This is a genomic window from Rugamonas brunnea (genome assembly GCF_014042345.1).
Lineage (GTDB): Bacteria > Pseudomonadota > Gammaproteobacteria > Burkholderiales > Burkholderiaceae_D > Rugamonas > Rugamonas brunnea.
Genome location: NZ_JACEZT010000026.1, coordinates 1 through 46,335 on the forward strand (window position 1 = coordinate 1; position 46,335 = coordinate 46,335).

The 46,335-nt window shown below is 66.1% G+C and carries 29 protein-coding genes; 5 read left to right on the top strand and 24 right to left on the bottom strand.

Going from position 1 to position 46,335, the window contains the following annotated elements; all coding sequences use genetic code 11:
- Positions 1-191: 191 nt before the first annotated feature.
- From H3H37_RS24035 to H3H37_RS24050, 4 genes are all read right to left on the bottom strand, one after another.
- Positions 192-1,577: an HlyD family type I secretion periplasmic adaptor subunit gene (locus H3H37_RS24035; RefSeq protein WP_182167295.1), complete on the bottom strand. Its 1,386-nt coding sequence runs from the start codon at positions 1,575-1,577 to the stop codon at positions 192-194.
- Positions 1,550-3,700: a peptidase domain-containing ABC transporter gene (locus H3H37_RS24040; protein ID WP_182167297.1), complete on the bottom strand. Its 2,151-nt coding sequence runs from the start codon at positions 3,698-3,700 to the stop codon at positions 1,550-1,552. Before H3H37_RS24040 ends, H3H37_RS24035 begins: the two co-directional genes overlap by 28 nt.
- A 247-nt stretch (positions 3,701-3,947) precedes the next feature.
- Positions 3,948-14,900: an SPM autocatalytic domain-containing protein gene (locus H3H37_RS24045; RefSeq protein ID WP_182167345.1), complete on the bottom strand. Its 10,953-nt coding sequence runs from the start codon at positions 14,898-14,900 to the stop codon at positions 3,948-3,950.
- Between the two features lie 1,002 nt (positions 14,901-15,902).
- On the bottom strand, positions 15,903-17,684 hold the full coding sequence (locus tag H3H37_RS24050; protein WP_182167299.1) for a DUF885 domain-containing protein: 1,782 nt from the start codon (positions 17,682-17,684) through the stop codon (positions 15,903-15,905).
- 187 nt (positions 17,685-17,871) lie between these two features.
- Between H3H37_RS24050 and H3H37_RS24055 the strand changes: the two genes are divergently transcribed.
- A complete protein-coding gene (locus H3H37_RS24055; RefSeq protein ID WP_182167301.1) occupies positions 17,872-19,005 on the top strand; it encodes a branched-chain amino acid aminotransferase in 1,134 nt (377 codons plus the stop codon).
- A 75-nt stretch (positions 19,006-19,080) separates the two neighbouring features.
- On the opposite strand, the gene H3H37_RS24060 is transcribed toward H3H37_RS24055, so the two are convergent.
- Genes H3H37_RS24060 through H3H37_RS24085 form a run of 6 tightly spaced genes read right to left on the bottom strand, consistent with a single transcriptional unit; the run spans position 19,081 to position 25,556 of the window.
- A complete protein-coding gene (locus H3H37_RS24060) occupies positions 19,081-22,359 on the bottom strand; it encodes a pilus assembly protein (RefSeq protein ID WP_182167302.1) in 3,279 nt (1,092 codons plus the stop codon).
- 37 nt (positions 22,360-22,396) lie between these two features.
- Positions 22,397-22,987, bottom strand: coding sequence for a PilX N-terminal domain-containing pilus assembly protein (locus H3H37_RS24065; protein ID WP_182167304.1), 591 nt, complete (start codon positions 22,985-22,987; stop codon positions 22,397-22,399).
- The gene (locus H3H37_RS24070; protein ID WP_182167339.1) at positions 22,984-24,048 is read right to left on the bottom strand and encodes a PilW family protein; all 1,065 of its coding nucleotides are present in this window, start codon (positions 24,046-24,048) and stop codon (positions 22,984-22,986) included. Before H3H37_RS24070 ends, H3H37_RS24065 begins: the two co-directional genes overlap by 4 nt.
- A 12-nt stretch (positions 24,049-24,060) precedes the next feature.
- Entirely contained in the window at positions 24,061-24,645 is a 585-nt protein-coding gene (pilV, locus tag H3H37_RS24075; RefSeq protein ID WP_229219019.1) for a type IV pilus modification protein PilV, read from the bottom strand.
- A 1-nt stretch (position 24,646) separates the two neighbouring features.
- Positions 24,647-25,132 (bottom strand): GspH/FimT family pseudopilin, encoded by a 486-nt coding sequence (locus H3H37_RS24080; RefSeq protein WP_182167343.1) that lies wholly within the window; start codon positions 25,130-25,132, stop codon positions 24,647-24,649.
- Positions 25,133-25,136: 4 nt separating this feature from the next.
- Positions 25,137-25,556, bottom strand: a complete 420-nt coding sequence (locus tag H3H37_RS24085) for a type IV pilin protein (protein ID WP_182167306.1) — start codon at positions 25,554-25,556, stop codon at positions 25,137-25,139.
- A 145-nt stretch (positions 25,557-25,701) separates the two neighbouring features.
- On the opposite strand from H3H37_RS24085, the gene H3H37_RS24090 reads away from it, so the two are divergent.
- A complete protein-coding gene (locus H3H37_RS24090) occupies positions 25,702-26,367 on the top strand; it encodes a hypothetical protein (protein WP_182167308.1) in 666 nt (221 codons plus the stop codon).
- Positions 26,368-26,370: 3 nt separating this feature from the next.
- Here H3H37_RS24090 and H3H37_RS24095 read toward each other — a convergent pair whose 3' ends face one another.
- A complete protein-coding gene (locus H3H37_RS24095) occupies positions 26,371-27,156 on the bottom strand; it encodes a hypothetical protein (RefSeq protein WP_182167310.1) in 786 nt (261 codons plus the stop codon).
- A 122-nt stretch (positions 27,157-27,278) separates the two neighbouring features.
- On the bottom strand, positions 27,279-27,773 hold the full coding sequence (ssb, locus tag H3H37_RS24100; protein ID WP_182167311.1) for a single-stranded DNA-binding protein: 495 nt from the start codon (positions 27,771-27,773) through the stop codon (positions 27,279-27,281).
- A 385-nt stretch (positions 27,774-28,158) separates the two neighbouring features.
- Between ssb and uvrA the strand changes: the two genes are divergently transcribed.
- Positions 28,159-31,011, top strand: a complete 2,853-nt coding sequence (gene uvrA, locus H3H37_RS24105) for an excinuclease ABC subunit UvrA (RefSeq protein WP_182167313.1) — start codon at positions 28,159-28,161, stop codon at positions 31,009-31,011.
- 103 nt (positions 31,012-31,114) lie between these two features.
- Here uvrA and H3H37_RS24110 read toward each other — a convergent pair whose 3' ends face one another.
- The 4 genes from H3H37_RS24110 to H3H37_RS24120 form a co-directional block, all read right to left on the bottom strand.
- Positions 31,115-31,726 (bottom strand): 2-hydroxychromene-2-carboxylate isomerase, encoded by a 612-nt coding sequence (locus tag H3H37_RS24110; protein ID WP_182167315.1) that lies wholly within the window; start codon positions 31,724-31,726, stop codon positions 31,115-31,117.
- Positions 31,716-31,844, bottom strand: coding sequence for a hypothetical protein (locus H3H37_RS26075; protein ID WP_255459169.1), 129 nt, complete (start codon positions 31,842-31,844; stop codon positions 31,716-31,718). Before H3H37_RS26075 ends, H3H37_RS24110 begins: the two co-directional genes overlap by 11 nt.
- A gap of 74 nt (positions 31,845-31,918) precedes the next feature.
- On the bottom strand, positions 31,919-32,533 hold the full coding sequence (locus H3H37_RS24115; protein ID WP_182167317.1) for a TetR/AcrR family transcriptional regulator: 615 nt from the start codon (positions 32,531-32,533) through the stop codon (positions 31,919-31,921).
- A 116-nt stretch (positions 32,534-32,649) separates the two neighbouring features.
- Positions 32,650-34,503, bottom strand: coding sequence for a phosphoenolpyruvate carboxykinase (GTP) (locus H3H37_RS24120; RefSeq protein WP_182167318.1), 1,854 nt, complete (start codon positions 34,501-34,503; stop codon positions 32,650-32,652).
- Between the two features lie 374 nt (positions 34,504-34,877).
- On the opposite strand from H3H37_RS24120, the gene H3H37_RS24125 reads away from it, so the two are divergent.
- On the top strand, positions 34,878-35,879 hold the full coding sequence (locus H3H37_RS24125) for a D-2-hydroxyacid dehydrogenase family protein (protein ID WP_182167320.1): 1,002 nt from the start codon (positions 34,878-34,880) through the stop codon (positions 35,877-35,879).
- A gap of 32 nt (positions 35,880-35,911) precedes the next feature.
- Here H3H37_RS24125 and H3H37_RS24130 read toward each other — a convergent pair whose 3' ends face one another.
- Positions 35,912-36,667, bottom strand: coding sequence for an L-asparaginase (locus tag H3H37_RS24130; protein WP_182167321.1), 756 nt, complete (start codon positions 36,665-36,667; stop codon positions 35,912-35,914).
- Positions 36,668-36,853: 186 nt separating this feature from the next.
- On the opposite strand from H3H37_RS24130, the gene H3H37_RS24135 reads away from it, so the two are divergent.
- Positions 36,854-37,339, top strand: a complete 486-nt coding sequence (locus tag H3H37_RS24135) for an asparaginase domain-containing protein (protein WP_182167323.1) — start codon at positions 36,854-36,856, stop codon at positions 37,337-37,339.
- A 94-nt stretch (positions 37,340-37,433) separates the two neighbouring features.
- Here the strand turns inward: H3H37_RS24135 and H3H37_RS24140 are convergent, their stop codons facing one another.
- From H3H37_RS24140 to H3H37_RS24170, 7 genes are all read right to left on the bottom strand, one after another.
- Positions 37,434-38,330 (bottom strand): recombination-associated protein RdgC, encoded by an 897-nt coding sequence (locus tag H3H37_RS24140; RefSeq protein WP_182167325.1) that lies wholly within the window; start codon positions 38,328-38,330, stop codon positions 37,434-37,436.
- 97 nt (positions 38,331-38,427) lie between these two features.
- Positions 38,428-40,062, bottom strand: coding sequence for a 3-(methylthio)propionyl-CoA ligase (locus tag H3H37_RS24145; protein ID WP_182167327.1), 1,635 nt, complete (start codon positions 40,060-40,062; stop codon positions 38,428-38,430).
- Positions 40,013-40,303, bottom strand: coding sequence for a recombinase family protein (locus H3H37_RS24150; protein WP_182167329.1), 291 nt, complete (start codon positions 40,301-40,303; stop codon positions 40,013-40,015). Before H3H37_RS24150 ends, H3H37_RS24145 begins: the two co-directional genes overlap by 50 nt.
- Before the next feature lie 55 nt (positions 40,304-40,358).
- The gene (locus H3H37_RS24155) at positions 40,359-42,740 is read right to left on the bottom strand and encodes an efflux RND transporter permease subunit (protein WP_182167331.1); all 2,382 of its coding nucleotides are present in this window, start codon (positions 42,738-42,740) and stop codon (positions 40,359-40,361) included.
- 94 nt (positions 42,741-42,834) lie between these two features.
- Positions 42,835-43,914: a WD40/YVTN/BNR-like repeat-containing protein gene (locus H3H37_RS24160; RefSeq protein ID WP_182167333.1), complete on the bottom strand. Its 1,080-nt coding sequence runs from the start codon at positions 43,912-43,914 to the stop codon at positions 42,835-42,837.
- 152 nt (positions 43,915-44,066) lie between these two features.
- Positions 44,067-45,431 (bottom strand): DUF1329 domain-containing protein, encoded by a 1,365-nt coding sequence (locus H3H37_RS24165; protein ID WP_182167335.1) that lies wholly within the window; start codon positions 45,429-45,431, stop codon positions 44,067-44,069.
- 14 nt (positions 45,432-45,445) lie between these two features.
- Positions 45,446-46,335: DUF1302 family protein (locus tag H3H37_RS24170; protein ID WP_182167337.1), on the bottom strand; the 890-nt coding region annotated here is incomplete at its 5' end.

The window sequence follows — 46,335 nt, forward strand, 5'->3', positions numbered from 1 at the left end:
TTGCCAAGGTCGATACCGATCAACGTTACGCTGTCCATGATGGCGCCCTCCAGAAATGAAAACACCCTATAAGATTAGGACTTATAGGGTGAGGGTGACCATCTCATTAACCGGGGTCAGGTCATGCTTCCATGCAAAATGCGCGCGTTTTGCATGGAAGCATGACCTGACCCCGGTTGGTTGGGTGTTGCTTACGGCTCGCGGATCGATTCGTCCATGGCCTTGGTCAGCGGCCACAGCAGGTAGGACATCACGGTGCGGTGGCCCACCACCACCTCGGCCGACAGGGTCATGCCGGGCAGCAGGCGGGCGCCGGGACGCATCTTGCGCAGCTTGCCGTCGCCCAGCGCGATGCGGCTCACGTAGTAGGCGTCCATGCCCTGGCCCGGGTTGTTGGCGTCGCGCCGGAACGCGTCGGAACTGATGGTGCGCACCTTGCCATCGAGCGCGCCGTGTTCCTGGAACGGGAACGCATCCACCTTCAGGTGCGCCAGCGCGCCGGTCTTGATGTAGCCGATGTCGAGCGAGTCGATCTGCACTTCCGCCTCCAGCCCGCCATTGAGCGGCACCAGCGTGAACATCGGCTCCGCCTCGCGCACCACGGAACCGGCCGACACCGTCTTGCCGATTTCGAGCACGATGGCGTCGGCCGGCGCCGTCAGCTGCACCAGCTGGTGGCGTTTGTCGGCCTTGGCCAGCTGTTCCTTGATGCCGTCGCGGTCACGGGTGGCGGCCAGCAAGTCTTCCATCATCTTCTGGCGCCAGCCCTTGCCGAACGCGGCCCGCTCGGCCTGGGCGGCGGCCAGCTCGCGCTGCATCTCCTCGGCCTTGTTGCGCTGCAGGATCATGTCGCGTTCCACTTCCAGCCGGCGGTCGCGCGCTTCGAGCAAGTGCATCTTGGCGCCGAACTGCTCGGCCATCAGCTGCTCCTGCATCGCTTCCACTTCGCGCAGCGACTTGACGCGCTGGGCCAGGATCACCTGGTCGCGCTTGTTCGTCTCCAGCCCCGCCTGCAGGCGCGCGATGTTCTCGTCCATCTTCTTCTTTTGCGCCTCGAAGTTGGCCTGGCGCTCGCCCGACAGCTGGGCCTGCAGTTGCTGGTCGGCATCGCCGCGGCCGGCGGCGGCGGGCCGGCCCTGGCCCGCCAGTTCAGCCTGCAGCTCGGCCGTCTGGGTGTCGAGGCTGCGCAGGCGGGTGCGCAGCTGCGCTTCGTCGGCCTGGGTGAAGGTGGGGTCCAGCGTGGCCAGCAGCTGGCCCTGGCGCACCACCTGGCCCACCTGCACGTCGATGCGCTGCACGATGGACGTTTCCAGCGGCTGCACCACCAGGTTGCCCTGCGGGCTGACCAGCCGGCCCTTGGCGATCACGATCTTCTCCACGTGCGACAGGCTGGCCCAGACGATGAAGGTGACAAAGGCGGCCGCCAGCACGTGCAGCGTGAGCCGCACGAAGCGCGGCAGCGGGCTGCGCTCGATGGCGTCGGCGTCCGGCAGGAACTCGATTTCCGTCTCGTCCCGGCCGCGGCGCGGCGCGCGCGCGGACGTGGCGGTTACAGGTGGCTTGTTTGCTGGTTCCATAAGTGCTGGTAAGTTTCGCTACGGGTGAGCAGTTCTGCATGGCGGCCCGCGTCCATCAGGCGGCCCTGCTGCATGACCATGATCTTGTCGGCGTTGACCAGGGTCGACAGGCGGTGCGAGATCATCACCACGGTGCGGCCCACGGCGATGCGCGACAGGTTGTTGATGAAGATCGCCTCGCTCTCGGGATCGAGTGCGCTGGCCGCTTCGTCCAGGATCAGGATGCGCGGCTTGGCCAGCAGGGAACGGGCGATCGACAGCCGCTGCTTCTGGCCGCCCGACAGGTTGGCCGCGTTCTCCTCGAGCAGCGTGTCATAGCCCATCGGCAGGCGCTCGATGAATTCGTCGGCGCCGGCCGCCGCCGCCGCCTCGATGATCTCCTCGAACGAGGCGTCGGGCTTGGTGACGATCAGGTTCTCGCGCACCGTGCCGCGGAACAGGAAGTTCTCCTGCAGCACCACGCCGATCTGGCGCCGCAGGTGCGACAGTTCGATCTCGCGCGCGTCGATGCCGTCGAAGCGCACGATGCCTTCCTGCACCCCGTACAGGCCCTGGATCAGTTTGGTCAGCGTGGTCTTGCCGGAGCCGCTGCGACCCACGATGCCGACCACGGTGCCGGGCTGGATGGTGAAGCTGGCCTTGTCCAGCGCCAGGTTGGGCGCGCCCGGATAGCGGAACGTGACATCGTCGAAGCGAATCTCGCCCTGCAGGATGGGACGCAGGCCGCCGGCTCCGGCGCGGCCCTCGGGCGCACGGTTCATCACCTCGCCCAGCATCTTCACGGACAGCGCCGTCTCCTGGTATTCGTTGACCAGGCCGACGATGGAGATCAGGGGCTGGGTGACGCGCTGCGACAGCATCTGGAACGCGATCAGCGCGCCCACCGTCAGCGTCTGGTCGAACACTTCCTGGGCGCCGATCACGATCAGCGTGACGGGCATCAGCTTGCCCAGGAAATCCGTGATGGCGTTGCCCGTGATCGAGATCTGGCCGACCCGGAAGTGCATGGTGATGGCCTCGGCCGAGCGCTGGTCCCAGATGCGGCGCTGGCTCGGTTCGATCGCCAGCGCCTTCACCGTGCGCATGCCGTGGATGGTTTCCACCAGCATGGCCTGACGTTGGCCCTCGGCCGAATAGAGCGCGTTCAGGCGGCGCTGGAAGGTCGGCACCATGGCCATCACCACGCCCGCGATCAGGGCCGCGAACAGCAGCACGATGGCGGCCAGCTTGAATGAATAGGTGAACAGCACCGGCAGGAACACCAGCAGCGCGATCAGGTCCAGCCCCGTCATGAACAGGCGCCCGGTGAGGAAGTTGCGGATCTTCTCGAGCTGCTGCATGTGGCGCGTGATGATGCCGGCGGTGGTGGTCTCGAAATAGTCTATCGGCAGCGACAGCAGGTGGCCGAAGGTGCGCCGGGTCAGGCGCATGTCGATCTTGTTACTGGCCGCCAGCGTGAGGGTCTGGCGCAGGAAGCCGAAGATGGCGTCGAACGCCAGTGCCAGCACGATGCCGGCCGCCAGCACCCACAGCGTGGTCACGCTCTGGTGGGTCAGCACCTTGTCGATCACCAGCTGGAAGAAGATGGGCGAGGCCAGCGCCAACAGCTGCATGGCGACGGCGGCGATGAAGATGTCGCGGAACGCGGCCTTCTGCTTGAGGATTTCGGGAATGAACCAGCGCAGCCCGAACGGCTGGTTGGGATCGGTAAGCTTGTGCTGGCGTTTGACGAACAGCACCTCGCCCTGCCAGCGGCGGCAGAAGCTGTCGCCATCCTCCATCGTCACGCTGGCCTGCTGGCTGATCGGGTTGAGCAGTGCGACCTGGGCCGGCTGGCCCTCCGCGCCGGGCCGCACGCCCACCACGATCACCATGTTGCCGTCGTTCAGCCGCGCCATCAGCGGGAACACGCCGCCTTGCGCCAGCAGCCGGCTCCAGCTCAGGCGGTCGGCCTTGGCCTTCAGGCCGATGTCGCTGGCGATGCGCAGCAGCACGCCGTTGCCGGGTTCCTGGGCGCCCAGCGCGTAGTCGTCGATCAGACGTTCGGGATTGATTTGCAAGCCATGGTGCTGCGCGATCGCGGTCAGGCACTGGATCGCGGTGTGGGGAAATTTATCGTGCATTGTGCGGTAACGAACGCGATGGAGAGGATGACGGCATCAAGGTTGGCTTTCTCATGCGAGCGGGTGGACGACGTCACGCCGGCGCAGCGCCGGAACATGCTGAGCGATTCTACCGCAGCAACCGCGTTCCCGGCGCCTTTTTTAGTGCCTGTGTGCACTTTAAAAAAAAACGGCAAGACCGCGTGGTCTTGCCGTTTTTGCCCGGTCGCAGCGCGGTGGGCAACGCCCGCCGCGCCGCTGCCGCCGCTTACTTCTGTGGCGTGGCCAGGAAGCCGTGGCTGCCGGTGTCGCGCAGTGCCTTCAGGTGCAGCTCGGCGTCGGTGGCAGCCGTCTGCGTCGAGCCGAACAGCTGGCCGTTGGCGTCGAACTGCTTGAGCGCATCGGCCATGGCCGCCACCGCCGTGTTGACGCCGCCGCTCGCGTTGCTGCCGTCGAGCTTGAGCGTGCCGCCGGTGGCCGCCGCGCCTTCGCCGCTGCCGAAGGCCGACATCGCCTGCACCAGGCTGCTGACGTTGCCGCGCAGGTCCACCGCCGGCGCCGCCACATCGGCCTTGCCCGACTCGAACCAGACGTCGGCCGCGCCGTGGCTGCGACCATCGGCCGTGGTGTAGGTCGAGGTCAGGCCCGAGATGTTGCCGTTGTCGATCGCGCTGCCCTTGGTCACATCCAGGTTGAGCTGGGTGATGTTGAGCGAGGCGAGCGACTTGAGCTCACCGGCCTGGCTGACGCCGTCGGCATTGCTGTCGACCCAGACACGCAGGTCGGCGAAGGCGCTGTCCTTGCTGTCGATCACGCCGTCATGGTTGGTGTCGAGCTCGGCCAGGGCCTGGTAGCCGGTGGTGGCTTTCTGGCCGTCGGCCAGCGTGGTGCCCGAACCGAACAGTTCCGAACCATCGTCGATGGTGCCGTTGCCGTTGCGGTCCATGGCCAGGAAGCCGTCGCCGCCGGCGATCCAGCCGGTGTTGACCTTGCTGCCGTTGGCTTGCATGTCGAACTGCACGCCCTGGGTCACGCTCAGGGTCTGGATGCCGTTGTCGTTCAGGTCCAGCACGATAGGCGTCAGGCTCTGCAGCGCGTGGATCTGATCCGTCGTCATGGCCTGGACCTGCTGGCTGGTCAGTGCGTGGATCTGCACCGTGGTCAGCGAATGCACCTGGGTCGTGGTCATGTTGTGGATCTGGTCGGTCGTCAGGCTGTGGATCTGACCAGTCGACAGATGCGAGATCTGGTTGGTGGTCAGCGACGAGAAGTCCGACGTTTCCATCGCCACCAGGTTGGCCGTCGACAGCGCGGCCAACTGGCCCGTGCTGAGGGTGGTCAGCTGGTTGCTCGACAGCGCCACCACCTGGTCGGAGGTGAGGCCAGCCGAGATCGCTGCCGTGCTCAGCGCGGCGACCTGGTTGGTGCTCAGCGCCACCACCTGGTCCGTGGTCAGGGCGTTGATCTGGGCCGTGCGCAGGGTGGCGATCACCGAGGTCTTCAGCGCAGCGATGTCGGCCGTTTCGATGGCAACCATGCTGGCCGTGCTCAGGCCATTCACCTGGGCCGTGCTCAGCACGCTGAACTGGTCGGAGGTCAGCGCCACGATCTGATCCGTGCTCAGGCCGTTGGTCATCTGCGAGGTGGTCAGCACCATCACATCGGCCGTCGGCAGGCTGGCGATCTGGCTGGTCGTCAGCGCACGCACCTGGTTGGTGGTCAGGGCGGCGATGGCGGCGGTCTTCAGCGCGGCCAGGTCGGCCGTGGCCAGGTTGGCCACCGAAGCGGTCGCCAGCGCAGCCACCTGGCCACTGCTCAGCGCGGCAGCCTGGGCGGTGGTCAGCGCGCCAGCCTGGTCGCTGTTGAGCGCGGCCATGTTGGCCGTGGTCAGCGCGGCAGCCTGGTTGCTCGACAGCGCGGCTACCTGGGCCGTTGCCAGCGCAGCGATCTGGGCCGACTTGAGCGCAGCCACTGCGGCCGTGGTCAGGCCACCAATGTCGGCCGTCTCGATGGCGGCCACATTGTTGCTCGACAGCGCAGCCACCTGGGCCGTGCTCAGGGCGCCGATCTGGCTCGACGTCAGCGCGACGATCTGGTCGGTGGTCAGGCCGTTGGCCACATCGGCCGTGCTCAGCGCTGCCAGTTGGGCCGTGGCCAGGTTGTTCACCTGGGTCGTGGTCAACGCACCGACTTGGGCCGAGGTCAGGCCGGCGAAGGCGGAGGTCTTCAGCGCGGTGATGTCAGCCGTTTCCATGGCGGCGATGTCGTCCGTGGTCAGGGCAGCAACCTGGGCGCTCGACAGGGCGTTGGCCTCGGAAGTCGACAGCGCCACCACCTGGTCGGTCGTCAGCGCCTTGACCTGGTTGGTCGACAGGCCGGCGATGGCAGCCGTCTTCAGTGCGGCGAAGTCGGCGGTGGTCAGCGCGGCGATCGAGTTGGTCGACAGGCCTGCCACCTGGCCGGTGCTCAGGGCAGCTGCCTGGGCCGTGGTCAGGGCGCCGATCTGGTCGGTGTTCATGCCGGTCATGGCGGCCGTGGTGAGCGCGCTGACCTGGTTGGTCGACAGCGCGGCCACTTGTGCCGTGGTCATGCCCGCCACTTGCGACGACTTCAGCGCGGCAACCGCAGCCGTGGTCAGGCCAACGATGTCGGCCGTCTCGATGGCGGCGATGCTGTTGCTCGACAGGGCAGCCACCTGGGCGGTGCTCAGCGAGGCGAACTGGCTCGACGTCATCGCGACGATCTGGTCGGTGGTCAGGCCGGCAGCGACGTCAGCGGTGCTCAGGGCAGCCAGCTGGGCCGTTGGCATGTTGTTGACCTGGTTGGTCGTCAGCGCGGCGACCTGGGCGGTGCTCAGGCCGGCGATGGACGAGGTCTTCAGCGCAGCCAGATCAGCCGTTTGCATGGCGGCGATGTCGTCCGTGCTCAGGGCGGCAACTTGTGCGCTCGACAGCGAGTTCGCTTCCGCCGTGGTCAGCGCCACCACTTGATCCGTGGTCAGGGCCTTGACCTGGTTGGTCGACAGGCCGGCGATGGCAGCCGTCTTCAGGGCGGCGAAGTCGTCGGTGGTCAGCGCGGCGATCGCGTTGGTCGACAGGCCAGCCACCTGGCCGGTGCTCAGGGCAGCTGCCTGGGCGGTGGTCAGGGCGCCGATCTGGTCGGTGTTCATGCCGGACATGGCAGCCGTGGTCAGCGCGCTGACCTGGTTGGTCGACAGCGCAGCCACTTGTGCCGTAGTCAGGCCAGCCACTTGCGCCGACTTCAGCGCGGCAACCGCAGCCGTGGTCAGGCCAACGATGTCGGCCGTTTCGATGGCGGCGATGCTGTTGCTCGACAGGGCAGCCACCTGGGCGGTGCTCAGCGAGGCGAACTGGCTCGACGTCATTGCCACGATCTGGTCGGTGGTCAGGCCGGCAGCGATGTCAGCGGTGCTCAGGGCAGCCAGCTGGGCCGTTGGCATGTTGTTGACCTGATTGGTCGTCAGCGCGGCGACCTGGGCGGTGCTCAGGCCGGCAATGGACGAGGTCTTCAGGGCAGCCAGATCAGCCGTTTGCATAGCGGCGATGTCGTCCGTGCTCAGGGCGGCAACTTGTGCGCTCGACAGCGAGTTTGCTTCCGCCGTGGTCAGCGCCACCACCTGGTCGGTCGTCAGTGCCTTGACCTGGTTGGTCGACAGGCCGGCGATGGCGGCCGTCTTCAGGGCGGCGAAGTCGTCGGTGGTCAGGGCGGCGATCGCGTTGGTCGACAGGCCAGCCACCTGGCCGGTGCTCAGGGCAGCTGCCTGGGCGGTGGTCAGGGCGCCGATCTGGTCGGTGTTCATGCCGGACATGGCAGCCGTGGTCAGCGCGCTGACCTGGTTGGTCGACAGCGCGGCCACTTGTGCCGTGGTCAGGCCAGCCACTTGCGACGACTTCAGCGCGGCAACCGCAGCCGTGGTCAGACCGACGATGTCGGCCGTCTCGATGGCGGCGATGCTGTTGCTCGACAGCGCAGCCACCTGGGCGGTGCTCAGCGAGGCGAACTGGCTCGACGTCATCGCGACGATCTGGTCGGTGGTCAGGCCGGCAGCGACGTCAGCGGTACTCAGGGCAGCCAGCTGGGCCGTTGCCATGTTGTTGACCTGGTTGGTCGTCAGCGCCGCGACCTGGGCGGTGCTCAGGCCGGCGATCGCCGAGGTCTTCAGCGCAGCCAGATCAGCCGTTTCCATCGCAGCGATGTCGTCGGTGCTCAGGGCGGCAACTTGTGCGCTCGACAGCGAGTTGGCTTCTGCCGTGGACAGGGCCACCACTTGATCCGTGGTCAGGGCCTTGACCTGGTTGGTCGACAGGGCAGCGATGGCGGCCGTCTTCAGTGCTGCGAAGTCGGCGGTGGTCAGAGCGGCGATGGCGTTGGTCGACAGACCTGCCACCTGGCCGGTGCTCAGGGCAGCTGCCTGGGCCGTGGTCAGGGCGCCGATCTGGTCGGTGTTCATGCCGTTCATCGCAGCGGTGCTCAGGGCACCGATCTGGTTGGTCGACAGCGCGGCCACCTGGGCCGTGGTCAGGCCAGCCACTTGCGCCGACTTCAGCGCAGCGATGGCGTTGGTGCTCAGACCCACGATGTCAGCCGTTTCGATGGCGGCGATGCTGTTGCTCGACAGCGCAGCCACCTGGGCGGTGCTCAGCGAGGCGAACTGGCTCGACGTCATCGCGACGATCTGGTCGGTGGTCAGGCCGGCAGCGATGTCAGCGGTGCTCAGGGCAGCCAGCTGGGCCGTTGCCATGTTGTTGACCTGGTTGGTCGTCAGCGCGGCCACCTGGGCGGTGCTCAGGCCGGCGATCGCCGAGGTCTTCAGCGCAGCCAGATCAGCCGTTTCCATCGCAGCGATGTCGTCGGTGCTCAGGGCGGCAACTTGTGCGCTCGACAGCGAGTTGGCTTCTGCCGTGGACAGGGCCACCACTTGATCCGTGGTCAGGGCCTTGACCTGGTTGGTCGACAGGGCAGCGATAGCGGCCGTCTTCAGTGCGGCGAAGTCGGCGGTGGTCAGCGCGGCGATGGCGTTGGTCGACAGACCTGCCACCTGGCCGGTGCTCAGGGCAGCTGCCTGGGCCGTGGTCAGAGCGCCGATCTGGTCGGTGTTCATGCCGTTCATCGCGGCGGTGCTCAGCGCGCCGATCTGGTTGGTCGACAGCGCGGCCACTTGTGCCGTAGTCAGGCCAGCCACTTGCGCCGACTTCAGGGCGGCGATGGCGTTGGTGCTCAGGCCCACGATGTCAGCCGTCTCGATGGCGGCGATGCTGTTGCTCGACAGCGCAGCCACCTGGGCGGTGCTCAGCGAGGCGAACTGGCTCGACGTCATTGCCACGATCTGGTCGGTGGTCAGGCCGGCAGCGATGTCAGCGGTGCTCAGGGCAGCCAGCTGGGCCGTTGGCATGTTGTTGACTTGGTTGGTCGTCAGCGCGGCCACCTGGGCGGTGCTCAGACCGGCGATGGCCGAGGTCTTCAGCGCAGCCAGATCAGCCGTTTCCATGGCAGCGATGTCGTCGGTGCTCAGGGCGGCAACTTGTGCGCTCGACAGCGAGTTCGCTTCCGCGGTCGACAGGGCCACCACTTGATCCGTGGTCAGCGCCTTGACCTGGTTGGTCGACAGGGCAGCGATGGCAGCCGTCTTCAGTGCTGCGAAGTCGGCGGTGGTCAGCGCGGCGATGGCGTTGGTCGACAGACCAGCCACCTGGCCGGTGCTCAGGGCAGCTGCCTGGGCCGTGGTCAGGGCGCCGATCTGGTCGGTGTTCATGCCGTTCATCGCAGCGGTGCTCAGGGCACCGATCTGGTTGGTCGACAGCGCGGCAACTTGTGCCGTGGTCAGGCCAGCCACTTGCGCCGACTTCAGGGCTGCGATGGCGTTGGTGCTCAGGCCAACGATATCAGCCGTTTCGATGGCGGCGATGCTGTTGCTCGACAGCGCGGCCACCTGGGCGGTGCTCAGCGAGGCGAACTGGCTCGACGTCATTGCCACGATCTGGTCGGTGGTCAGGCCGGCAGCGACGTCAGCGGTGCTCAGGGCAGCCAGCTGGGCAGTCGGCATGTTGTTGACCTGGTTGGTCGTCAGCGCGGCCACCTGGGCGGTGCTCAGGCCGGCGATCGCCGAGGTCTTCAGCGCAGCCAGATCAGCCGTTTCCATGGCAGCGATGTCGTCGGTGCTCAGGGCGGCAACTTGTGCGCTCGACAGCGAGTTCGCTTCAGCGGTCGACAGGGCCACCACTTGATCCGTGGTCAGAGCCTTGACCTGGTTGGTCGACAGGGCAGCGATAGCGGCCGTCTTCAGTGCGGCGAAGTCGGCGGTGGTCAGCGCGGCGATGGCGTTGGTCGACAGACCTGCCACCTGGCCGGTGCTCAGGGCAGCTGCCTGGGCGGTGGTCAGGGCGCCGATCTGGTCGGTGTTCATGCCGTTCATCGCAGCGGTGCTCAGCGCGCCGATCTGGTTGGTCGACAGCGCGGCCACCTGGGCCGTGGTCAGGCCAGCCACTTGCGCCGACTTCAGCGCAGCGATGGCGTTGGTGCTCAGGCCCACGATGTCAGCCGTCTCGATGGCGGCGATGCTGTTGCTCGACAGCGCAGCCACCTGGGCGGTGCTCAGCGAGGCGAACTGGCTCGACGTCATTGCCACGATCTGGTCGGTGGTCAGGCCGGCAGCGATGTCAGCGGTGCTCAGGGCAGCCAGCTGGGCAGTCGGCATGTTGTTGACCTGGTTGGTCGTCAGCGCGGCCACCTGGGCGGTGCTCATTCCGGCGATCGCCGAGGTCTTCAGCGCAGCCAGATCAGCCGTTTCCATGGCAGCGATGTCGTCCGTGCTCAGGGCGGCAACTTGTGCGCTCGACAGCGAGTTCGCTTCAGCGGTCGACAGAGCCACCACTTGATCCGTGGTCAGGGCCTTGACCTGGTTGGTCGACAGGGCAGCGATGGCGGCCGTCTTCAGTGCGGCGAAGTCAGCGGTGGTCAGCGCGGCGATGGCGTTGGTCGACAGACCTGCCACCTGGCCGGTGCTCAGGGCAGCTGCCTGGGCGGTGGTCAGGGCGCCGATCTGGTCGGTGTTCATGCCGTTCATCGCGGCGGTGCTCAGCGCGCCGATCTGGTTGGTCGACAGCGCGGCCACCTGGGCCGTGGTCAGGCCAGCCACTTGCGCCGACTTCAGGGCAGCGATGGCGTTGGTGCTCAGACCAACGATGTCAGCCGTTTCGATAGCGGCGATGCTGTTGCTCGACAGGGCAGCCACCTGGGCGGTGCTCAGCGAGGCCAGCTGGTTCGACGTCATCGCGACGATCTGGTCGGTGGTCAGGCCATTGGCGACGTCAGCGGTGCTCAAAGCAGCCAGCTGGGCCGTTGGCATGTTGTTGACCTGGTTGGTCGTCAGTGCGGCCACCTGGGCGGTGCTCAGGCCGGCGATGGCCGAGGTTTTCAGCGCAGCCAGATCAGCCGTTTCCATCGCAGCGATGTCATCGGTGCTCAGGGCGGCAACTTGTGCGCTCGACAGCGAGTTCGCTTCTGCCGTGGACAGGGCCACCACCTGGTCGGTGGTCAGTGCCTTGACCTGGTTGGTCGACAGGGCAGCGATAGCGGCCGTCTTCAGTGCGGCGAAGTCGGCGGTGGTCAGGGCGGCAATCGCATTGGTCGACAGACCTGCCACCTGGCCGGTGCTCAGGGCAGCTGCCTGGGCCGTGGTCAGAGCGCCGATCTGGTCGGTGTTCATGCCGTTCATCGCGGCGGTGCTCAGCGCGCCGATCTGGTTGGTCGACAGCGCGGCAACTTGTGCCGTGGTCAGGCCAGCCACTTGCGCCGACTTCAGCGCAGCGATGGCGTTGGTGCTCAGGCCCACGATATCAGCCGTTTCGATGGCGGCGATGCTGTTGCTCGACAGGGCAGCCACCTGGGCGGTGCTCAGCGAGGCCAGCTGGTTCGACGTCATCGCGACGATCTGGTCGGTGGTCAGGCCATTGGCGACGTCAGCGGTGCTCAAAGCAGCCAGCTGGGCCGTTGGCATGTTGTTGACCTGGTTGGTCGTCAGTGCGGCCACCTGGGCGGTGCTCAGGCCGGCGATGGCCGAGGTTTTCAGCGCAGCCAGATCAGCCGTTTCCATCGCAGCGATGTCATCGGTGCTCAGGGCGGCAACTTGTGCGCTCGACAGCGAGTTCGCTTCTGCCGTGGACAGGGCCACCACCTGGTCGGTGGTCAGTGCCTTGACCTGGTTGGTCGACAGGGCAGCGATGGCGGCCGTCTTCAGTGCGGCGAAGTCGGCGGTGGTCAGGGCGGCAATCGCATTGGTCGACAGGCCAGCCACCTGGCCGGTGCTCAGGGCAGCTGCCTGGGCGGTGGTCAGGGCGCCGATCTGGTCGGTGTTCATGCCGTTCATCGCGGCGGTGCTCAGCGCGCCGATCTGGTTGGTCGACAGCGCGGCAACTTGTGCCGTGGTCAGGCCAGCCACTTGCGCCGACTTCAGCGCAGCGATGGCGTTGGTGGTCAGACCAACGATGTCAGCCGTTTCGATAGCGGCGATGCTGTTGCTCGACAGGGCTGCCACTTGGGCGGTGCTCAGCGAGGCCAGCTGGCTCGACGTCATCGCGACGACCTGGTCGGTGGTCAGGCCATTGGCGACGTCAGCAGTGCTCAGGGCAGCCAGTTGGGCGGTCGGCAGGTTGTTGACCTGGTTGGTCGTCAGCGCGGCCACCTGGGCGGTGCTCAGGCCGGCGATGGCCGAAGTTTTCAGCGCAGCCAGATCAGCCGTTTCCATCGCAGCGATGTCGTCGGTGCTCAGGGCGGCAACCTGGGTGCTCGACAGCGCATTGGCTTCGGAGGTCGTCAGGGCCACCACCTGGTCGGTGGTCAGCGCCTTGACCTGGTTGGTCGACAGGCCAGCGATGGCGGCCGTCTTCAGGGCGGCGAAGTCGGCGGTGGTCAGGGCGGCGATCGAGTTGGTCGACAGGCCAGCCACCTGGCCGGTGCTCAGGGCAGCTGCCTGGGCGGTGGTCAGGGCGCCGATCTGGTCGGTGTTCATGCCGGACATGGCGGCCGTGGTCAGCGCGCTGACCTGGTTGGTCGACAGCGCGGCCACCTGGGCCGTGGTCATGCCCGCCACTTGCGACGACTTCAGGGCAGCGATGCCAGCCGTGGTCAAGCCAACGATGTCAGCCGTTTCGATGGCGGCGATGCTGTTGCTCGACAGCGCAGCCACCTGGGCCGTGCTCAGCGAGGCCAGCTGGCTCGACGTCATCGCGACGACCTGGTCGGTAGTCAGACCGGCAGCGATATCAGCGGTGCTCAGGGCCACGAGCTGGGCCGTGGCCATGTTGTTCACCTGGTTGGTGGTCAGGGCAGCCACCTGGGCGGTGCTCAAGCCGGCGATGGCCGCGGTCTTCAGCGCGGTCAGGTCTGCCGTTTCCATGGCGGCGATATCATCCGTGCTCAGGGCGGCAACCTGGGTGCTCGACAGCGCATTGGCTTCGGAGGTCGTCAGGGCCACCACCTGGTCGGTGGTCAGCGCCTTGACCTGGTTGGTCGACAGGCCAGCGATGGCAGCCGTCTTCAGGGCCGCGAAGTCGGCGGTGGTCAGGGCGGCGATCGAGTTGGTCGACAGGCCAGCCACCTGGCCGGTGCTCAGGGCAGCTGCCTGGGCCGTGGTCAGGGCGCCGATCTGGTCGGTGTTCATGCCGGACATGGCAGCCGTGGTCAGCGCGCTAACCTGGTTGGTCGACAGCGCGGCCACCTGGGCCGTGGTCATGCCTGCCACTTGCGCCGACTTCAGCGCGGCGATGGCGTTGGTGGTCAGGCCGGTGATGTCAGCCGTTTCGATGGCGGCGATGTTGTTGCTCGACAGGGCTGCCACCTGGGCCGTGCTCAGGGCGGCCAGCTGGCTCGACGTCAGCGCGACGATCTGGTCGGTGGTCAGGCCGTTGGCCACGTTGGCGGTGCTCAGGGCGGCCAGTTGGGCGGTCGGCAGGTTGTTGATCTGGTTGGTGGTCATGGCGGCGACCTGGGCGGAGCCCAGACCGGCGATGGCCGAGGTCTTCAGCGCGGCCAGGTCGGCCGTTTCCAGTGCGACGATATCATCGGTGCTCAGCGCGGCGACCTGGGTGCTCGACAGGGCGTTGGCTTCGGAAGTCGACAGCGCCACCACCTGGTCGGTGGTCAGGGCCTTGACCTGGTTGGTCGACAGGGCGGCGATGGCAGCCGTCTTCAGGGCGGCGAAGTCGGCGGTGGTCAGGGCGGCGATCGAGTTGGTCGACAGGCCAGCCACCTGGCCGGTGCTCAGGGCTGCTGCCTGGGCCGTGGTCAGGGCGCCGATCTGGTCGGTGTTCATGCCGGTCATGGCAGCCGTGGTCAGCGCGCTGACCTGGTTGGTCGACAGCGCGGCCACCTGGGCCGTGGTCATGCCCGCCACTTGCGCCGACTTCAGGGCGGCGATGGCGTTGGTGGTCAGGCCGGTGATGTCCGCCGTTTCGATGGCGGCGATGCTGTTGCTCGACAGCGCGGCCACTTGCGCCGTGCTCAGGGCGGCCAGCTGGCTGGACGTCAGCGCGACGATCTGGTCGGTGGTCAGGCCGTTGGCCACGTTGGCGGTGCTCAGGGCGGCCAGTTGGGCGGTCGGCAGGTTGTTGATCTGGGTGGTGGTCAGGGCGGCGACCTGGGCCGACGCGAGGCCGGCGATGGCGGCCGTCTTCAGGGCGGCCAGGTCCGCCGTCTGCATGGCGGCGATATCATCGGTGCTCAATGCCGCCACTTGCGCGGTGGTCAGGGCGTTGGCCTGGTCGGTACCGAGCGCCACCACCTGGTCGGTCGTCATGGCTTTGACCTGGGTGGTCGTCAGGGCGGCGACGGAGGAGGTCTTCAGTGCGGCGAAGTCAGCGGTTTCCATCGCGACCACGTCGTCGGTGGTCAGCGCGGCGGCTTGCTGGGTCGACAGGGCATTGGCCTGGGAGGTGGTCATCGCAACGATCTGATCGGTCGTCAGTGCCTTCGTTTGCGCGGTCGTCAGGCCAGCCAGCGTGGAGGTGGTGATGGCGGCGAAATCGGCGGTGGTCAGCGAGGGCAGCGTGGCCGTCGTGATCGCGCCGATTTGCGTGGAACTGAATACAGCGATTTGCGTACTGGTGAAGGCGGCGATTTGATCGGAATTGAGCCCCGCAATGTCCGAGGTCACCAGCGTGGTGATCTCTTGCGTGGTCAGATTCGCGATCTGATCAGTTGTCATACTCGTTACGATGCTCATTGCATTTCTCCTGAAGTTCGCCGCTAATTTCTGATTGGAAACGAATGGGAGCCGACGGGCGACCCGTGGCTCCTTCTCCTGACCAGTGGCAATTGCCGATTTTTACTTGCTTTATGTTCTGTACGCCTGAAGCTGTGGCCACAAAAAACCCGGCCGTTCATTCTTAACGTCAACAAAAAAGTTAACTTTAGGAATTTCATGCCGGGCTAAGTCGTCATCCGCAAGCCCCACGCACTATCATTTAAACAACTTTTCTCTCTGTTTATGCTGCTGCCGACCCTGTATCCCGCAGACGGTCCGTTTCGGTATAAAGCGACCTGCCGGATACTTTCATTAAGTAAACTTGTTCTCGCTCAGCAATAAATTGCACCAGCAACCGGCCCGCGCACGGACCGTGTTTACGCAAAGCAATACCCTGAAGTATAACTCACCTAATTTCCTAAAAGAATGTTTCTGCGAAGCTGTCTCGTGCTCGCAACCTATTGATCTTGCAAGATTTTGATGCCGCTAACGCGACGTCCGACGATAGTCCAGTCCATTGTAGAGCTTGCAATTTGGATGCCATCTGGCAAACAGAATGGCGAAACCGTCTTAATTCACTAGGGAAACACCAGGCCAGGAACGACTGTGCATCAGCCACATGACGCCCACATGACATGGCATGGACGGGCGCTACCGCCCCGCGCCCCGGGCCGGAGCTCGCATGCCCTGTTTAGGGGATAGCCTGGCCCCGCCATCAGCGTTAGCCACCCGCCACCGCAGCACGAGATGAGCAAAACGATCATTTCGGCAAGGCCCGAGGGCGACGTAGGACCAGTCCTACACCGTTATTGTCGCTAAATTGTCGCGCAAATTTCTCTCGAAAACACACATGGGCGAAAATGCCGCCGAACAATACAACAACGGCGCCCCGTTGCCGGGGCGCCGTTGTCAGCGCTGTGGGGGAAAAGCCGCGTCACCGGGCGCCGGGCGCCCGCGTAACGCTCAGGTCCGTTGCTGCGCCGCGACCCAGGCCTTGATGCGCGCTTCCAGCACATCCATCGGCAAGGCGCCCGCGCCCAGCACCTCGTCGTGGAAGGCGCGGATGTCGAACTTGGCGCCCAGCTGCTGGCGCGCATAGTCGCGCAGTTCGAGGATCTTCAACTGGCCGATCTTGTAACCGAGCGCCTGGCCCGGCCAGACGATGTAGCGGTCGGTCTCGCTTTGCACGTCCACTTCCTCGATGCCCGAGTGCGCGTGGAAGAAGTCCACCACCTGCTGGCGGTTCCACTGTTTATAGTGCAGGCCGGTGTCGACCACCAGCCGGATGGCGCGCAGCATCTCGTCCTGCAGGTGGCCATAGTAGCTGTACGGGTCGGTGTAGAAACCAAGCTCCTCGCCCAGGCGCTCCGCGTACAGGGCCCAGCCTTCCGTGTAGGCCGTGTAGTTCGGCTGCTGGCGGAACGCGGGCAAGCCCTGCAATTCCTGGGCGATGGCGATCTGCATGTGGTGGCCGGGCACGCCTTCGTGCAGGGCCGTCGTTTCCACGTCGATCAGCGAACGCTTGGCGAACTCGCCCGTGTTGACCATCACCCGGCCCGGCCGGCTGCCGTCCGGCGTTCCCTGGTTGTACGAGGCGCCGGCCGCCCCTTCCTCGCGGAACTCCTCGACCGGCATGATCTTGACCTTGGCCTTGGGCAGCACGCCGAACTGCTGCGGCAGCTTGGCATACATCTGGTCCGTGTACTTGGTGTACAGGTCCAGCAATTCCTGGCGCGACTTCGGATGCAGGGCCGCATTGGCGTGGACGGCCGCGTTGAAGCTCTTCAGGTCGGCATAGCCCATCTTCTTCGCCACGGCCAGCATCTGGCCCTCGATGCGGGCCACCTCGGCCAGGCCCAGCTGGTGGATCTGCTCGGGCGTCTGGTCGGTGGTGGTGGCCGAGCGCACCCGGTAGCTGTAGCGGGCCGCGCCGTCCGGCAGCGACCACAGGCCCGGCTCGGTGCGGCCCTGGGGCAGGTAGACGTTCTTCACGAACGCGGCGAATTGCCTGTAGGCGGGCACCACGTCATGCTCGATGGCGGCCAGGATCTCCTTTTTCAGGCGCGCCTTGTCGGCCGCGCTGAAACTGGCCGGGAAGCGGTTCAGCGGTTCCGCGAACGGCGAGGCGGCCGGCGCCATGGCGGCCAGGTCCTCGCACTGGCGCGCGATCTTGGGGATCAGGAACTGGGGCGGCATCAGGTGGTCGTGCATGCCGTTCTGCATCTGGATGGTGGTGTCGGCGAAGGCGCGCGGCAAAGCGTGCAGGCGGGCCAGGTAGTCGTCGTAGTCCTTGACCGTGTCGAACGCCAGCGCCGACACCAGCTGCGGCGCGTCGATGTGGATGCCGGAATTTTGCAGCACCGGCATTTCCCATTCCTTGAAACGGGCGCCGTCCAGGTTCAGGCGCAGCGAGCGCACCATCAGCGCCTGGTTCAGCTGCTCCTGCTCGGGGAAGCCGGTGGTGTCGATGGCTTCGAAGCGGCGCAGGAAGTCGGCGCTGGCGCGGATGTCGGCGTCGATGGCGGCCTGGGAAAAGTCCGTCAGGCGGTCGTTGTAGCGTTTGTCGCCCAGCATGGAGGCCAACTCGGGGTTGGTGCGCATGGTGTAATCCCACTGCTCCTTGATCAGGCTGTCGAGCTGCTGGCGGCGCGCGGCCAGGTCGGGCGCGGGGGCGCCGGCATGGGCCGCGCCCATCACGAGGAATAACAGCAGCGCGCTGGCGCCGCTACGGGAAGTCAGAGTCATGGTGGCCGGTCCGTCGAAAAATGGTGAAGGCTGCAATGTAGACGGCGCGGCCACATCGGGCACGCGGAATGTGACAGACTGTTGAAATTCGGGCATGAATTGCAAACCGGCGGGACAGGGCGGGTCCGGCCCGGCGGCAATTCTTGGTATCATGGGGGACGCCCACGCCCAGCGTGGTCACCGGACAATGCATTTCCCCCATCCAGACCCACTTAACGACACCGACACCGTGAATACGCCCAACCTGACCATCACGCCCTCCACCCACCGCCTGAGCGACGCCGAACGCACCAAGCTGATCAGCAACCCCGGCTTCGGCCGCATCTTCACCGACCACATGGTGGTGATCCCCTACCGCGACGGCGCCTGGCAACAGGGCGAACTGAAAGCCTACGGCCCCCTGAACCTGGACCCTTCGTGCTCGGCCCTGCACTACGGCCAGGCCATCTTCGAAGGCTTCAAGGCCTTCTCCCAGCCCGACGGCAGCGTCAAGACCTTCCGTCCCGAAGCCAACGCCGAGCGCTTCAACCGCAGCGCGGCCCGGCTGGCCATGCCGGCCCTGCCGCCGGCCCTGTTCATGGAAGCGGCCGACGCCCTGATCAAGCTCGACGCGGCCTGGGTGCCGAAAGCCGTGGGCGAGAGCCTGTACCTGCGCCCGCTGATGTTCGCCACCGACCCGTTCCTGGGCGTGCGTCCCGGCAGCGAATACCTGTTCGTGCTGTTCGCCTCGCCGGCCGGCGCCTACTTCCCGCAAGGCGTGAAGCCGGTCACCGTGTGGATCAGCGAGGATTACGTGCGCGCCGCACCGGGCGGCACCGGTGAAGCCAAGTGCGCCGGCAACTACGCGGCCAGCCTGGCGGCCCAGTCCCAGGCCCAGGCCAAGGGCTGCGACCAGGTGGTGTGGCTGGATGCCGTGCACCGCGAGTACATCGAGGAAATGGGTGGCATGAATCTGTTCTTCGTCTACAAGGAAAACGGCAAGACCGTGCTGGTGACGCCGGAACTGACGGGCACCCTGCTGCCCGGCATCACCCGCCGCAGCCTGCTGGAACTGGCCGCCGACCTGGGCTTTGAAGCCGAGGAGCGCAAGCTCACCGTGCAGCAATGGCGCGACGACGTGGCCACCGGCCGCATGACCGAAGCGTTCGCCTGCGGCACGGCCGCCGTGATCACGCCGGTGGGCACGGTCAAGGCCAACGGTTTCGAGATGACCATCAACAACGGCCAGAACGGCCCCGTCACCCTGGCCCTGCGCGACGCCCTGCTAGGCATCCAGCACGGCACGGCGGCCGACACCCACCACTGGATGCACGCCATCTAAGCGGCCCCCTCGCCCTGCCCGCGCCCGCGGGCAGGGCGGCGCCACGGCCGGCACCGGCCGTGGCGCCCCGCTATCTTACTGACCCGACACGGTCGAATACACCTGCCGGCGCCTGGACGCGATGGCCGGCCGCACCTTCTGCGGGCTGATTGCCACGCTGGTGCTGCCGTCACGCTGCACGGCCCCGATCACCACCGACACCGGACGCCCGTTGACGGGCACGCCCGTCGCCATCACCGGCGATGGCGGCAGGCCGCCGCCCACGAACTCGCTGGCGCGCGCACCGTTGCAGGTGCCGGCCGTGTCGATGCCGCCCGAGCCATTGAACAGGTTGACCCAATACCCTTCCGCCTTGCCCAGCGCCGTGGCGCAGGTGCCCGCCGCTTGCGGCACGGGCCGGTTGGTGCTGAACGTCACCATGCCGCTGACGATCAGCGCCGAGGTGACGACCTGCTCGCCCTGGCCATACTGGTTCAGGTTCATGTACCAGCCGTTGAGGCTGGAGTTGGGCAGCACCGACGTCGTGTCGCAGGTGGTGCTGGTAGTGTAGTCGACCAGGTCGGTATCGAGGTTCTTGGCCGGGCTGTTGGCATTGCTGCTCAGGTCGTCCTTGTACACATAGAAGCGGTTGGTCACGGAACTGTAGGGATATTGCGACTGCAGCGGATGCTCGCGGTCGCCGCTGCCGATGGCCACGTATACCTTGCCGGACACGGCCAGCAGAGCCGGCGCGAACAGGAACTTGCGCCCTCCGCCGTTGGTGTAGGCGACCCGGTGCGCGCTCCAGTTGCTGGCCCTGAGCGGCGTGGCCGAGGCGGGGTTGGCGACGAAATCGATGCGGTAGATGTTGCCGCCGGTGTCGGCCGCGTAGGCATAGTCGGGCATGCCGTCGTTGTCGATGTCGACCATGGCAATGTCGGACGCCACGGCGCGCGTGGTGGCGAACGAGGCGACCACCGCGCCCGAGTTGCCGTCGAGGACGTAGACCATGCCGCCCTTGGTCGAGCCGCAGGACGGCGCGGCCGTGTCGGCATCCTCGCAACCGTCATAGCCGCCGCCCACCACCACCACGGGCTGGGTGGTGGAATAGCCGCGGATGAAGGCCACCGACGGGGTCGACCAGGTCTGGCCGATCTGGCTCATGCCGGCCGTGCAGTTGGCGTCGTCGGCCAGGTCCGGGCAGCCGACTTTCCACTTGAGCGCGGGCGAGCCCGGGTTGCTCACGTCGAGCGCGTAAATCATGCGGCCGCCACGGCGCATGGTGGGCAGCACCCACACGCTGGAACTGTCCTGGTTCTGGAACAGGCCGGTGGAACCGTCGAAGAAATAATCCTTTTTGGTCGGCGTGGGCACGATGCCGGCCGCCAGGTTGGGATAGGCGACCAGCGGGCTGTTGCTCATCAGGCGGCCCAGGCGGCCGTAGAATTCCGGCGCCACGAAGGCCCACCGCTCGGCGCCCGTGCCCGCGTCCACGGCGCGGAAGGTGCCGTCGTTGGCGCCGTAATAGACCGTCACCCCGCTGCCGCCGTAGTTGACGGGCAGGGGCCGCGAATGGATCACGTCGCCGTGGATGGATGGCCGCGTGGTGGTCAGCGCACCCGTGCCCTTCTCATTGTTGACATCCTCGCCGCGGATGAAGCGCACCAGCGAGTCGGACAAGCCGGAGCTGGCCGTGCTGAAACTGGTGAGGCTGTTGCCCGATGCCGTGTACACATTGCGGTTGACGGCCCAGGTCGGCGTCGTATCGGTGGTGGGCGGCTGGTTACCTTTGCGCAGCACCTCGGCCACGGCGCCCTTTTCCACCTGCGGGCCGTCCGGCAAGTCCGAGTACGGATCGTTGCCGCCCGTGGTGCAACTACTGGCCGGGTCGGGGTTCAGGCCCATGCCGCTCCAGTAGCTGCCGCTGTTGCTGGTCCAGTAACTGGTCGCGCACGGCGTGATGAAGCCGGTGAGCGGATTGACGGCCAGCGCGCCGTTCACGTCGCCCAGGTCGATGCCGCTGCCGTTGGCCACCAGCTGGTAGCGCTTGAGGTTGCCGAACCAGCGCGGCTTGGCGTCCGCGTCGGGACGGAACATGCCGATGAACACCTGGTTCTCATTCTGCGAACGGTTGGTGGCGTTCACGGGCAAGCTGGTGGAGGCGAACGTCGAGTTGACGGCCAGGATCTCGACCAGGATCTGCTTGAGCGCCGTCACGATGGCCTGCTCGTTGGTGGCGTTGAAATACTTGCCGCCGCCGGCCTTGGCCATGCTCATCAACAGGGAGGTGTGGGTGGCGTTGGGCTGCTGGTTGTAGACGTCGATGGTGTAGGTGGTGACGGAGGGCCGAACCGTGGTGCCCTCCACGGGCACGCCTTTGTCGTGCATGAAGCGGGCCCATTCGTCGGCATTGAACGGGTTGTTGTCGAGCGTGCTGCTGCCGGTGGGCGTGTTGGTGATGGTGGTGTTGGTGCCGATCACGCTGTAGCGGCTGGTGTTGCGCGAGCAGGCCGGCGCGCCGCCGCTGACGCTGGCGCCGATGCTGCAGCCCTGGCTGTACGCGGCGCACTGGGCGGCATAGTCGGCCAGGCCGGCCTGGGCGGCGTTGGTGCTGTTGTAGCACTGCAGGGTATTGCCCACCGTGGTGTTCTGGCTGGTGGAACTGGTGGTGAAATTGGGCAGGCTCAACTGCTTGCTGGAGCCGCCCAGCCCCGTCAGGGCCGCCGTGTTGGCCGCGTCATCGGCCGTGGGCCCGCGCGCGTCCGGATTGCCGATGAAGATGATGAAGCTGCGCCCGCAGGTGTCGTCCTCGGTCAGCGGCGCGGCGAACCGGCTGTAGGGCACGCTGTAGCCGTCGGCGTCGGCCAGCGTGGTGACGACGGCCGTGGGCGAATAATCGTTGGCGCCGGCGAAGTAATTGTAGGCGTCGTACATCAGGTTGCCGTACGGCGTGTTGGCGTTGCGCTTCTCGTTGGGCGTGGTGATGTTGTTGTAGATGGTGGTCAGGGCGCTGCTGAACGCGGTCTTGTTGGACGCCGTCATCGGCTTGACCGCGTAGCGGATGTAGCCGCCGTTCTGGTTGGCGGTGCCGCCCGTGACGAATTCCATCAAGCCCAGGTTGACCGAGCTGGTCAGCGTCGACACCACGGTCTTGATGGCGTTGGCCTCGGACTGGCCCTGCTGGATGCCGCCCGGCCACTGCTGGCTCTGGCGCGACCAGTTGGCCGTGTTGTCGAGCACGATCAGGATGCGCGGATTGATCGCACTGCCGGCCGAGGCGCCGGTGAAGATATCGATATCCTCGGCCAGCGCGCCGGCCGGCAGCGCGGCCAGGGCCAGCCACAGGCCCAGCCGGGACAGGGGGGGAACGTTCAACGGCTTCATCTTGCACCTCATCTCTCAGGAACGGCTGTCACGGACAGCTGCTTGCCACATCATCTTTGGCCACCCGCACGGCGATGCCGCGCGTGAGCTCGACCGACGCTTCGGTCACGGTGTCGGCGGCCACCGCGTGCACTTCCCACACGCTGTCCTCGCACAGCGAGTCGCCGGTGACGCTGCCGGCCACCCCGAAACTCTGGCCGGCGCCCAGCGCGCAGCCCACGTCCTCCGCCTTGGTCAGGTCCAGCGCCGAATTCTTGATCGCCTGCGCCTTCACGCATTTGGGCGCCGGCGTGATGGTGACGGTGACGTCGGGCTTGCCGTCGCCATTGCTGTCCACGCAGCGCGTGTTGGCCGTGCCATTGCAGGGCGACGGCAGGGCGTCGGTCGGCGTGGTGAAGAACTGGGTACTGCTGATCACTTCTTCCAGCGTCTGGTCGGCCGCCGCGATCGCCTCGTTGCGGGACTGCATGTTGGACACCACTTGCAGGTTGCTCTTGCCCAGGTTGAAGCTGGTCATGGCCAGCATGGTGACCAGCAACAGCATCACCAGCGCCACGATCAGGGTGAAACCGCGCTGGCGGCCGGGTACGGGCCGGCGCGGCGGACGGCGGGCGGTCATGGCGCTTTCCTTCCGGCTGGGTTGGACAACACCACGGTCGCGTCGAACGCGTGGCGCTTGTAGTGGTCGTTGGCGGCCGCGATCACATTGGGCGTGCCGTCGGCGTTGTCGCCCAGCACGTAGGACTTGCTGTCCGTATAGCCGCTGCTCTGTTCGATATTACGCGCCAGCACATGCACCTTGGCCGACACCACGCTGGTCCAGTTGGTGAGGGCGCAGGGAATGGCCGCGCAGCCGTTGTAGCCGGCCGGGTCGCTGGAATAGGCGTCGGCGGCGCCGTTGTTGTTGGCGTCGATCCCGTATTCGAGCTGCAGGTTCTCGATGCCCTCGGCCAGCGGCACGATGGCGACCGACAAGGTACCGCCGTTGTTGACGATCTCGGCGCGCTTGAGGGTGGGGATGCCGTCGCCGGCGTTGTCGTTGTTGGCGATGAAGTAGATATGGATGGCCAGGTAGCGCACCACGGCCGGCGTGCCGCTGCCGGCCGTGGCCGTGCAATCGCGCTGATGGCGCGTCATGTCGGCCGCGGTGGCGCCCAGCGCATAGAAGTCGGCGCTGCTGCCCGAGCCCAGCTCACTCAGGTTGCCGCACAACGCAGCCTGGAACAGGGGTGCGCCGGCGCTGTTGATCTCGCAGTCGGGATCGCTGGTCAGGCAGGAGCTGGCATGCCGGACCACGATCATGTCCGTGCCCACGCGCACGTCGGGCACGCAATTGAGCTGGCCGGCGGCCGCGTTATCGTAACCTTGCACGTACAGCGGCAGGGCGGCTTTTAAATCGGCCACCACCACCGAGCACGGGTCCGGCACGGCGGCCGGCAAGGTCAGCGGGGTAGGATCGAACTCGCCGTAATAGCCGGCGTTGCGCAATTCATCGCTGATCAACTGCACCGCGTAGCGCCCGTTCTCAATCTGGCGGTTCGATTTTTCCACTTCGGACTGGCTCTGGCTGTTGCTGACGAACATGGTCGTCATGGCGGCCAGCACCATCAGGCCGATCACGGCGGCCACCATGATCTCCACCAGGGTGAAGCCGCGCTGCCGATGCATAGGTCGGAACATCTCAGGTATCTCCTAGGAGCACGACGGTAAGCCGATGGTGACGTGCTCGGCGACGGCGCGCCGGTAACCATCGTCGCCGTACAGGCCGTTGGCGCAGGTGAGCGACGGGGCCAGGGTCTTATGCACGCCCTGCCAGGTCACCGTCACCTGGTAAATGCCGGGCAGGCACACGCCCTTGGTGGGGTCGGGCGCCTGGATCTGCTGCACGCAGCCGCGCGCGCCCACCATGGCGCCGACCTTGGCGCCCGCCTTCAGCTCGGCCGCCCCCTTCAGCGCATTACTCCACTCGCACACGTCGCGCGGCGCGCCGGCGGCCAGCGCGCTGCAATCGTCGGGCTGGCCGTCACCGGTGCCGGCCGGCGTGCTCTGCACGTAGTTGGCGGCAGCGGCCCGGTTGGCCTGCATGCGCGCCGTCATGTCCTCCAGCAACACCACCGCTTGCGCACGCTGGTAGGACTCGATGGTGCCCATCTGCATCTTGCCCTGCAGGGCAGCCACGCCCAGCAGGCCGAAGGCGAGGATGACCAGCGTGACCAGCACCTCGATCATGGTGGTGCCGCCCATGCGGCTTGCGGCAGGGTATCGTTGGTGGCGCATGTCAGCATGCTCCCTGTTTCACGTAGGGCCGCCCGCTCAGGTCCACCATCACACAACGGTGGTCGGGGTTGCCGGTGGTGCTGATGTCAAAACTGGGCGTGGTGTTGCCGCGCAGCCTGCCGTTGGGATGGAACACGACGCTGTCGGGCCCGATCACGGTGGCATTGACGACGCCCCCATGCTGCTCCAGAAAGCCGCCGGCCGGGCCCGGATTCTGGATCGCCCAACCCTGTTGCCACTGGCCGCCGGTGGGCAGCAGCGTCACATCCAAATTGCGTTTGATGGCTTCGCTGCGGGTGCGCGTGAGCACCGTGACCAGGTCGGCGGCGATGCTCTTGCTGCGCTGGACGGCGATCATGCGATTGAACGAGGGCGCGGCAAGGCCGGCCAGCACGGCGATCACGCTCAGCGTGACCAGTACCTCCGGCAGCGTGAAGCCGCCGGACCGTGCGGGCGCGCGGCAGGGCATGGACAGGACGGCCGACATGGCGTTACCACTTGCCGGCGGGCGACTTCAAGCCCGTGTGATCGATGGTCAGCACGCCGTCGCCCGCCTGGTTGCTGGTCGCGACCGGGGTGGCGGTGATGGTGAAGGTGGGGGGCGGACCATCCTGGGTGGCGATCGTGATCGTGTACTTGGCGGACACGGCGGCGGGCGTGGGCAGGTTGAGCAGGTCCACGGTGCCGGCATAGCTGCGGCTATCGGCCAGGTACTGGGTCTCGCGCTGGGCCAGATCCACCATGTAGGCCTGGGCGGCGGCGCGGTTCGACTTGATGACCTGGCTGGTGTAGGCGGGATAGGCGACGGCCGCCAGGATGCCGATGATGACCATGGCCACCAGCAATTCGATCAGGGTGAATCCCCGCGCGCGGCGCTGGCCGCCGTTGCCGTTTTGTCCATCACCACGCATATGCCCGCTCCCGTTCTCTGGCCGCACCATCGCTGCGGCAACAATAATTGACTCATTGCATATGAGATTAGGTCAACAGTCTTGCATTTCCCTGAGGAATTGCTGACAAATTGCTGACAACGCGACTTTTTTTCACAAAACGTGGATGATTATTAATAACCATTCAACCAGTTCCACGGCGCGCGGCACGCGCGCCGCCGTGCGCACCCATAGTATGATGGGCGATCGCCAGCTGCCGCCCCGCCCCATGAACGACGCCCAATTCGACCGACTGCACGACAAGATCGACGCCTACACCATGGAGGTCGACCGTTTTCACGACGACGTGGCGGATCTGGCCAAACAGGTGGCCAATTGCGACCGGCTGGTCAAGCTGGCCAATGCCAGCCTGGGCCAGATCGACGAGAAGGTTGCTGAGGCGGTGAGGGTGGGCGCCGAGGCGCGCCAGACCGCCGACGCGGCCGGCGAGCAGGCCAGCGCGGCGGCCACGGTCGCCGTCAACGCCGCCGTCAGCGAGCTGGTGGGCGCCATGCGCGAGGCCACGACAGCCGCGCACGAGGCCGGCGCGGCGCTGAACATCCAGCGTTTCAAGACCGGCGCGTGGATCGCGCTGTATGCCGCCGTCACCGTGCTGTGCTGCGTGGCCACCGCTTACATCACCAGCCGTGCCTTGCGCGGCAATGCCCTCACGCCCGAGCAGGTGCAATACATCGAACTGGGCAAGGCGCATGAAGCCTTGCTGGGCAACGCTACCGAAAAGGAACTGAAGCTGATGACGGCGATCCGCAACCGGCCGCCGAAGACGAAATAGCGCCTAGCGTTCGTATTGCGGGCCATCGTTGTCGCGCCTGGGCGCACGCCCGGCGGTGGGCGCAGATTGCTCGGGCGCGCGTTGCGGCGTGTAGTGGATGGTCAGCGCCAGCAAATGTTCGAAGCTGTTGAAGGTGATGGTCTGGAACTGCGCACGCCGTTCGCCAGCCGGCACGTACACCGTGATCAGGCCCTGGAAATCGGCCAGTCCGGCCACGCCGTCCGTGCCCACCAGCTCATACAGTTCAGTCAGGTAGCGCTTGAAGCGCTGGATGTTCGCACCGGCGATGGTGTTCTCCAGCCAGCGCGCGATGAACGCATCGTCACTCCAGCGCACCGTGCGCAACTTGGGGACCGCCAAGCCCAGGGCCGTGCCAACGCGGTCGACATAATGCCCCAACACCAGTTCCTGCTGGGTTTGCGCGCCCAGGCCCGGCAAATCGAGCTGCGCCGATTCGCCCCAGGCCGCGTGGTGGATGGCGCGCGAGCGCGCCAACCGGGCGCTGTCGCCGATGCAGTCGGCCAGCAAGCGCACGCGCTGCGGCTTGGCGCCCTCGGTCTTGAGCTGCTCCGCGTTGGCCTTGAACTCGATCAGCGCGAAGCGCCCGCCGGCCGCGAACAGGTAGTCGGCCAGCGCCTTGTCCTGCCCGCACAGCGCGCTGCCCACCAGGTAGGGCTGCGCTTTGCCGGCCCCATGCAACTCCCGGAAGCGCCGGTCGGCCTTCTTGGAAAACTCGACGATCAGCGCATCTTCCATGTGACGGAAGAATGTGGGAGAAGTCCTGGTCATGGCGTGGCAAGTTCGGAAAAACGGGCGTGGCTGGGACACGCCATCGATGCGCCTTCGATGAAAAAAGCCCCGCAACCTCAATGAGTCACGGGGCTTGGATGGCAACGCGTTCCGGGTATGCCTCAGAACGGAATATCGTCGTCCATATCCGAGAAGTTCGGCGCCGGCTTTGGTGCCGGGCGCGGTGCGGGGGCGGCCATCTGCGGACGCGGGGCCGGCGCCTGGCGGGCCGGTGGGGCGTCGTAGCCGCCGTCGTCCATGGCGTCGCCGCCGCCCATGCCCTGGCGGCCGCCCAGCATCTGCATCTGCTCGGCGATGATGTCGGTTGCGTACTTCTCCACGCCATCCTTGTCGGTGTATTTGCGGGTCTGCAGGCGGCCTTCCACGTAGACCGACGAACCTTTCTTCAAGTACTGGCCAACGATTTCAGCCAGGCGGCCGAAGAAGGAAATGCGGTGCCATTCCGTCAGCTCTTTCTGCTCGCCCGTGTTGCGGTCCTTGCTACGGTACGAGGTGGCCACGGCGATGTTGGCGATCGCGTCACCGCTGGGCATGTAGCGAATTTCCGGATCACGGCCCAGATTGCCGACGATGATGACTTTGTTGACTGATGCCATGAATTAAACTCCTGAATAACGGCCGCTGCTGCGCGCGGTGGAATGTTTTGTAAAACCAAACGGCGATTATATGCCAAGCCGCCAACCCGAGGCCAAGCAATTCTCACCCGCCCAGCCAGCCCACGGTGCCGCGCCTTTTTCCCGCGGCACCGTGATTTTTTTCATATCGCCACTGAAACAAGCGGCGCCAACACTGTTATTATATACAGTATTTAATATCCAACCCTTAGCGCTGTATCAATTCCGCCGCGATTGACACGCCCGGCCCGGCCCATGGCCGCCGCCGGCGCGCAAGCGGAATCCCGGCTATAGTACTAGGTTGACCCGTTAGTCCCGGTCCCGCCGGCGCGCCGGACCGCACCACTCACAGAAAGCAAGCCTCGACATGGAACAGATCCGCATCCGCGGCGCACGCACGCACAACCTCAAGAACATCAATCTCGACCTGCCGCGCAACAAGCTGATCGTCATCACCGGCCTGTCCGGCTCGGGCAAGTCCTCGCTCGCGTTCGACACGCTGTACGCCGAGGGCCAGCGCCGCTACGTGGAATCGCTGTCGGCCTACGCGCGCCAGTTCCTGCAGTTGATGGAGAAGCCGGACGTGGACCTGATCGAAGGCTTGTCGCCCGCCATCTCGATCGAACAGAAAGCCACCTCGCACAACCCGCGCTCGACCGTGGGCACGGTGACGGAAATCCACGACTACCTGCGCCTGCTGTACGCGCGCGTGGGCACGCCCTACTGCCCGGACCACCCGGAACAGCCGCTGGCGGCCCAGTCCGTGTCGCAGATGGTGGACGCCGTGCTGGCCATGCCCGAGGGCACCAAGCTGATGATCCTGGCGCCCGTGGTGGCCAACCGCAAGGGCGAGCACGCCGACCTGTTCGAGCAGATGCAAGCCCAGGGTTTCGTGCGCTTCCGCGTGCAGAGCGGCACCCACGACGCCAAGATCCATGAAGTGGACAACCTGCCCAAGCTGAAGAAGACGGAAAAGCACACCATCGACGTGGTGATCGACCGCGTGAAAGTGAACGCCGACCTCAAGCAGCGGCTGGCGGAAAGCTTCGAGACGGCGCTGCGCCTGGCCGACGGCCGCGCCATCGCGCTGGAAATGGACAGCGGCCATGAGCACGTCTATTCCAACAAGTTCGCCTGCAATGTGTGCGGCTACTCGCTGCAGGAACTGGAGCCGCGCCTGTTCTCCTTCAACAATCCGATGGGCGCCTGCCCCGAGTGCGACGGCCTGGGCCACATCGAATTCTTCGACCCCAAGCGCATCGTCGCCTTCCCCAATTTGTCGCTGGCCTCGGGCGCCGTCAAAGGCTGGGATCGCCGCAACCAGTTCTATTTCCAGATGCTGTCCAACCTGGCCGCGTTCTACGAGTTCGACCTCGACCTGCCATTCGAGCAATTGCCGGCGGCGGCCCAGCAGGTAATCCTGCACGGCTCGGGCAAGCAGCAGATTCCGTTCGCCTACGTCAACGAGCGCGGCCGCACCGTCATCAAGGAACACACGTTCGAGGGCGTGGTCACCAACCTGGCGCGCCGCTACCGCGAGACGGACTCGATGGCCGTCAAGGAAGAACTGGCCAAGTTCATCAACGAGAAGAAATGCCCGTCCTGCCACGGCGCGCGGCTGCGCGTGGAGGCGCGCTACGTCAAGGTCGGCAGCGGCAAGCAGGAAAAAGCCATCTACGAGATCGCGGAAAAGCCGCTGCGCGACACGCTGTCATTCTTCGAGCAACTGAAGCTGAAGGGCGCCAAGAAGGACATCGCCGACCGCGTGATCAAGGAAATCGTCTCGCGCCTGAAGTTCCTCAACAACGTGGGACTCGACTACCTGTCGCTGGACCGCAGCGCCGACACGCTGTCGGGCGGCGAAGCGCAGCGCATCCGGCTGGCCTCGCAGATCGGTTCCGGCCTGACGGGCGTGATGTACGTGCTCGACGAACCGTCGATCGGCCTGCACCAGCGCGACAATGACCGCCTGATCGACACCCTCAAGCACCTGCGCGACATCGGCAACAGCGTGCTGGTGGTCGAGCACGACGAGGACGCCATCCGCACCGCCGACTTCATCGTCGACATGGGCAAGGGCGCCGGCGTGCATGGCGGCGACGTGATCGCGCAAGGCACGCTGAAGGACATCCTGAAGAACAAGCAATCGCTGACGGCCCAGTACCTGAACGGCACGCTCAAGATCGCCGTGCCGGCCAAGCGCCACACGGCCGATCCCGACCGCCAGCTGGTCATCACTGGCGCCACCGGCAACAACCTGAAGAGCGTCACGCTTGACCTGCCGGTGGGCCTGATGACATGCGTGACGGGCGTGTCCGGTTCCGGCAAGTCCTCGCTGATCAACGACACGCTGTACCCGGCCCTGTCGCGCCACCTGTACGGCTCGCAGACGGAACCGTCGCCGCACGACAGCATCAGCGGCCTCGAACATTTCGACAAGGTGATCGCCGTCGACCAGGCCCCGATCGGCCGCACGCCGCGCTCGAATCCGGCCACCTATACGGGGTTGTTCACGCCGATCCGCGACCTGTTCGCCACCGTGCCCATGGCCAAGGAACGCGGCTACAGCGCGGGCCGCTTCTCGTTCAACGTCAAGGGCGGGCGCTGCGAGGCGTGCCAGGGCGACGGCGTGATCAAGGTCGAAATGCACTTCCTGCCGGACGTCTATGTGCCGTGCGACGTCTGCCACGGCAAGCGCTACAACCGCGAAACGCTGGAAGTGCAGTACAAGGGCAAGAACATCACCGAAATCCTCGACATGACGGTGGAGGATGCGCACGAGTTCTTCAAGCCGGTGCCGCTGATCGCGCGCAAGCTGCACACGCTGCTGGACGTGGGCCTGGGCTACATCAAGCTGGGGCAGAGCGCCACCACGCTGTCGGGCGGCGAAGCGCAGCGCGTCAAGCTGTCGCTGGAACTGTCCAAACGCGACACGGGGCGCACGCTGTACATCCTCGACGAGCCGACCACGGGCCTGCACTTCCACGACATCGACCTGCTGCTGAAGGTGATCCACCGCCTGCGCGACCAGGGCAACACGCTGGTCATCATCGAGCACAACCTCGACGTGATCAAGACGGCTGACTGGATCGTGGACCTGGGGCCGGAAGGCGGCGCCGGCGGCGGCCAGATCATCGCCAGCGGCACGCCGGAAGATGTGGCCGCCAACCCGGCCAGCGTGACGGGCAAGTATCTGCAGCCTCTGCTCAAGAGCAAATAAAGCGGGCGGCGACTGACGGGGACAGACCCTGAGCCGGTGCCCGGCGGCGCCGATCGATGGCGCCGGCTCAAAAGGGTCTGCCCCTGGTTTTGCCCTGGCCTGCTCACGCCGCCTTGCGCTCGCCGCGCAGCGCCTGCTCCAGCTGGACGAGCCGGTCGAAGCCCCAGTACGGTTCGCCATCCGCGATCATGAACGGCACGCCGAACACGCCCTTCGCGATCGCGTCCTCGCTGCCCTGCTTGAAGGCGGCCTTGACTGCCTCATCCTCCAGCGCGGCCAGCAAGGCATCACGCTCCACACCCAGACCGGCGGCGATGCCGGCCAGCACCTCCTTGTCTTCAATGTCGATCCCATCGCCGAAGAAGGCGCTGAAGCACGTGTGCGCGAACGCGGCGGCCAAGTCATCGCCATGGGTGGCGGCCAGCCACGTCATGGCCCGGCCCGGCGCCAGCAACAACTTGGGGAAACAGGCCGGCCAACGGAACGGGATGCCCGCCAGCCGGGCACTGCGCGCCACGTCATGCTGGATGTAACGCCATTTCATCGGCAAAAAGGGCAGCAACTGGGTGCCTGCCGCCTTGCTCAACACCGTCATCAGGACCGGCTTCCAGCGCACCTTGCGCCCGTGGGCGGCGGCCAGCCGCTCGATGCGGTTCGCGGCCAGATAGGCATACGGCGAAACAAAGTCGAAATAGAAATCGATGTCAGTGCTCATGGTCAGTCTCCAGGGAAAAGTCGTCATTACTATCGGGTAGGGAACGCAGCAACGCCAGCAGGCCAGTGGGCCAGGCCAGGTAGAGCGCGACGGGGACCAGCAACAGCAGGAAACGCATGTCAGCCTCCTCTTTCGCACACCTGTGCGAAATTACCGCAAAAAAAACCGGCGGGCGCGATGTGGGCCCGCTGGCTACACTTCGTTGAAGCTCTTGTAGGTGGAAATCAGCCGGTTGAACGCACGCTGCGCGTGGCGCAGCGCCGTCTCGTCCAGCAGGAAACGGGTATCGTGCAGCAAGCCCACGATCAGGCTGTAGATCTCGAACACCAGTTGTTCCGGGTCCGTGTCGGGCCGCAACTGGCCCGCCTCCATGGCCTGGGCGATGGTCCTGCGCAGCGACGCCCGCCAGGCCTGCGCGCCCTTGGCCAGCCGGTCGCGCAGCGGGCCGGGCTGGTCGTCGAACTCGAAGGCGCCGGCCGTGTACAGGCAGGAATGCAGCACCACGCCATCGCAGATGCGGCGCATCCAGTTGCCCACCATGGCCGTCAAGCGGGGCAGGCCGCGCGGCAGTTCCAGCGTGGGCAGGAAGATCTCGGCCGCGAAACGGCGGTCGTACTCATCGAGCACGGCTTCCTGCAACGCTTCCAGCGAGCCGACGCGCGAAAACACGCCGCTCTTGCTGATGCCGGTACGCTTGGCGATCTCGCCCAGCGACAGCTTGCCGATGCCTTCGGCGGCCGCCATGGCGCACCCGGCCGCGACGATGGCGGCAAAGGTGGCTTCGCTTTTGGCAGTCAGGGTATCCATGCGATTTAGTTTAGCACACCTGTGCGAAATTACAGAAAAAAACCGGGGGTCAGGTCATGAATTTGCGCAACTTGCGCAATTTCATGACCTGACCCCGGTTGAGGTCAACCGCTGGCTCAGCCGTTCAGGCGCTGCTCCAGCTTGGCCATGTTGTCCTTCAACTCTTGCGGCAGGTGGTAGGCCAGCTTCTCGAACAGTTCGGCGTGCAGCTTCAGTTCTTCGCGCCATGCATCCTTGTCGATCGAGGTGATGGTTTCGAACTCTGCCGGCGAGAAGGTCAGGCCTTCCCAGTGGATGTCGTCAAAGCGCGGGGTCATGCCGAACAGGTTTTCGACGCCGCCAGCCTGGCCTTCCAGGCGCTCCAGCATCCACTTCAGCACGCGCATGTTGTCGCCGAAGCCAGGCCATACGAATTGACCTTGCTCGTTGGTGCGGAACCAGTTCACGCAGTAGATCTTCGGTGCGGCGGCGCCCAGCTTGGCGCCCATGTCCAGCCAGTGCTGGAAATAGTCGCTCATGTTGTAGCCCATGAACGGCAGCATGGCGAACGGATCGCGGCGCACCACGCCCATCTGGCCGGCGGCGGCGGCGGTCGTCTCGGAGCCCATGGTGGCAGCCATGTACACGCCTTCGATCCAGTTGCGCGCTTCCGTCACCAGCGGCACGGTGGTCGAGCGGCGGCCGCCGAAGATGAAGGCCGAGATCGGCACGCCAGCCGGATCGTCCCAGGCCGGGTCGATCACGGGGTTCTGGGTCGAGGCCACGGTGAAGCGGGCGTTCGGGTGGGCGGCCTTGGTGCCGGAGGCCGGCGTCCAGTCCTTGCCCTGCCAGTCGATCAGGTGCGCCGGCGCTTCCTTGGTCAGGCCTTCCCACCACACATCGCCATCGTCGGTCAGCGCGACGTTGGTGAAGATGGTGTTCTCGTGCAGGCAGGCCATGCAGTTCGAATTGGTCTTGGTGTTGGTGCCGGGGGCCACGCCGAAGTAGCCCGCTTCCGGGTTGATGGCGTACAGGCGGCCGTCGGCGCCCGGTTTGATCCAGGCGATGTCGTCGCCGATGGTGGTCACTTTCCAGCCATTGAAGGTGGCCGGCGGGATCATCATCGAGAAGTTGGTCTTGCCGCAGGCCGATGGGAAGGCCGCCGCCACGTAGTGCTTCTTGCCTTCCGGCGATTCCACGCCCAGGATCAGCATGTGCTCGGCCAACCAGCCGTGGCCGCCGGCCTTGGCTTCCTTGTGGCCCATGTTGGAGGCGATACGCAGTGCGAAGCACTTCTTGCCCAGCAGCGCGTTGCCGCCGTAGCCCGAGCCGAACGACCAGATTTCGCGCGTCTCAGGGAAGTGCACGATGTACTTGGTGGCGTTGCATGGCCATGCCACGTCCTTCTGGCCAGCCTTCAGCGGCGCGCCGACGCTGTGCACGCACGGCACGAAGGCGCCGTCTTCGCCCAGCACGTCGTACACGGCGCGGCCCATGCGGGTCATCACTTTCATGTTGACGGCCACGTAGGGCGAGTCGGACAGTTCCACGCCGATGTGGGCGATCGGCGAACCGAGCGGGCCCATCGAGAACGGGATCACGTACAGGGTGCGGCCGGCCATGCAGCCGTCGAACAGGCCGTTCAGGGTGGCGCGCATCTCGGCCGGTTCCATCCAGTTATTGGTGGGGCCGGCTTCTTCCTTGGTGGCCGAGCAGATGAAGGTGCGGTCTTCCACGCGCGCCACGTCGGTCGGGTCCGAGCAGGCCAGGTAGGAGTTAGGACGCTTTTCCTGGCTCAGGCGTTTCATGGTGCCGGCGGCGACCATCTCTGCGCACAGGCGGTCGTATTCCTCTTGCGAGCCGTCGCACCAGTAGATACGATCCGGTTTGGTCAGGGCGGCCACATCAGCCACCCAATTGATCAGTTTTTGCTGCTTGATGTAAGCTGGGACGTTCAATGCAGCAACGCCACCCATAACGGGCTGATTCATAGTACCTCCAATGCCAATAAAAGAATTCTGGTCTAGTCCCGGCAGGCAGGATCGTCGTCAGCCGCGCGCGCTCGTAGCGCGCGCCTTGCGCCTGGAAGCCCTGGCGATGGTTGGCCAGGTTCCGGCGGAGTCGGCGGTCATGTCGTGCGCCCCGCGCCGGCGGGGCACGCAGCCCAATCATGTGCCTGGGCTGATGGAACGTATTGCGCGGGCCCGGTGGCCAGGCCCGAAAATAAGTGGGCGATTGTACACCCGTCCACCCCGCTTTCCGACAAAAATGTAGGAGAAATTGTTGAGTAAAGTAGTAAGCTATTCCGGAAATCCATAAACATGTTATTTCGCTACGAAATTCCCCACAAGATCGGCCAACTTCCATGAAAATCGCAATTCTCGACGATTACCAGAATGCTACGCCTACCCTGGAATGCTTCAAGCTCCTGGAGGGTCATGATGTCAAAATCTTCAATAATTCGGCGCGCGGATTGGGCCAGCTGGCGATCCGCCTGGCGCCGTTCGACGCGCTGGTGCTGATCCGCGAACGCACGGTGCTGAACCGCGCGCTGCTGGCCAAACTGCCCAACCTGAAGCTGATCTCGCAGACCGGCAAGGTGGCCGGCCACATCGACGTGGCGGCCGCCACCGAACGCGGCATCGCCATCGCCGAGGGCGTCGGTTCGCCCACGGCGCCAGCCGAACTGACGTGGGCGCTGATCATGGCGGCCACGCGCAAGATCGTGCCCTACGCCAGCAACCTCAAGGACGGGCTGTGGCAGACGGCCTCCATCAACCCGGCCCTGAACACGCTGGGCACGACGCTCAAGGGCCGCACGCTGGCCATCTGGGGTTACGGCAAGATCGGCCAGTTGCTGGCCGGCTATGGCCGCGCATTCGGCATGCGGGTGCTGGTGTGGGGCAGCCAGGGCAGCCGCGAGGCGGCCGTGCGCGACGGCCATGAAGCGGCCGCCAGCCGGGAAGCGTTCTTCGAGCAGGCCGACGTGCTGAGCCTGCACCTGCGCCTGAACGACGCCACGCGCGGCATCGTCACGGCCGAGGACCTGGCGCGCATGAAGACCAGCGCGCTGTTCGTCAACACCAGCCGCGCCGAGCTGGTGCAGCCCGAGGCGCTGGAACTGGCCCTGCCGCAAGGCCGGCCCGGCTACGCTGCGCTGGACGTGTTCACCGATGAACCGCTGCCGCCCAGCCATCCGCTGCTGCGCATGCCGGTGGTGCTGGCCACGCCGCACCTGGGCTATGTGGAGAAGGACAGCTACGAGCTGTACTTCCGCCATGCGTTCCAGAACGTGGTCGATTTTGCGGCCGGCACTTGCGACAAAATCCTCAACCCCGACTACCGCCAGCACCTGAAAGCGGAATGAGGGCGGAATGAGGACAGAATGAGAGCGCGCCGCTAGCGGATTTCGGGCAAGCCCGTCAGGTTGATGGCCGGCGTGGGCAGCGCGTGGACCTGGCTCCACAAACCGGCCCATCCGGGCGGCCACGGCAGTGCCGGCCCCGTGTAGGGCGGCAGCGTGGCCCGCACCGGGACCACGGGCACGGGCGGCATGTCGCGCAGTTCGCCGCTGGCCGGACGCTGCATGTCCAGGCTGTACATATAACCGGGCAGCAGGGCGTCGCACACGGCGGCGAACCAGGCCGTGTGGTCTTCGTCGCGGCCCAGCGCCTGGGCCAGCCCTTGCGGATCGAAACGGGCCAGCGCGTGGATCAGCTCGTCCGTGGTGGCGCCCGGCGAGTCGCCCCAGCCCATCACGGGATTGACGTTGTAATCGGCGCCCGAACCGTACCAGCCTTCGCGCCACGAACGCTGCATCCAGTCGCGCTGGCCGGTGAACAGGTGCCAGCGCCAGTGCAGGCCGGACGGCTTGGGCCATGAATACAGGTACAGCCGCTGGTAGCCGGCCTGGTGCAGCGCGCGCACCACCGCCATCAGCCGCGCGTGGGGCATGCGGTCGGGCGCGGCACGGCGGAACAGGATGGCCTCGCCGTCGGCGAACTGCACCTCGTCGGTGGACAGGTTCAGGTCCAGCGTCCGGCTTTCGCTGCCAAAACGGGCGCTGATCCAGCCCGTCAGCAGGTTGACGGCCGTGATGACGCCGTAGCCACGGTGGCGGTGGAAGATGACGGTGCCGGGAGCGAGGGTTTTCATGACAGGAAAGGCAAGCCAGGGGCGCACAAAGAATCCAGTGTAGTCACAGTATGCCCGACTTTCCAGTACGCGATGATCCGGAAGCCGGGGTCCGGTGCGGGCGCCGGGCGCCTACAGTTTGCGCGCAGTTCACTCGCAGTTCACTGTATCATGCGCCTCATTACACTGTAGAGGATTTCTCCCACCATGACCTTGCGCATCCTCGCCACCGGCGGCACTTTCGACAAACATTACGACGAACTCAATGGCAAGCTCGGCTTTGGCGAGAGCCACGTGCCAGCCCTGCTGGCGCGCTGCCGCCTGACGGTGGACGTGGCGCTGGAACAGTTGCCGCTGATGGATTCGCTCGACATGGTGGACGCCGACCGTGCCCGCATCCTGGCGTCGTGCCAGGCGGCCGGCGAACGCGCCATCGTCATCATCCACGGCACCGACACCATGCCGCAGACGGCCGCCGTGCTGGGCCCGGCCAACCTGGGCAAGACCATCGTCCTGACGGGCGCCATGATCCCCTACGAGATCGCCAATTCGGACGCCCTGTTCAACCTGGGCTTCGCCTGCGGCGTGGCGCAGACGCTGGCGCCGGGCGTATACGTGGCCATGAACGGCCAGATCTTCGCCTGGGACAACGTGCAGAAAAACCGCGCCGCCGGCGTATTCCAGCCACTGTAAAAAAGCAAAACCGGGGTCAGGTCATGCCATCATGCAAGATGCGTGCATCTTGCATGATGGCATGACCTGACCCCGGTTTGTTGTGCCTTGCCGTTCAGGCCTTGGCTTCGCCGCCCAGCGCTTCGACCACGTCGGCCAGCAGTTTGCTCAGCTCGCCCGTCATCAGCATGAAGTCGCCGTCGAAGCGCTCCTCGTCGTTGCGGGTCGACGATTCCTTCTCGGCGATCACGTCCAGCGGCTTGACGCCTTTGATGGCCAGCGATTCCGTCAGCACGAACGAGATCTTGCTGTCCCACGTCATGGCCAGGCGCGTGCACTGCTTGCCGGCCGCGATGTGGCGCCGCACTTCGTCCGCTTCCAGCGTGTGGCGCACATAGCGCACGGCGGCCTTGCTCTCGCCCGTGGCGCGCAGTTCCGTGTCCATGTCGACCGTGAAACCGGCCGGGGCGTCGTCCGCCTGCAGCCATTCGGTCATCACGCCCACCGGCGAGCGCTGCACGCGCAGGCTTTCCAGCGGCATGCGGTCGACGGCTTTCAACAGCAGCTTGATCACTTCATCGGCCTTGGCCGGGCTGGCCGCATCCACCACCAGCCAGCCGTTGACCGGGTCGATCCAGGTCCACACGTTGCTGCGGATGGTGAACGCGCGCGGCAGCAGTTCGTCGGCCACGCGCTCCTTCAGTTCCTTCATCGCCTTCTTGCCGGGCGCGAAACCTTGCGCTTCTTCCATCTCGGCCGCGCGCGCCTTGGCCACCTGGTTGATGACGGTCGAGGGCAGCAGTTTCTTTTCCGTGCCCAGCAGGATCAGCATCTGCTTGTTGACCACGTGCACCAGGCCGCCGTTCGGACGGGGACGGTCCCAACCCTGGCGCAGCAGTTCGTTGCTGCTGGCAGGCACGAAGGAATGGGGCGCCAGTGCTGCTTCCAGTTGTTCCGGGGTGTACGCCCAAGGGGCGGGCAGACGGTAAATCTGAAGATTCTTGAACCACATATGTGTATTTGCCTTGTTTCAGTGTTGCCAGGGGAACGACATTTTACACGCTCGCGCTCCCCGCCGCGCCGGATTTGCACCGGCGCGGCTGGCTCACTCAGGCCGGCAGGCTGTAGTCGCGGAACTGTTCGCGCAGCTTCATCTTCTGCAGCTTGCCGGTGGCCGTGTGCGGCAATTCCTCGACGAAGGCGACGTCGTCGGGCAGCCACCATTTCGCCACCCGCTCGGCCAGGTAGGTCAGCAAGTCCTCGCGCGTGACCTCGTGGCCGGCCTTGCGCACCACCACCAGCAGCGGCCGTTCCTGCCACTTGGGATGGGCGATGCCGATCACGGCAGCCTCGGCCACGGCCGGGTGGCCCACGGCCGCGTTCTCCAGGTCGATCGACGAGATCCACTCGCCGCCCGACTTGATCACGTCCTTGGCCCGGTCCGTGATGTGCATATAGCCGTCCGGGTCGATGGTGGCCACGTCGCCGGTGTCGAAATAGCCGTTTTCATCGAGCTGGTCACCGCCTTCGCCGCGGAAGTAGGAGGCCACCACCCACGGTCCCTTGACCAGCAGGTGGCCGAAGGCCTTGCCGTCGCGCGGCAGGGTGTGGCCGTCGTCGTCGGTGATCTTCATGGTCACGCCGAACGGGTTGCGGCCCTGTTTGGCCTGGATCTTGCGCCGCGCCTCCAGCGGCAGCGCTTCGTGCTTGGGCAGCAGCTTGCACACGGTGCCCAGCGGCGACATCTCCGTCATGCCCCAGGCGTGCATCACGGTGGCGCCGAAGTCCTGCTCGAAGCGCTCGATCATGGACACGGCCGCCGCCGAGCCGCCGATCACGCAACTGCGCAGGCACAGTTCGCGGCGCGGCTCCAGGCCCTCGGTGTCGACGTGGCGGAACAGCATCAGCCACACGGTCGGCACGCCCAGCGCCATGGTCACGCGCTCGTCGCGCATCAGCTCATAGATGCTCTTGCCGTCCAGCGAAGGGCCGGGCAGCACCAGCTTGGCGCCGCACATGGCGCCGGCATACGGCATGCCCCACGCGTTCACGTGGAACATGGGCACCACCACCAGGGCCGAATCGGCGCCCGACAGGGCCAGGCTGTCGACGCTGCAGGCCGACATCGAATGCAGCACGATCGAGCGGTGCGAATACAACACGCCCTTGGGGTGGCCGGTGGTGCCGGAGGTGTAGCACAGCGAGGCGGCCGTGTTCTCGTCCAGTTCGGGCCAGGCGAACGCCGGTGCGCCGCCCTCGATCAGCTCCTCGTAGCATTGCAGGCGCGGGATGTCGACCTGCGGCATGTGGGCGCGGTCCGTCATGGCGACAAAGGCCTTGACCGTGGGCAGCTGCGGCGCCAGTTCGGCCACCAGGGCGGCGAAGCCGATGTCGAAGAACAGGTACTGGTCTTCCGCGTGGTTGACGATGTACTCGATCTGCTCCTTGAACAGGCGCGGGTTGATGGTGTGCAGCACGGCGCCCATGCCCGACACGGCGTAGTACAGCTCCATGTGGCGGTAGCCGTTCCAGGCCAGGGTGCCGATCCGGTCGCCCTGCTGCACACCGAGGCGGGTCAGCACATTGGCCATCTGGGCGGCGCGCCGCGCCACCTCGCCATAGCTGGTTCGGTGCACCGGCCCTTCCGAGGTGCGCGAGACGATTTCGGCCTGCGGGTGGTTGAGGGCGGCGTGTTCAATCAACGACGAGACCAGCAGCGACTGGTGTTGCATTAATCCGAGCATGTACTTCTCCTGAAAACGATAGGTGTGTGTTGTTCGTGGGGTTGTTCGTGTGCTGTGGTTCGTGTTGGGCCTGCGCCAGCACGGCGCGCCGCACGGTGGCGGCATACCATCGGCCGCTGCGCTGGCCTTTGACGCCGCGCTCGTTCAGGTGCGCGGCGATCTCGTGAAACGCCGCACCGCGCGCCCGCAGCGCCAGGATTTCGGCGCGGATGGCGGTGTCGAGCGGTGCGGATTTGGACATAAGACGAAACAGGTGTTGCTTACACTTTTGCTTACACTGTCGCTTACACTTCCGCTTACACTTTCTTCAGCAGGAAGTGCGACAGGGCCGGCACCAGCACCAGCGCGCCCACCATGTTCAGCGCGAACATGAAGGTCAGCAGGATGCCCATGTCGGCCTGGAACTTGATCGGCGACCAGGCCCAGCACACCACGCCGGCGGCCAGGGTCACGCCCACCAGCGCCACCACCTTGCCCGTGAACTGCAGCGCGTGGCGATACGCCTCGTGCAGCGTGTCGCCCTGGCGCTGCTGGGTCAGTTGCACCGACAGCAGGTACAGCGCGTAGTCCACGCCGATGCCGACACCGAGTGCGATCACGGGCAGCGTGGCCACCTTCACGCCCATGCCCAGCATGACCATCAGCGCCTCGCACAGGATGGAGGTCAGCACCAGCGGCAGCACGGCCACCAGCACCGCGCGCCAGCTGCGGAAGGTGATGAAGCACAGCACGATCACGGCCGCGTACACATACAGCAGCATCTTGTGGTTGGCCTCGCGCACCACGATGTTGGTGGCGGCCTCGATGCCGGCGCTGCCGGCGGCCAGCATGAACTGGCGCTCGCCGCCGCTGTGGGCCTGGGCGAAGGCGTCGGCGGCGGCCGTGACCCGTTCCAGCGTCTCGGCCTTGTGGTCGGCCAGGTAGGCGATCACCGGCATCAGCGAGCAGTCGGCGTTGAACAGGTCGGGGTTGTTGGTCGAGGCCTGCTGGGCGCCGTAGTTGAGCACATCCTGGTTGCGCGAGATGGTCAGCCATTTCGGACTGCCCTCGGAACTGCCGGCCGTCACCTGGCGCACGGCGTCCACCAGCGACACCGTGGTCTGCACGCCGGGGATCTGCTGCAGCGTCCACGCCAGGCGGTCCGCTTCGACCAGGGTTTCGTATTTGAGGCAGCCTTCCTTGGGCGTCTTCACCATCACCGCGAACTGGTCGGACGAGAGCGAATAGTGGCCGGTGATGTAGGCGTTGTCGCGGTTGTAGCGCGACTCGGCGCGCAGCTCGGGCGCGCCCGGATCGAGGTCGCCGATCTTCAGGCCCGTGCTGACGATGAAGCCGCCCACGGCCAGCACCACGGCCACAGCGATGGCGCCGATGGCCCAGTTACGCTCGGTGAAGCGTTCCAGCAGATGCCACACGCCGTGTTCGGTGACGTGGGCTTCCTCGCGCAGGCAGCGGCGCGCGGCCGCCTTCGACACGCCAACGTAGGACAGCAGCACCGGCAGCAGCAGCAGGTTGGTGAAGATCAGCACGGCCACGCCCAGCGAGGCCGTCATGGCCAGGTCCTTGATGACGGGGATGTCGATCACCATCAGCACCGCGAAGCCGACGGCGTCGGCCAGCAGCGCCGTCAGGCCGGCCAGGAACAGGCGGCGGAAGGTGTAGCGGGCCGCCACCAGCAGGTGCGTGCCACGGCCCACGTCCTGCATGATGCCGTTCATCTTCTGGGCGCCGTGCGACACGCCGATGGCGAACACCAGGAACGGCACCAGGATCGAGAATGGGTCCAGTTCAAAACCGAGAGCGGCCACCAGGCCCAGTTGCCACACCACGGCCACGATGGAGCAGGCCACCACCAGCGCGGTGGAGCGCACGCAGCGCGTGTAGCCGTAGATGACGAGGGTGGCGATGGCGGCGGCGGCGCCGAAGTACATCACCACCTTGATCATGCCGGCCAGCAGTTCGCCGATCAGCTTGGCGAAGCCGACCGTGTGCAGCTTGACCTTGAACGGGCCATGCTCGGCGGCCTGCATCTGTTTGTCGAGCGCGGCCGAGAAGCTTGAGTAGTCAATCAGTTTGCCGGTGGCCGGGTCCTTGTCCAGCAGCGGCACGAAGATCATGGTGGACTTGAAGTCGTTCGCCACCAGGCTGCCGACGATGCCGGAGCGGGCGATGTTGATCTTCAGCTGCTCCACGCTGCGCGCGCTGCCGTCGTAACTGTCGGGCATCACGGGGCCGCCCTGGAAGCCTTCCTCGGTCACTTCGTTCCAGCGCACGGTGGGCGTCCACATGGACTTCATCCAGGCGCGGTCCACGCCCGGCGTGAGGAACAGTTCATCGTTGACGCGCTTGAGCGCCTCCAGGTATTGCGGATCGAAGATGTCGCCGTTCGGGTTCTCCACCACCACCCGCACCGCGTTGCCCAGGCCGCGCAAGGCGCCCTTGTTGGCCAGGTAGTTCTGGATGTAGGGCTGCGACTGCGGCATCATCTTCTCGAAGCTGGCATTGAGCTTGAGGCGCGTGGCGCCGCACCAGGCCAGCGCCAGCGTCACCAGCGCGCACAGCACGATGAACGCCACGCGGTTGTTGAACACCAGCCGCTCCAGCCGGTTTCCCGACTGCCGGTCGAACTGCTCCAGCGTGCGCACCACGGGCATGCTGTCTAGTTGATTGATCCCCATATCCATTCCTGTCTCTCTCCAAAGGTACTGATGGCCGTTGGCGCCTGGCGCGCGGGCTCTTGTGGTTGGTGTGCGATGTGTACTCGGTGCCTGATTAATGTGCCGCCAGCGGCTGCTGGCGCAGGCCGCGCACGCCGCCCAGCACCAGCTGGCCGCCGGCCGCCAGTGCGGTCGACACGGGGCCGCCCGGCGCGCCCGGCAGGCGCGTGAACGTGGCGCCGGCATCGGCGCTCACCAGCACCTGGCCGGCCTGGCTGACCAGCAGCAGCCGTCCATCCTGCGCCAGCGCCGACGCGGTCAGGCCCACCTGCAGGCCCGTCTCGACCTTGCTCCAGCTGGCGCCGCGGTCGGTACTGCGGTAGGCGTTGCCGCGCAAGCCGTACACCAGCAGCGCGCCGTCCTTGCCGGCCAGGCCGAAATAGGTGCCCTTGTACGGCGTGGCCATTGCTTCGAAGCGGCCGCGCTCGCGGTTCAGGCGCAGCACCAGGCCCTGCTCGCCCACGATGTACAGGTCGCCGCCCACGGCGCGGATCGCGTTCAGGTGGAAGGCGCTGGGATTGTCGGTGCGGTCGGCCCAGCTCTGCCATGTGCGGCCGCCGTCGGCCGTGTGGAAGATCAGGTTGAAGGCGCCCACCACGTAGCCGCTGTTGCGGTCCTCGAACCACACGTCGAGGAAAGGCTTGTCCGGGCCCTGCTCCACCATGCGCTTGGCGTCGGCGCGCTGGGCGTCGGTGGCGTTGGGGTCCTTGCTCACCTGCTCGTCGGCGATGGCGGCGGCGGCGCGGCCGTCGAGCTGCTTGCTCCAGCTGGCGCCGCCGTCCACGCTGTGCAGCACCACGCCGTCGTGGCCCACGGCCCAGCCCAGCTCTGGGGTGGGGAACTGCACCGCCACCAGGTCCGAGGCCAGCGGCACGGCGGCCTGGCTCCAGTGCGCGCCGCCGTCGTCGGAATACACGATGTGGCCGCGCTGGCCCACGGCCACCAGCCGCGTGCCGGCCTGCGCCAGGCCGTTGATCAGGGCGCGCGCGGCCAGCGGGCTGCGCACGGCCGCCGTATCGAGCGGATCGGCGAACGGTTGGGTGGCTGGTCCGCTTGTCACGGCGGCCACGCCGGCGCAGGCGGCGGTGGCCGCGCAGGCCAGCGCGGCGCGCTTGATCCAGGTGAGTGGTTTCATATTCTGTACTGAAAAAAATCGGTGAAACTGCAAACAGGCAGGGCGCCCAAAAAAGCCGCCGGCCGGCGGAGATCTGAAGGGTGGCCGGCGGCAAAGAGAAACACGGTGCGTGTTGCCTGACTCTTGCTACGGTTGCTGACTGCCAGTGGCGCTTAGCGCACGCCGGCGCCGGCCAGCGATTCGGCCGTCCATTCCGATGGCTTCAGCGGCTCGATGTACTTGATGCCGCCATGCATGCCCACCAGGCCGGTGACGTTGTAGGTGCCGCTGACGAAGTCGTAGATCATGTGGCAGGCCGACTGCGGCGCCTGGGCATCCCAGCTGAAGGTGAGGAAGTCGTACGAGGCGCGGTACAACTGGCCACGCGCATCGTATTCGTCCGACGCCAGCGCAGTCCAGCTATCCTCGTCGATGTAGAACGTGCGCTTGCTGTAGATGTGGCGCTTGCCCGGCTTCAGGGTCGCTTCCACCACCCACACGCGGTGCGTCTCCCAGCGCACCATGTCGGGATTGACGTGGTTGGGCTTGGTGACGTCGGCCGCTACCTTGGCGTAGGTGATCTTGTAGTCGTTGTACGGCACGATCATTTCCTTCTTGCCGATCAGCTTGAAGTCGAAACGGTCGAGCGCACCGTTGAAGACCCAGGCGTCGTCATAGGTCGAGGCGCCGGCCGAACCGGGGTTGGGCGTGTCGTAGGCGACGTCCGGCGCCAGCTTGACGCGGCGCTGGCCCGGCAGGTATTGCCACACTTTGCGCGGCTGCACCACCGGGTTGACGGCGTCCAGCGCCAGCAAGCCTTCGCCGGCGCGGCGGGCCGGCGCCAGGTAGGCCAGCTTGGTGCGGAAGAACACTTCATTCTGCTTGGCCGGCTCGGTGCGCTTGGGGTCCGACAGCGGGAACTCCTGGAAGATCTCGCCCGTGGTGGCCAAGGTCGGCACGCCGGACGCGTCCACGTTCCACGAGTCGTACTTGGTGGTGTTGGCCAGGCCCTGGTAGCGCAGCAGGTGGTTCCACATCACTTCGTTGCCCGTCTTGGGGATGGGGAAGGGCACGCCGGCCAGCGCGCCTTCCACGCCCACGCCGCCTTCCGTGGTCTTGGCGTTGACGGCGTTCTTGGCCGTGTTATCGAGGATGAACTTGGGCAGGTTCACGCTGCGGTGGGTCGGATAGACGTCGATCCGGTAGGTGGGGAAGCGCTTGAGCAGCTCGCGGGTGCCGGCCGTCAGCTTGTCTTCCTGGCCGGCCAGGTTCTTGCCGGTGATGACCAGGCGCGGCTTGTCGGCCGCGTACGGATCGGGGCGCATGCCGGTGCCCTTGGCCACGGCCGGGCCGTTGGTCAGGCCGCCCGTATATTCGGGGATCAGGCCATCCTTGCTGGCGCCCTTCTCGGCGCCGGTGGCCGTCAGGGTGGTGCCCAATTGCTTGGCTTCGTCCGGCGAAACGGCGGCCTGGGCCAGGGGCGCGGCCGTCAGGGCGGCCGCCATCAGCGTCAGTGTGAACAGTTTTTGCGTAGACATCGTCATCATCCAGGTCAGAAGGTGGTTTTAAAGGTGAGGGCCAGGAAGCCGCGGTCCTTGAGCAGTGGCGTCACGCCGGCGTTCGAGGTGATGGCGCCATTGGCGTCCGTCACGAACGGGCCGAAGAAGTCCACGTACTTCACGTCGAAGCGGTATTTCTGGTACACGTCGAAGCCCAGGCCGAAGCTGTAGTTGCCGGCGTGCTGGTTACCGCCCGACTGCACCGCCGAATTGCCCGACAGGCCCACCGAGTAGTTGAGCGGCATGGTCAGGTCCACGCCCGGCAGCACCTGGAACCAGGTCGGCGTGAAGTTCAGCGCCAGGCCGAAGAAGTCCTTGCTGACCTTGTCGGCGCCCACATAGCTGTCGCGGCCCTTGAAGAACTGCTCGCCCGAGGTCACCTTGGCGACCCGGTTCCAGGTCAGTTCCGCGATCCAGCTGGAGGCGTCGAACAGCGGCGTGGCGGCGGTCGTGCCCAGCGCGTTGAGCACGCCGTGCCAGGTGTCGCCGCGCGCGCCGCTGACCTGGCCCTGGCCCGGCTGGGCCGCGCCCGTCACCACCAGCGCGCTGCCGGTCAGCGCGTTCAGGCTGGCGACCAGCGCCGGATTGGTGCCCACTGGCATCAGCAGCGCCGGGCTGCTCATCAGCGGCATGTCGCGACGGTAGCTGAGGTCGGCGCCCACGGCCACCCCGGCCACGCTCTTGGACAGGCTCAGGCCGAACACGTCGATGCCGCCCGCATATTCGAGCTGGTAGCGGCTGGTGGTGCCCAGCGTGGACGGGTAGAACAGGCAGTTGCCGCCGGCGGCCAGCGCGCCGGGAATGGCGGCCGTGCAGGTGGCGTTGCCGACGGCCAGCGCGGTGGCGGCGCCGGCCTGCTGGGCGGCGGCCTGGGCGGCGGCGG

Coding starts and splice junctions, on each gene's coding strand:
- H3H37_RS24160 (WP_182167333.1), bottom strand. CDS start 43,914: ATGAAACCACTCACCTGGATCAAGCGCGCCGCGCTGGCCTGCGCGGCC.
- H3H37_RS24150 (WP_182167329.1), bottom strand. CDS start 40,303: ATGTCCAAATCCGCACCGCTCGACACCGCCATCCGCGCCGAAATCCTG.
- H3H37_RS24115 (WP_182167317.1), bottom strand. CDS start 32,533: ATGGATACCCTGACTGCCAAAAGCGAAGCCACCTTTGCCGCCATCGTC.
- H3H37_RS24070 (WP_182167339.1), bottom strand. CDS start 24,048: ATGTTCCGACCTATGCATCGGCAGCGCGGCTTCACCCTGGTGGAGATC.
- H3H37_RS24080 (WP_182167343.1), bottom strand. CDS start 25,132: ATGTCGGCCGTCCTGTCCATGCCCTGCCGCGCGCCCGCACGGTCCGGC.
- H3H37_RS24110 (WP_182167315.1), bottom strand. CDS start 31,726: ATGAGCACTGACATCGATTTCTATTTCGACTTTGTTTCGCCGTATGCC.
- H3H37_RS24145 (WP_182167327.1), bottom strand. CDS start 40,062: ATGCTCGGATTAATGCAACACCAGTCGCTGCTGGTCTCGTCGTTGATT.
- H3H37_RS24045 (WP_182167345.1), bottom strand. CDS start 14,900: ATGACAACTGATCAGATCGCGAATCTGACCACGCAAGAGATCACCACG.
- pilV (WP_229219019.1), bottom strand. CDS start 24,645: ATGCGCCACCAACGATACCCTGCCGCAAGCCGCATGGGCGGCACCACC.
- H3H37_RS24130 (WP_182167321.1), bottom strand. CDS start 36,667: ATGAAAACCCTCGCTCCCGGCACCGTCATCTTCCACCGCCACCGTGGC.
- H3H37_RS24040 (WP_182167297.1), bottom strand. CDS start 3,700: ATGCACGATAAATTTCCCCACACCGCGATCCAGTGCCTGACCGCGATC.
- H3H37_RS24135 (WP_182167323.1), top strand. CDS start 36,854: ATGACCTTGCGCATCCTCGCCACCGGCGGCACTTTCGACAAACATTAC.
- H3H37_RS24065 (WP_182167304.1), bottom strand. CDS start 22,987: ATGACCGCCCGCCGTCCGCCGCGCCGGCCCGTACCCGGCCGCCAGCGC.
- ssb (WP_182167311.1), bottom strand. CDS start 27,773: ATGGCATCAGTCAACAAAGTCATCATCGTCGGCAATCTGGGCCGTGAT.
- H3H37_RS24055 (WP_182167301.1), top strand. CDS start 17,872: ATGCATTTCCCCCATCCAGACCCACTTAACGACACCGACACCGTGAAT.
- H3H37_RS24120 (WP_182167318.1), bottom strand. CDS start 34,503: ATGAATCAGCCCGTTATGGGTGGCGTTGCTGCATTGAACGTCCCAGCT.
- H3H37_RS24155 (WP_182167331.1), bottom strand. CDS start 42,740: ATGGGGATCAATCAACTAGACAGCATGCCCGTGGTGCGCACGCTGGAG.
- H3H37_RS24165 (WP_182167335.1), bottom strand. CDS start 45,431: ATGTCTACGCAAAAACTGTTCACACTGACGCTGATGGCGGCCGCCCTG.
- uvrA (WP_182167313.1), top strand. CDS start 28,159: ATGGAACAGATCCGCATCCGCGGCGCACGCACGCACAACCTCAAGAAC.
- H3H37_RS24140 (WP_182167325.1), bottom strand. CDS start 38,330: ATGTGGTTCAAGAATCTTCAGATTTACCGTCTGCCCGCCCCTTGGGCG.
- H3H37_RS24125 (WP_182167320.1), top strand. CDS start 34,878: ATGAAAATCGCAATTCTCGACGATTACCAGAATGCTACGCCTACCCTG.
- H3H37_RS24035 (WP_182167295.1), bottom strand. CDS start 1,577: ATGGAACCAGCAAACAAGCCACCTGTAACCGCCACGTCCGCGCGCGCG.
- H3H37_RS24090 (WP_182167308.1), top strand. CDS start 25,702: ATGATTATTAATAACCATTCAACCAGTTCCACGGCGCGCGGCACGCGC.
- H3H37_RS24050 (WP_182167299.1), bottom strand. CDS start 17,684: ATGACTCTGACTTCCCGTAGCGGCGCCAGCGCGCTGCTGTTATTCCTC.
- H3H37_RS24095 (WP_182167310.1), bottom strand. CDS start 27,156: ATGACCAGGACTTCTCCCACATTCTTCCGTCACATGGAAGATGCGCTG.
- H3H37_RS26075 (WP_255459169.1), bottom strand. CDS start 31,844: ATGCGTTTCCTGCTGTTGCTGGTCCCCGTCGCGCTCTACCTGGCCTGG.
- H3H37_RS24085 (WP_182167306.1), bottom strand. CDS start 25,556: ATGCGTGGTGATGGACAAAACGGCAACGGCGGCCAGCGCCGCGCGCGG.